Genomic DNA, 56,125 nt, shown 5'->3' with positions numbered 1-56,125 from the left:
TCCGTCCGGGGCGGCCGCCGGGGTGCCCTGGGGACCGGGCGCGGCATAGCGAGCGGCCCGCTGGACGGGAGGGGGCCCCGCCGGACCCGGCACGGATGAGACGTGCCCCGCTGGACCCGGCACCGGTGAGGGGGGCGGTGCCATGGGGGTCCGACCGCGGTGCGCGAGGAAGGCCGGTCCCGTCTCGCCGGCGCCCGGTGCCACGGGGAGCGCGCCCGGCCGGACCGAGGGCGCCGTCGGGGGAGCGGCCGGCCGGGCCGGAAGCACCGGGGCAGTCAACGGGGTGGCACCGGCGGGGACGACCGGCACCGGTGCGCCGAGCGGGCTGCGGCGGCCGGCCACGGCCCGTTGGACGCTGCTGGTGCTGGTGCTGGTGCTGGTGCTGGTGCTGGTGCTGGTGCTGGTGCTGGTGCTGGTGCTGGTGCTGCCGATGCCGGTGCGGCTGCTGCCGCCGGTGCCGGAGCCGACGGTGTCCGTCGCGGCGGAGGGGGAGTTGTGGCGGGGCCGGACGGGAGGCTTCTCCGAGGCCGGGGAGGACGTGGCCGGTTGAACGGGGGGCCGAGTCGAGGTGGCTGAGGAGCCCGGGGCCGGCCCTGTCGGCTGTGACGCCGGTCGGGTCGATGGCTCTGACGCCGGTTGGGTTGACGGTTGCGGCGCCGGTCGGGTCGATGGCTGTGGCGCCGGTTGGGTTGACGGTTGCGGCGCCGGTCGGGTCGATGGCTGTGGCGCCGGTCGGGTTGAAGGCTGTGACGCCGGTCGGGTTGAAGGCTGTGACGCCGGTTGGGTTGACGGCTGTGACGCCGGTCGAGGCGATGAAGTGTCGGTGCCGGCCCACGGGTTCGGCCGGCCGGCCGCGTCCGGTTCGGCCGCTCCGACCGCCCGGGTCACTTCGGCCGGTTGGTCCGGTCCGCCCCGGGAGCGTCGCTGGACCGCGGGCCGCACCGGCAGGGGCCCGTCGGCGCGGTCGGGCACCTGTCCGTGCGGCGGTGAACCGGGTCGGCCTCCGCCGCGACCACTCCGCTCGCTTCCGCCGCGACCGTTCCGCTGGGCTCCGTCGCGATCATCGCGCTCGTTTCCGCCGCGACCGTTCCGCTGGGCTCCGTCGCGATCATCGCGCTCGTTTCCGCCGCGACCGTTCCGCTGGGCTCCGCCGCGACCATCACGCTCGTTTCCGCCACGACCATTCCGCCCGTCTCCGCCGCGCCCCTCACGCTCGTCTCCGTCGCCCACGGAACGCGTAGCCTGGCCGCCGTCGGAGCGCGGGTGCTCGGCGGGCGCGTGCGGGGAGGAGGACGCGGGCCGCGGCGGCCTCGGAACCGCGGACCCCGGCTGGTGCGGGCGGGAGACGGTTCCTTCGCCCTCGGCCGCATTGCCGACGGCGCGCTGGACAGGAGTCGCGACGGCGGGGGTTTCCGGCGAAGTCAACCTGTCCGAAAGGGAGTTGACCTCCGGAGAATGCGGGGTCGGGGCCGACAAGGTGGAACTCGGGGCCGATGACGTGGAACTCGGGGTCGGCGAGGTGGGATTTGGGGCCGGCGAGGCGGCGTTCGGGGTCGAGAAGGTGGCCCCCCGGGCCGACGAAGCGGCGTCCAGGGCCGACGGGCCGTTGTCCGACGGCGAGATCGGGCGGGACGGAAGCGGGGCGCCGAGACCCGGGCGTGGCGTCCGGGGACCGGAGCCGCGCAGTACGTGGCCCGTACCCCGTCGTACGGGAGCCGAGTCGGCGGAGGCACCCGTGGCCGACCGGCGGTCCGGGGCGGCCGTAGGCCGGGACGTGTCCGATCCTCGCTGCGGTCGCCCGAGCCCGGGGCCCGAAGAGGTTCCCGGCAGCGGGAGTTCGCGATCCGGCGTGGGAGAAGGGCTGCCGGGGGTGCCCGCCGGGCGGAGGCCGGACCGTGCCGCCGAGGCGGTCGCCGCCGTCGTACGGTCGCTCGCAGCCGAGGCCGGCGCCGCCGTCCTACGGTCGCTTGCAGCCGAGGCTGGCGCCGCCGTCGTACGGTCGCTTGCAGCCGAGGCCGGCGCCGCCGTCGTACGGTCGCTTGCAGCCGAGGCCGGCGCCGCCGTCGTACGGTCGCTTGCCGCCGACGTGGGCGCGAGGAGTCCACCCGTCTCGGCGGGACGTCGCTGCACAGCCGCCGGGTCCTCCGCCGGGGACCGGCCCGTGTCGGCGGCCTGCCCAAAGGCGGTCCGAGTGCCGGGGGTCGGCGTCTCGTCCACATGGCGTGGCTCCCCGCCCGGGGCCGCGGGCTCTCCCTCGGTCGCCCCCGCGTGGCGCTGGACGGGCATGGTCGCGGCCGTGGGTGAGGGTGCGCGCGTGGATGAGGGTGCAGGCGTGGGTGAGGGTGTGCGGGTGGGTGAGGGTGCAGGCGTGGGTGACGGTGCTCGTGTGGGGGACGGGGTGGGCATGGCAGTGGGTGCCGGCGTGGGCGAGGGGATGTGCGGGGGCGCGGGTGCGGCCGAGGGCGCGGCGGTCGGGGGCGGAGCGGCGGTGCCCGACGCGCCGCGAGGCACGGCATCGCCGTCCCCGTGCGCCGTCTCCCGCCCCGTCGCCGCGCCGGTGGTCTGCGCGGAGCCCGAGCCGGCCGCGCCGGCGTCCGTCGGCGTGGGGAGGCGTCGTGCCAACGGCAGGACGCGGCGCTGCACCGGGGGCGTCGCGGTCCTGGCGCTGGTGAAGGAGTGCGACGACGGCACCGGGGCCGTAGCGGTGGTCCGCACTCGGAGGCCGGACGCGGGCGGCACCGGTGTGACCGCAGGCGACGCGCCCGGACGGGGCCGTACGACGGCCGAGGCCGTGCCGGCGTCGGGCCCATCCGGCGCGCCCGGGAGACCCGGCGCAACGGGTGTTGCCAATCCGTCGGACACGGACGCCGACCGCTGCACGCTGGTCGACCGGCCGGTCGCGGCGGTGCGGGAGCCGGGGACGGGGACGGGGACGCCGGGGACCGTCGGCGGCAGCGGCCGCAGCGGCACGGCCGGGGCCCGCTGGACCGTCGGGGCCGGCTCCGCGAGGGGGAGCTGCCCGGCCGGGAGTTCCAGACCCGCCACCGGACGTGCCGGGGCGGGGCGGGGTGCGCCGCTGGTCAGTCCGGCGCTGGAAGGGCCGTCCAGCACCGCGGGCGAAGCCGTGGCCGTGAACGACGGGTTCTGCCAGGTGGGCAGCCGTCCGCCGAAGGCCGCGTCCGACACGCCGGACCCGCCCGCGGCCAGGCTGCGCCGGATCGGCCCCAGCCCCGGCCACCCCGGCGCCGACGCGGACGCCGCAGCGGTACCCGGCCTTCCGACACCCAGTCCCTCGGCACCCGGCATACGGACTCCGGGCCCTCCGGCGTTCCCACCCCCGGACGCCCCGAATACCCCGGGCGACCCGGAGGCCCCAGACACCCGGGAGGCCCCAGACACCCGGGAGGCCCCGGAGGCGCGGGAGACCCCAGACACCCGGGAGGTCCCAGAAACCCGGGAGGCCCCGGGCGCACGGGATGCCCCGGATACCCCAGTGGCCCCGAATCCCCGGGAGGCCCCCGACACTTTCGAGGCCCCGGACACCCCAGAGGCCCTGGCGGCCCCACTGGCTCCAGTAGCCCCACTGGTTCCAGTGGTGGTTCCGGTGGCCCCACTGGGCCCAATCGCCCCGGATGCCCCAATGGCCCTAGCGGCCCCAGCCCCAGTGGCCCCGGACACCCTGGACGCCCCGAACGCCCCGGACGCCCCGGACCCCGGCCCGGCCGTGTCAGCGGTCGCGCGTGCCGGTGCCGGTGGCGCCGTCGGCTCCGTCGGCCCGTCGTTCGCCGTGCCTCTGCGCAGCCGGTTCAGGAACCCCACCCGTCAGCCCTCCGACGCCGCGCGCGTCACCAGGGACGCGATCTCGCCCGTCCACCGGCGGCGGTCGTGGTGTTCCAGGTCCAGGATGTCCCCCATGCTCCAGTGGAAGTGGTAGGCGATGTACGCGATCTCCTCGTGCAGCCGGTCGGTCGCGTACGTCACGATTCCCCCAGGCGGCTCCCGCCGAGTTCCACCTCGAAGGACTCCGAGCAGTGCGGGCAGTCGACCGCCGCGCGCGTGTGGCCCTCCGCGTTGATCTGGCGGTAGAAGTCCTGGAGGAACGCCAGGTCGGAGGCGAACATGTTCTCCACGACCCCGTCGTGCACCATCGCGAGCGTGCCGAGCCGGGTGATGACCCGGCCCAGCAGGACGACCGAGAGGAACGCCGGGTTCTCCTGGACCCGCACGTCCCGCAGCGGTACGAGTTCGTCGCGCGCCGTCGACAGCCGCATGACACCGTCCCGGTGGACCGTGCCCGCCTCGTCGACGTAGCCGCGCGGCAGCTGGAACGGGAACTCGGTGCGCAACTCGTCCTGCCGGTACGGCGCCTGCTGCGCTGCCGGCGGCGCGGTGGCGGCGGCCGGGCCCGGAGCCGTGGCGTCCGCCCCGGTGCCGCCCTGGTCCGCGGCGTGCCCGTCCGAGTGGGCGGCCACGCCGGCCGCCCTTGAGGCCGTACGGCGCATCACTCGATGACCAGTTCTTCGAACGCGATGGTCACGGTCTCGGTGAGGGCGGAGGCCTCACCGGCCTTGACCGTGCTCGCGTCGATCTTGCTGCACCAGGCGTTGCGCAGGTGGTAGCGCTTCACCGGGTTGTTCTGGAAGTCCATCATGATGATGGAGGCGTTCTTCCGGGCCGTGGACATCTGGCCGGTGATGGACTCGTTGATCCACTGGGTGAACGACGCCGACTGGGTCATGCCCCGCACCACCGTGCAGGTGCCGTTCTTCTTCACACCCGGCAGGTTCTTGACCACGTTCTGGCCGTTGGGGGTGTTCTGCTGGTAGGTGATGACGTCCTGCTCGATGCTGAGACCGCTGACCTCGGCCAGATACTCGACCATCACGCCGTCGATCTGGAGGCCGAAGTTGTGTGAAGTGAGGGCGTCACCCGGCTGGAGACTCATGTGTTCGCTGTCCTTAGGGATCAGAAGTGCAGGGGGCGGGGGAGGAGGCGGGGCACGGGACGGCGGTGCGCCTACTCCTCCAGCTCTCCGCTCCCGCTGGAGAACTGGGCCAGCCGGAAGATGACGAACTCGGCCGGCTTGACCGGGGCGATGCCGATCTCGCACACCACCCGGCCGACGTCGACCGACTCCGGCGGGTTGGTCTCCTCGTCGCACTTGACGTAGTACGCCTCCTCGGGCCGCTGCCCGAACAGGGCGCCGGCGCGCCACTCGTTGACCAGGAACGCCGAGATGTTGCGCCGGATGCGGGCCCACAGGGCATGGTCGTTCGGCTCGAACACCACCCACTGGGTGCCGATCAGGATCGACTCCTCCAGGTAGTTGAAGTACCGGCGGATGTTCAGGTAGCGCCAGGCCGGGTCGGAGGAGAGGGTGCGGGCGCCCCACACGCGGATGCCGCGGCCCGGGAAGGCGCGGATGCAGTTCACGCCGATCGGGTTGAGCAGGTCCTGCTCGCCCCGGGTGATCTGGATCTCCAGGTCCACCGCACCGCGCACCACTTCGTTGGCGGGCGCCTTGTGCACGCCGCGCTCGGAGTCGTTGCGGGCCCAGACGCCGGCCACGTGCCCGCTCGGCGGCACCAGCCGGGACTGGCCGCTGGTCGGGTCGAACGTCTTGATCCACGGGTAGTACAGGGCCGCGTACTTGGAGTCGTAGCCGGCCGTCTCCTGCCGCCACACACGGATCTGACGGGCGTTCATGCCGGGCGGCGGGTCGATGACGGCGACCCGGTCGCCCATCAGCTCGCAGTGCGCGATCAGACCGAGCTGGACCGCCTTGACGGCCTCCAGATCGATCGCCCCGCGCTGGTAGGCGGCCATAAGGTCGGGCACCGCGACCATGGAGATCTCGTCGATGGCCTCCAGACCGCCGAAGCCGGTGCGGTCGGCGGAGTCGCCGAGGTAGTGGGCCGGCCCCGGGTGCGTGTCCTGCGGTGTGCCCGACGGCGCCCGCGGGGCCGGCGCCGGTGCGGCCGGCGGGGCGGGAAGGGCGAGCGTCTGGTTGTCCGGCCTGGCCAGCTGAGCGGCCGGCGCGGCCTCCGTCACCGTGATGAGCCTGGAGCGTTCCTTGACCTGGGTGACGACGTAGTTGCGGCCGCCCTTCTTCGCCGTGACGTCGAAGGTCTCCACCGCCTTGTCGCCGTCCTTGACGATCAGTCGGAAGCGCTCCGCCGGGCCCTCGCCCTCCGGGTCGGCGACCTCGACGCTCAGCGGGCCCTCGGCACCGGAGGCGACGGCCGTCACCGCGAACGTGCCGAGCTGCCGCGGTTCCGCCGCCGGCAGTGCGGCCGTGGCGGCGGACTCGGCCGGCGCGGCGGCGGACCGGCCGGCCGAGCCGTTCGGGGAGCCGGCGCCCTCGGCCGAGCCGCCCACCCGGACGACGTAGGCCGCGGTGCCGCCGTTCTGGAAGAAGCCGTAGACGGAGTGCGCGAGGTAGTACCCGTCGGTGAACTCACCGAAGCTCGCGACGTACTGGCTCCAGTTCGTGACCAGCGTCGGCTCGTTCAGCGGGCCGGCCGGCGCGAGCCCCACGAAAGCCGCGACCGACGTGCCCACCCCCTCGATGGGGCGCGAGCCGCTGGCCACCTCCTCGACGTAGACGCCGGGCGACAGGTAGGACGGCATGCTCTGCTCTCCTCAGGGGTACGAGACAGGACTGCCTTCAGCCTCACGCGCGTGCCCCGGGCGGCGGAACGTCCTCCGGGACCGGACCGGGGGCAACCGCGCTGCCCCGAAGGGCAACCGGCCGCCCTGCCCCCGGGACTGCCCTTCCGTACCTTCCGCGGCCGCCCGGCCCGCTGGTAGGACCGGGACGGTGCCGCCGAACGCCCACCCTCCTGGAGGGGTACCGCAGTCCGGCGGCGGGACGTCACAGGACGCGGGTGAAGCCGCCGTCGAGGGGAGCGCGGGGTGCGCGCACAGCACAAGGGAAGCCGGCAGGCCGCCACGGGCAGGGAGGAGGCGGCCCGCACGGCCCGGCCACCGCTGCCGCCGGGACGCGCGGCCGGGATTCTCGCGCTCCAGCGCGCCGCCGGCAACGCCGCCGTCACGGCGGCCGTCGAGGCCGGGCGGCACGAGCACGACGCGAACTGCGGGCACGGTCCCGCCGTGCAGCGCTCCCTCGTGCACCAGGTGCTGCGCAGCTCCGGCACGCCGATGGAGACGGGGCTGCGCTCCGAGATGGAGGGCAGGTTCGGCGGCGCCGACTTCGGCGGCGTCCGCCTGCACACGGACGTCGTGGCCCAGCGGTCCGCGGCGGAGATCGGGGCGTCGGCGTACACCTCGGGCAGCCACGTCGTCTGGAACGGCCGGGACAAGCACACGCTGGCGCACGAACTCACCCACGTCCTCCAGCAGCGCCGGGGACCGGTCGCCGGCACCGACACCGGCGGCGGGCTCAGCCTCAGCGACCCGGGCGACCGGTTCGAGCGGGCCGCGGAGGCCAACGCCGCCCGCGTGATGTCCGGCCCCGCGCCCGTGCAGCGCGCGGTGGAGGCGGAACCGGGCGCCCCCGCGCAGAACACCGCGCAGACGGCCTCCGCTGCGCCCGTGGCGGGCGACGGCGCGGCGGTGCAACGCCGGGTGGAAACGGGTGCGCGGGTCGGCTTCGAGTTCCAGCAGCTGTCCAGCGACGCCTACGTGCGTTCGTCCGACGAGTCGGCCTCGGACTCGGAGGCGGAGGTGCAGCCGATCCGGGCGTCGCTCTACGGGAGGACCTGGAAGCTGGAGCAGGACGGCAGCAACCTGGAGTTCGTCACCGAGCCGTTCGCGGACCTCGCGCAACTCACCGCGACCGTCCGGGAGATCAGCAGGGTCGCCGCCGACATCCTCCGTTACAGGGAGGAGCGGGAGTTCGAGATCGGCGACATGTACGTGACCATGGAGAGGAAGGACGACAGCGCCCAGCCGCAGGTCAACCCCGACATCCCGCTGGACGCGCTGCCGGGCGTCTTCCAGCAGGCCGACTCCGACGAGCAGCACGCCGAGGACTACTACAGCGTCGGAAGGCCGTGGTGGGACGCGCAGCGGACCAGGGACGAGGTCGCCGCGGTCGCGTCCATCGGCCGGGCCATCGAAGCCCTCCCCGCGGACGTGCTGACCGAGCGCCTGCACATGCCCGAGCCGACCGGCACGGCGCTCGCCAGCGCCAAGGGCATGCTCCAGGCGATCGCCTCGGCCGTACTGCACGCCGCCGACTTCCACACGAAGCTGGACAAGGACCAGCCCGTCCTCGTCAAGACGGACCTGGGCGCACTGTGGAAGAGCCTCGTCGCCGACGGGGTCGTCGGTGCCCGCACGACGGTGAGGGACGTGGCCGTTCTGTTCACCGGACTGGACGAGACCCTGACCGACGCCCTCGACGAACTGCGGGACATCGTGGCCGCGGTCCTCGCGGGCAGGGACCCGGTGTGGCCGTCCGGCATGCAGCCCCGCGACATCCCCGCCACCGCCCGGGAAGACGGCGGCGCGGACGCGCCCGCGCACCGCAAGCAGATCCTCGTCGAGCTGCGCCGCGTCCCGATCCTGCACCACAGCCAGTGGACCGGCTTCGCCGAGCAGGCGTTCCGGCACTTCGTCGCGGACGAGGAGAACCGCTTCCACCGCGACCTGTGAGCCGTCCCGTCCCGCCGGTTTCCATCGCGACCTGTGAGCCGTCCCGTCCCGCCGGTTTCCATCGCGACCCGTGAACCGCCCCGCCGGCTTCCACCGCGACCTGTGCCCCCCCGCCCGCCTCGGCAACTCTGCCCCTTCGGACACCCACACTGCCCCGCGGTCCGCTGACCCGCCCCCGTGCCCCGGCTTAGCGTCGACGGGTGAGCCTGTGGACTTCTCTCGAACCCGCCTCAGCGACCGTGGACGCGGGGAGCAGCACGACGGTGCGCCTACGGGTGCGCAACACCGGTGACGTGGTGGACGAGTACCGCTTCGAACCGGTGGGGCCGCTCGCCCCGTGGACGACGGTCGAGCCCGCGACCCTGCGCCTGTATCCCGGCACGACCGGAGCGGTGGAACTGCGCTTCGCGCCACCGCGCTCGCCGGACGCGACGGCGGGACCCAACCCGTACGCGGTGCGGATCACGCCGACGGAGCACCCGGAGGCGGTGACGGTACCGGAGGGCAACCTCACCATCACCCCGTTCACGGAAGTGCGGGCGGAGCTGGTGCCGCCCACGGTGAAGGGGCGCTTCCGGGGGCGCCCCCAACTGGCCGTGGACAACATCGGGAACACCCCCCTGACCGCGTCGATCGGCGGCAGCGACAACGGCGACCAGCTGTCGTACGACATCCACCCGGGAAGCGTGCAGATCGAACCGGGCCGCGCGGCGTTCGTGAAGGCCACGCTGAAACCGCGCCGGATCGTCTGGTTCGGCGCGAAGGAGCAGCGCCCCTTCACCCTGTCGGTGCTGCGCTCGGGCGTCGACCCGCTCCCGGTCGAGGGGACCTACGTCCAGCGGGGGTTCCTGCCGCGCTGGCTGGCGACCTTCTTCGGCGTGCTGACCGCGCTGGCGGTCACGTTCGTGATGCTGTGGATCGCCTACAAGCCGGGCGTGAGCACCGGCGCGACGGAGAAGGTCGCCGCCGGCGCGACCCTCACGCCCAGCGCGTCCCCGTCGCTGTCCCCGCCGCCGCCCACGGCCGCCGCCACCACGCCCGCGGCGGAGCCGGACAGCGGCGACGACGGTGAGGACGGCGGCGGGGGAGGGGACGGCGGCGGGCCGGCCGCCACCGTCACCGAGAAGGCGCCGGAGGACACCGCCGCGACGGCCGTACGGCGCCTCGCCGAGGGCGACCCGGGCGGGCGGCACGTGTGCTACCGCGCCTTCGTCACCGGGCAGGGCTGGCAGAAGCCGGTGTGCGACGGCACCATGGCGGGCACCGTCGGCAGTGACGCCCCGATCAAGGCACTGAACATCGCGGTCGCCGGGACCGGCGGCTCCGCGGCCAACGCCTTCCTCCACAAGGACGATTCGACCGACGGCAAGGGGCAGTGGTCGCCGAGCTGGACGGCCGTCGTCGCCGACGGCGAGGACAACTACGTCGGCAGCGAGGAGGCGGACGACCCGTACATGCTGGGCTTCGCCGTCAACGTCGGCACCGGCCAGGTCTGCCAGACCTCCCGCGTGCACTCCTTCGACTGGGGCGAGCAGGGCTGTGCGCAGCAGCGGCCCGAGTTCATCTTCGGCGGCGCGCTGGAGAACGACCGGTACCTGGAAGCCGTGAAGCTCACGGTCTGACCGGACGGGCCGGCCGCTACCAGGAGCCCTCTCCCGGCAGCAGCCGGCCCGCCTTGCGGTACTCGCGCCGGGCCCCCTCCAGCAGGTCGGCCGCCGTGACCACGCCGCCGCGGCCCGCCGCCAGATAGGCCGCGGTCACCACGGCACTGCGGATGGACCCGCCGGCCAGCTCGAACCCCTCGGCCACCGGCCCGTGGTCGATGCCGTCCGCGCAGGGCACGTGGGACAGGCTGTGCCGCCACAGGGCCCGGCGCTGCTCCGCGTCCGGGAACGGGAAGTCGACCACCAGGTCCAGGCGGCGGGTGAACGCCTCGTCGATGTTGGCGCGCAGATTCGTGGTCAGCAGGGCGATGCCGTCGAAGGACTCCAGCCGCTGGAGCAGATAGGCGCTCTCCAGGTTGGCGTACCGGTCGTGCGCGTCCTTCACCTCGGAACGCTTGCCGAAGACGGCGTCCGCCTCGTCGAAGAGGAGGACGGCGTCGGTGCGGTCGGCCTCGGTGAAGATGCGTTCCAGGTTCTTCTCGGTCTCGCCGACGTACTTGTCCACCACGGACGAGAGCTGCACCACGTAGAGGTCCAGGCCCAGTTCGGCGGCGACCACCTCGGCCGAGAGGGTCTTGCCGGTGCCCGACTCGCCGGCGAAGAGCCCGAGCACGCCCCGGCCCCGTCCGCCGCCCGCACTGAGCCGCCAGTCGCCGAGCACCCGGCCGCGATGCCGCGCGCGCAGGGCGAGTTCACGCAACTGCGCCAGCGGCCGGTCGGGCAGTACGAGGTCTTGCCAGCCGACGGCGGGCCGGATCCGGCGGGCGTGCCGTTCCAGGCCGGAGGCGGACTGCTGCCGGGCCGCCAGGCGCAGGTGGGCGGGGGAGAGCCCGACGCCCTCGAACCCGGCCAGCGCCTCGGCCGACCGCACCGCGCGGACGACCCGGTCACCGGGCAGGTGGTACGGGGCCACGGTGACGGCGAGATCGAAGCCCGGGTCCCCGTCCAGCGCGGCGGACCAGTCGCCCACGGCACCCGCACGTCGCCCGGGCACGTCGAGGACGAGCGGATCGTCGACGCACCAGTGCGGGTCGTACGGCACCCGGGCCGTGATCAGCACGGGCACGTCGGCGGCCGCCGTCAGTTCCCGCACCAGCGGCCCGGGTTCGTCCGGCAGGCCCGTGACGACGACGGTACGGCCGGTCAGCCTGGCCTCCCGCAGCAGGGCGGGCAGCAGGCCGGGGGGACCGGAGAAGGACAGCGCCGGCCGGCCGGCCGCGCGCAGGGCCGCGGCGACCGCGGCGGAGCCGTCGCCCTCGCGGGTCTCGCGCAGGTACACGGTGGGCGGCGGACCGGCCGCGAGCCGCTTCGCCAGCCGCTCGGTGAACCCCGCGAACCCGGTCTCGTCACCGTCCGGCCGCGGCGGGTCGGGAAGGTCGCGGAGGTGCCCCGTCAGCGCCGGGTCGGGCGTGTCGTCACCGAGCAGATGAGCCACCAGCCGGTCCGGCACCCGCAGGACTCGGCTGAGGAAGGGCCGTTCGGGTTCCTCCACCTCCAGCAGCCCCAGCGCGCGCAGCGGCGCCCCGGGGTGCAGCCGGGCCCGGGCCGGCGCCGAACCGGCCGGCACCGCGCACAGGTCCAGGGCCAGACCCGTGGTCGCCCGGCGCCGGCTGACGTCGTCGTTGAGGTAGCCGTACAACGGCTCGAACGTGCGGTCCAGATCGGGCGCCAGCGCGATCAGCAGCAGCATGACGTCGAGGTCGGTGAGCCCGAGGCGCACCGCCAGCGCGGAGATCCGGTCCGCGGGCGCCTGGGGCAGCCCGGGCAGCGCGGCCGGCGACGGCGCGGGCGTGCGCAGCAGATGCCGCACCGCCTCCTGCGACAGGTACAGCCCGCGCAGGGGGTCGCCGGCCGTGGGATCGCCCTCGCCGCGGAGCCCGACCAGTGCCGCGACCCGCTCCCGCAGTGCGGCGAGCCGGGCCAGGAGCGCTTCGGCGGCAGGAGGCGGGGCCTCCTCGGCCGCCCGGTCCGCCGGAGTGGTGCGGGCGGCCGCCCCCTCCCGTGGTGCGGTGGGCCCGGTCACGACGGGCCGCCCGTGCTCCGGCGGCGCAGGGCTTCCCTGCGGGCGTCCCGGGCAGCGGCCACCTGCCGGGGCCGGTGCGCGCGCTCCCCGGCCGGCCGGCCGGAGCCGTCCAGGTCCCGCACCCGGACCACCGCCCCCTCGGTGACCGGGGGACCGGCGTCGTACTCCGGGTAGGCCGGGAACGGGGCGGTGACCACGAGGTCGAGGGACGGCTTGAGTTCACCGCCGAGCGCCGACCAGATCTCCGCCAGCGACCGCGACTCCGTCTGGATCCCGGCCACCGACACCGGCACCGCCATCCCCAGCTCGCCCAGTGAGCCCGGGAGTTCCGAGGGCCGCAACAGCTCGCGCGGGATCAGTGTCGCCAGCACCGCGGACAGCAGACGGTGTTCGTCCAGCGGCTGCTTGGTCCAGGCGGTCAGCAGGTACGACAGCCGGAACCAGCGGGGCGGCTGACGGCGCTTGACCACCACGTCCCGCTCGTCGACCACGGGCAGCTGACCGCGCTGGCGGCGGTTCACATCCTCCCGGATGTCGTACAGGTACGCGTTCACGACGGGCCCGTTGCGCCGGGCCGCCCAGTCGCGGGTGGGGGCCTCGAAGGCGACGTCGATGCCGGAACCGGCCAGGGCGCCGCCGCTGAGAAGGGTCTTGAGGACCTCGTCCACCTCGTGGATCACCGTCGTGCTCCCGCCCCGCCGTGCCTGCTGCCGATCCCGACCGATCCTGCCGCGCCCCGGCCCGCACCCGCGAGCGCGCCGGGGGACGGCGGGCGGGCAGGAACACCTGCCCCGGAGGGCGGCCGGGTCTGCCCGTCCGGTCAGATGTAGCCTTCATGGAAGGCATACGCCACGGCGTGGGCCCGGTTGCGCAGATGCAGCCGGGTCGTCATCCCGTGCATCACGTTCTTGACGGTGCGTTCGGAATATGACAGCTTCCTCGCGATCTCCCCGGTGTCGAACCCCTCGGCGACCAGCCGCAGTACGTCGACCTCACGGGCCGTCAGGCCCGAAGGCCCGGCTCCGGCCCGGCCCGACGCGCTGCGGTGCAGCGTGCCCACCTGGTCGATGAGCCGGCCCAGCAGATCGGCGGGCAGGTCGCCGTCGCCGCGGGCCGCCGCCAGGACGGCCTGCGTCAGCCGGTGCGCGGTGGCCTCGTGGCGCCAGACGATGGCCCCCACCCCGCACTCGATCACGTCCAGCAGCTCCGCCTCCCGCAGGGAGCGCACCACGAGCACCGCCCGTGCGCCCTCGCCGCGCACCAGGCGGCGCAGCCGGGTCAGCGTCTCCTTCTCCAGCACGTCGTCGACGATCAGCGCCACCGTGCCGGGACCGCTCTCCTCGCGCAGCTCGATCTCGGGGAACCGGCGCAGTTGCCCGTGCACGCCCTCGCGCAGGATCGGGTCGGAGGCGTGCACGGCCACCGGTGTCCGCGCCACGGGCTCGGTGCCGGTCCGGGTGGTCCTCGATGAGCTGGGCAAGTTGGTCCCCCACGTCCGCGTGCCTGCCGCCTCGGCCGGCGGGCCGGTGCTCCCACCCTCCGGCCGAGGCCCGGACCTGCGCAATCGTGGACCACCACGGGCACCACCACGAGAACACCGCCACGTGACCACGAGCCGCAGGCTCCCGGCGGTTGCACGGGAACCGGAACAAACCGACGTGGGATGAGTCACGACACCTCCGCCCCGTTCCGCTCGTCCTCGACGGTGCGGGAACCACGTCCGAACCGAGGAGGCACGACATGATCGGATCACTGGACGACAGGCCGAGGGCGCACCGCGAGGCGGCCGCGACGCTGGCCGCCGGCCTCGCCAGAGCCCGCTCGGGCGCCGGTGGCCTGGTGCTGTTACGCGGCGCCACCGGCACCGGGCGCACCACCGTGCTGGAGTCGGCGATCGCGGACGCGACGGAGCACGGCGTGCGCGTCCTCCGCGCGCGCTGCGCACCCGGTGACGGCGGCGCCCCCTTCGCGACCGCGCTGCAACTGCTGGGTCCCGTCGCGGACATCGAGAAGACCGGCACGGAGCGCGAACAGACCGAGCTGCTGCGGCGGACGCTGCTGCGGCAGGCCGAGCGGACCCCGCTGCTGATCGCCGTGGACGACGTCCACCTCGCCGACGCACCCTCGCACCGCTGGCTGGTGGAGTCGGCCCGGCACGTGGACCGGCTCCCCGTGCTGCTGGCCGTCACCGAGCGCAGCCAGTACGACGTCGATCCGCCCGCCCCTGGAGTCGCGCACACCCTGTCCCCCGCGCTGGTCCGCACACACACCCTGACACCGCTCACCCCCGCCGACGCCGGCGCGCTGGTGCGCGAACGCTTCCCCCGCGCCCCCGGGGCCTGGATCGACGACTGTGCCCGGGCCGGCGCGGGCAGCCCGCTGCTGCTGCGCGCCCTCCTGGACGACCTCGGCGGACCCGGCCCGCACGGCTCCCTCCCGCACACCGTCGCGGCGCTCTACGCCGGTACCTACGCGGCCGCCACGGCCTGGTGGCTGGACAGCGCCGGCCCCGGCACGGCCGAGGTCGCACGGGTGCTCGCCGCCCTGGACGCCGGACAGCGCGGCGCGGGCCCGGCCGGACCGCCCGGCGGCACCCTCGCCGACCTCGCGGCCCTGCTCGCCGAGCTGACCGGGACCGACCGGGCCCGGGTGGCCGGCTGGCTCACCGCGATGACCGGCCTCGGCCTGCTCCGGGCCGGACCGGACGGCCGCCGCCGCTACGCCCATCCGCTGCTGCGCGACGCGGTGCTCGCCGGTGTGCCCGAGGACCGGCGCCGCGCCGTCCACCGGGGCGCCGCCGAACTCATGCTGCGCCGCGGCGCGTCCACGGAGGCGATGGCCGGTCAGCTGCTGAACTCCGGTCCGGTGGGCGCGGACTGGGCGTCGAACGTGCTGCACGACGCCGCCACCCACGCCGTCCGCGAGGGCAGGGTCGCCGAGGCCGTAACGCTGCTGCGCAGGGCGCTCGACGAGCCGCTGCCCGACCACCGCAGACAGCGGCTGCTGACCGAACTGGGGTCCCTGGAGGCCGCCGCCGGCCGGGGCGCCGCGGCCGCCGTCCCCAGGCTCACCGAGGCCCTGGGCCTGCCGGCCGCCCCGCGGGAACGGGTGCGGGCCGCCGTCGCCCTCGGCACCGTACTGGCCGCCCGCGGGAAGATCGGGCGGGCCGTGGAGGTGCTGACCGGCGTCGACGAACAGCTAGCCGGGGACCGCCCGGACCTGTCCGGGGTGCTGCGCAGCGCCTCCGCCCTGCTGGCCGAACGGGACCAGACGGTCCGCCGGGACGTCTACCGGAGGCTGTCGGACACCGCGGAGCGCTCGCCCGAGCTGATCGGCCCGGCCACCCGCGCGGTCCTGGTCCGGTACGCGGCGACCGCCGGACTCACCTCGGCCCGGGAGGCCATGCGGCGGCTGCGCCTGCTGCTGGCCGAACCCTCCGACCCGCTCACGGAGCCGTTCCTGCTGGGGACGGCCGCCGCGGTCGCCCAGTGGGCCGACGAACTGGACGAGGCGGAGCGGCTGGTGGACCGGGGTCTGGCCGGCCAGCGCTCCGAGCTGCTGCACCCGATGCACGACGCGCTGCTCCACACCCGCGCCGACATCGCCGCCGCCCGGGGGATCCACGGCTGGCTGCCCGCCGAACCCCCACTTTCCCCGGACTCGGGAGCCGGCAACATCCAGGCCCACGTGCTGCTCGGACTGGTCGCCCAGGACCGGACCGCCGACGCGCGGCGGCTGGCCGGCGCCTTCGACCTGCACGCGGCCGCCGACTCCTGGGAACTCAACCGGTTCCTCTACGCGCGGGGAGTGCAGCGGGCCGCCGACGGAGACACCGCCGGTGCCCTGCACGACTTCCTGGAGTGCGGGCGCCGCCAGCTGGCCCGCGAGGTCCGCAGTCCGGTCGTCACCCCGTGGCGGTCGGCCGCCGCGGAGTGCTGGCTCGCCCTGGGCGCGCCCCGCGAGGCGATCACCCTGGCCGAGGAGGAACTGCGGCTCGCCCGCGTCTGGGACACCCCCCGCACGGTCGGCCGGGCCATGCGGGTCCTCGGCACCGTCACCGGTGGCCGCCGTGGCCTCGAATGGGCCGAGCGCGCCGTGCGGCTGTTGCGGGACGGGCGCGAGGGCACCGGTCTGGAACTGGCGCACGCGCTGCTGGCGCAGGGCCGGGCACTGATCGCGGCGGGGGAGCGCGCCCAGGCCCGGGACCGGCTCAGGGAGGCCGCCGAACTGGCCGAACGCCTGGGCGGGCTGCGGCTGCGCGGGCTCGCCGAGGAGGCCCTGCGGTCCGGCGGTGCCCGGCGGACGGCCGCCGCCCGGACCGGCTCGGGGTCCCTGACCGGCAGCGAACTGCGTATCGCCCAGCTGGCCGCCGACGGGCGAACCAACACGGAGATCGCGAAGCTGCTGCACCTCGCCCGGCGCACCGTGGAGACCCACCTCACCAGCACCTACAAGAAGCTGGGCATCCGGCGGCGCGGTGAACTGCGGCGCGCGCTGGCCCCGGACGACGGCGCGCCGCTCGGCCTGCTCGCACACGCTGACCTGCTGGCACGGTGACCGGCCCCACGGTCACCGGCTCACCCACGCTGACCGGCTCGCACGGACCGGCTCGCCCACGCTGACCGGCTCGCTCACGGTGATCCGCTTGGGCAGTGGCCGGCCCGCTCACGGTGATCCGCTCGGACGGGTGTCCCGCCCGCGCACCGTGACCGGCTCGCGAGCACGGTGCTCGTCCCGCACGGTGCTCGTCCCGCACGGTGACCGGCGCGCACGTCGATCGGCTCGTGCCCGGTGCTCGTCCCGCACGGTGACCCGTTCGCGCACCGTGACAGGACGCGATGCTGATCCGGCTCATGGGGTGCCTCAGGAGTGACTCAGGAGGTGCCGCAGGAGGTGCCTCAGGAGTGACTCAAGGGCGAGGAGTGGGCCTGTGCCGTGCCGGTTGCTCGTGCTCGCCGTCCTGGCCGGGCAGCATCGGCTGCCGGTCGCCCGTGGCGATCCTGGCCGCCATCCTGGCGAGCTGACTGCACGCGCGTGTGATCTCCCGCTCGGTCCGCTGCCGCTCGCTGATGACGGTCCCGAGCAGCAGCGCGGTCAGCGCGGCGGACCCGTTGAACACCTGGAGGGTGATCATGTCGGTGAGCAGGTCGTGACCCGCGAACGGGCCCGCCCCCCGGGTGGCGGTGACGATGGCGAAGGTCGACACGGCCAGCGCGCAGGGCGCCGCCCCGGCCAGCTGGAAGCGGAACGCGGCCCAGATCAGCAGCGGGAAGCCGAGGAACAGCAGCGGCGTGCCGCTGGTCTCGATGAAACCGACGCAGACGGTGGCCGCCACGAGCAACAGCGCCTCCGCCCACCGGGACGGCGGCGGGTGCCTCGGCAGCCGGGCCCAGCGGAGGACGAGCAGGAACGGCGTGACCACCAGCACGCCCATCGCGTCGCCGGTCCACCAGACCCACCACGTCGGCCAGAAACCGTCCGCGCTCAGCACGCCCGCCAGCAGGAGGCTCCCGCTGCCCGTCGTCGCGCTGACCAGCATCCCGGTGAACGCGCCGAGGAAGACCAGGGCGAGCGCGTCCCGCAGCCGGTCCAGTTCGTCGTGGAACCCGGTACATCGCAGCAGCACGTAGGAGCAGACGGGAGCCAGGGTGTTTCCCGCGGTGATCGCGAACACGGCCGGGAGCGACGGCCCCAGCCCGATGTTGACCAGGAAGGCGCCGAGCGCGACGCCGGGCCAGACCCGCGGTCCGCACAGCAGCAGGCTCGCCACCGCGATCCCGCTCGGCGGCCACAGGGGGGTGACCTGTCCGCGCACCAGCTGCTGGAGCAGTCCGACCCTGCCGGCACCGTAGTACAGCCCCGCGACGAGGCAGATCTGCAGGGCGGCCAGGCCAGTGCGCCGCAGCCCTTGGTGCCGGGCGTCAGCCATCGGGCGACCTCCGTCTCGACATCGCCCCGAAGCCCATCATCCGCCGGATCCGGTGGAACCTCCACGGCACACCCGGCCCGCGGCGGCGGGTCCCGCACGGGCCGGGCGGACCGGCCGGCACCGGCACGGCTGCGGGGGTTAAGGCGGGTGGGGTGCGCAGGGCGGGGACGGCCATGTCGTCGTGGCCGTCGCTCGGGTGCGGGCCGGCCGGGGCCGGGATGACTTCCGGCACGGCTGCGGGGGTTCAGGCGGGTGGGGTGCGCGGGGCGGGGACGGCCATGTCGTCGTGGCCGTCGCTCGGGTGCGGGCCGGCCGGGGCCGGGATGACTTCCGGCACGGCTGCGGGGGTTCAGGCGGGTGGGGTGCGCAGGGCGAGGATGGCCATGTCGTCGTGGCCGTCGCTCGGGTGCAGGTCGGCCAGGGCCCGGACGAACTCCGGCAGGGGCAGCGAGGCATGCGCCGCGGCCAGCTCCGCGAGCTGGTTCAGGCTCTCGTCGATGGAGTGGCCGGGATGCTCGATCAGCCCGTCGGTGAAGAAGACCACGGTGGCGTCCGGGGGCAGCGGACGGGAGTGGTCGGGGCGTGGCTGAGCGGTGTCGACGCCGAGCGGCAGCCCGGGCTCGGCGAGCAGATAGACGGCGCGGTGATCATGGCTGACCACCAGGGGCGGGACGTGCCCCGCCGTGCTCCAGCACAACCGCCAGCCCGCCCCCTCCGGCTCGATACGCGCCAGCGTGGTGGTCGTGACGGGATTGTCGGTGACGGCCTCCAGGGCCCGGTCGAGCTGTGCGAGGACCGCCCCGGGCGCGCGGCTCTGGTCGAGCAGCAGCGCGCGCAGCATGTTGCGGGTGGCGGCCATGGCGGCCGCGGCCTGAAGATCATGGCCGACCACGTCACCGATGACGACCGCGACCACGTCGTCGGGCAGCGGAACCGCGTCGTACCAGTCCCCGCCGAGCCGGCTGGGCTCGGCGGCGGGCCGGTAGATGGCCGACGCCTCGAAGGGCCACAGGTCGGGCAGGGTGGGCAGCAGGAGCCGCTGGAACTGTTCGGCTCCGACCCGCACCCGTTCGAACAGGCGGACGTTCTCGATCGCGATGCCGGCGGCGCTGGCCAGGGCGACGACGACGTTCTCGTCGTGCATGTCGAAGGGCTGCCCGTCGAGCCGCTCGGAGAGGTAGAGGTCGCCGTAGATCTCCCCGCGCACACTGATGGCCACGCCGAGCAGGGTGCGCATCCGCGGATGGCCGGCCGGGAACCCGACGGAGGACGGATGGACCGGGATGTCGTCCACCCGCAGCGGTTCGGGGTTGTGGATCAAGTGGCCCAGGACACCCAGACCGCGTGGCAGGCCCGTGTCGGCCAGATCATCGCGTTCCCGCTCGGACAGGCCGGCCGTGATGAACTGTTCCAGGCGCTGCCCCGACTCGTTGAGCACGCCCAGCGCCCCGTAGCGGGCGCCGACCAGGTCCATGGCGGTGCTCACGATGCGCCGGAGCACGGAGGGCAGCTCCACCTCACGGCTGATGGCCACCACCGCGTCCAGCAGGCCCTGCAACCGGGCCATGGAGGACAGCAGGCCGCGCAACTGGTCGTCGATCCGTCCCAGCTCGGACCGCAGCCGCACGTGCAGGTCGGGGAGGGGCTGCCGTGGTTGCCTCCCCTCCCTCGCCCCCGACATCAGTACGCTCCCGCGGTCCCGTGCGCCCGGCGGCCCGGGAACCGGGCCGGGTCCGCTCGCCGGTCACGACGGATCCGCTCGCAGGGCCTTACGACCGAGCCGTGCATGGCGGCCTCCTGACACGACCCCCCGGGGCTGATGTGCCGTCTTCGATTGTGGCATCGCCGCCCGCCGCGCCCCAGCTCAGAACGCCAGGCCCACGTGGGCGAGGGCCTGCTTCAGCAGCATCCCGTGCCCGCCCGGCATCTCGCTCTGGACGGCCACGGAGGCGGCCTCCTGAGGGCTGAACCAGACGAGGTCGAGCGCGTCCTGGCGGGGCCGGCAGTCGCCGCTCACCGGCACGATGTAGGCCAGGGACACCGCGTGCTGGCGCGGGTCGTGGTACGGCGTGATGCCCGCCGTCGGGAAGTACTCCGCGACCGTGAACGGCTGGAGGGAGGCGGGTACACGGGGCAGCGCGACCGGTCCGAGATCCTTCTCCAGGTGGCGCAGCAGCGCGTCGCGGACACGCTCGTGGTGCAGCACGCGACCGGAGACCAGGGTCCGGCTGACCGTGCCGTCCGGGCCGATGCGCAGCAGCAGCCCGATGCTGGTGACTTCACCGCTGTCGTCCACACGCACGGGCACGGCCTCGACGTACAGGATCGGCATCCGGGCCCTGGCCATCTCCAGTTCGTCCGTGGTCAGCCAGCCGGGCGTGGTTTCGGTCATGTCAGACATTGCTTGATCATACTTTCCGGGTGGGGCGCCCGCTGGAATCGCGGGCCGGTTCGGATACGGGCGGTCCGTACAGTCGGCGGGCGTTGTCGCGGCCCGTCCAGGCCGCGATCCGCAGGGCGTCGGCCAGGCTCAACTCGTCGGCGTCCACGCGGTCCTCCAGGAGATCGGCGAGCCCCTGCCGGAAGCACAGGGCACCCAGGTGGTGGAACTCGGCCACACCGTAGGCGTCGGAGCTGTACAGCAGTTTGCGGAACGGGGTGATCTCCAGGGCCTCCTCCAGCACCGCCCGGCAGCGAGCCGGGCCGGTGTAGTGCAGGGCGAGACCGACGTCCAGGTACACCTGCTCGAACACCGCGGCCAGATAGGCGGCCTGGCGGTGGTACGGCCAGCAGTGCAGCAGCAGCACCGGGATCGTGCCGGCGGTCCGGTGCAGCCAGTCGGTGAGCAGGGCGGGGTCGGCCCGGTGCAGCCGTAGGTCCGCGTCGCCGAAGCCGGTGTGCAGTTGCAGCGGCAGACCCAGGTCGACGGCGGTCCACAGCAGGTGCCGGACCAGCACGGGGTCGGTGAGCCGCCCGCCCCGCGCCAGCCAGGGCCGGGCCGCCCGCGTCACCTCGGCGTCCGTGGGGCGCTCCGGAGCGAGGGCGAAGCCCGTGCGGTAGGCCGCGACCGACTTCACCGCCACCACGTCCGGCCGGCGCACCGCCTCCTCGGCGGCGGCGCGCACCACGGCCGCGTACTCGCCCGCCTCCACGCCCCGGGCCGCCACCGCCTCGGCGAGCTGCTCCAGCCGTACGACCTCGAGGGCGGCGGCGCCGGCGGCCGCCGCCAGCTCGGCGGGGGTGGTGACCGGGTGCGGGGCGAAGCCGGTGTCCACGCAGAACACCTCGGTTCCGCAGGCCGTCAGGAAGCGCCGGTTGACCTCCTGCCAGCCGAGTGCCGAACGCCGGGCCAGGTAGTCGGCGGGCGGGGCGTGCCGGGGGAGGTCCAGCAGGGGCGCGCAGTGCCGGCGCACGGCCACGCCGACGGGGCTGTCGAAGGGGGAGACGCCGGGCCAGGCCGCGCCCTCGGTGATCAGGGACTCGAACTCCCCGCTGTCCAGGTCGGCCGTCACCGCACCGTGGCAGTGGTGGTCCACCAGCGGCAGCGCGGCGAGGGTCTCGTGGACCGGTCCCGGTGCGGCCACGGTCAGTACACCCAGCGGTAGGCCGCCGCCACCTGCACGGGGCCGAGCCCCTCGACGGCCGCCGCCTCGCCGAGCCGCACCGCGGTCACCGCGTCCGCGAGGACCGGGCCCAGCGCGTCCCGCAGCACCCGGTCCGCGCGGAACTCCCCGACGGCCTCCGGCAGCGACCGCGGCAGCCGCCGGACGCCCAGGGCGGCGGCCTCGTCGGGGCCGTACCGGGCCGGGTCGCCGGTGATCTCCTCGGGCAGGGGGCGCGCCGCCGCGAGGCCGTCGAGTCCGGCGGCGATCACACAGCCCAGGGCCAGATACGGGTTGGCGGCCAGGTCGACGGGTTTGACCTCCATGTTGGCGTCCTGGTCGTGGCGGCCCGTCGTGCCGGTGACGATCCGCACGGCGGCCTCGCGGGTCTCCCGGCCCCAGGCGGTGAACACCCCCGCCCACTGGGAGGGCTGGAGCCGTAGGTAGCTGGCGGGGCTCGGCGCGGTCACCGCCGTCAGCCCGGGCAGGTGGGCGAGGACGCCCGCCACGAACGACTCCGCCTCGGCCGTCATGCCGTACCGGCCCTCGCCGCCGGAGTGCAGGTTCACTCCGTCGCGCCAGCAGGACAGGTGCAGATGGCCGCCGTTGCCGACGCCCTCGGGCAGGTAGGCGGGCGCGAAGGAGACCCGCAGCCGGTGGCGCCGGGCCACGGCACGGATCGTCTGCCGCACCAGCACGCTGCGGTCGGCCGCCGCCACCGCGTCCAGCGCCCCCACCGAGACCTCGAACTGCCCGGGCGCGTACTCGGGATGGATCTGGTCCACGTCCACGCCCTGGGCCGCCAGCGCGGCCAGCAGATCGGCGGTGTAGTCGCTCAGTTCGATCTGGCGGACCGCGCCGTACGCCGGCCCGGAGACCGCCGGGACGAACTCCCCGGCGGGCACCGAGTCGAGTCCGACGGCCCACTCGATCTCGACCGCCGCCCTGAAGGCGATGCCGTGACGGTCCTGGGCGTCCGCGACGGTCCGGCGCAGGAAGGTCCGGGCGCAGCCGGGGTGCCGCTCGCCCTCCTGCGTGATCCGGTCCACGGGCGCCCAGGCCCAGCCGGGCTGGCCGGCCAGCGGGACGAGGTGGTCGAGGTCCGGGTAGAGCCGGAGGTCGCCGTCCGGGGAGCCGAGGACGTCGGTGGTGACGACGGAGTCGTCGGCGAGGAACGTGTCGAAGACGGGTGACATGCCGACACCCCAGGCCACGGCCGACTCCAGCCGTGCCGTCGGGACGGTCTTGACCCGGCCGACGCCCGCGGTGTCCACGTAGGCGAGGACGATGCCGTGCACGCCCTGCGCGGCCAGCTCCGCGGTGAGGGCCGCGACCCGCCTCAGGTCGTCGGGGCGTCCGCCGGGCTCGGGGTCGGCAAGGGTGGTCATGCGTCCTCCTCGACGGGCTCGGCCCCGGTCGGGGGGCCGGGGCGGGGGTCAGGGTTTCACGGCCACCGCGCCGTACCGCGGTACCACGGCGGCAGCCGGCTCGGCGTGCCACCGCGAGCAGGCCACCAGGCCGGGCTCGGCCGGCTCCGGACCGTCGAGGAACGCGGCGATCCCGGCGCGGCCGCGGGCGGTGACCGGCGGGGTGGCGTGGGCGTTCCGGAACTCCATGGCGGCTCCGTTGCCCGCGCCGCCCGCCTCGGCGCCGAGCCGGCCGTCGGGGAATCGTCCTCGCTCACGTCGCCGCCCTCCAAGCGTGCGGGTCTCCGCCGTCATTGTGCCGCCCGGTGATCGGGCTGTCCGGGGAAACGCGCGGTGTGACGGCCCGGGCACCCACCGGGGCCCCGCGCCGCATGCGGAACACTGGGACCCCGGGCCCTTCCCGGCCCACCCCGTATGCCGCCCCGGCCGGAAGAAGGACATGCCCGCCACGCCCACGCCCCTCCGCGACCCCCTCGTCCAGCACGCCGGCTCCGCCGACATCCGGCTGATCGTCACCGACATGGACGGCACCCTGCTGGACGACGCCAAGCGGATACCCGACGGCCTGTGGCCGATGCTCGCGCGGCTGCGCCGCCGCGGGGTGCTGTTCAGCCCGGCGAGCGGCCGCCAGTACGCGACCCTGGCCCGGCAGTTCGCCGAGGTCGCCGAGGGCATGGCGTTCATCGCGGAGAACGGCACGTACGTCGTCCGCGACGGCGTGGAACTCAGCTCCGACCCGATGGAACGTTCCGTCGCCGCCGATCTCGCCCGGACGGTACGGCGGCTGGTCGCGGACGGCGTCGACGTGGGCGCCGTGGTGTGCGGCAAGCGCGCGGCGTACGTCGAGCGGACCGACGAGGCGTTCCTGGCCGAGGTGCGCAAGTACTACGTCGAGCACCGGATCGTCGAGGACGTCACCGCCGTCGAGGACGACGTGATCAAGGTGGCGCTGTTCGACTTCGGCCCCGCCGAGCGGACCACCGCTCCCGCTCTGGAGGCGTTCAGGGCCACCCACCAGGTCGTCGTCTCCGGTGAGCACTGGGTCGACGTCATGAACCGCACCGCCGACAAGGGCGCCGCCCTGCGGGGCCTCCAGCGCGAGCTGGGCATCACGCCCGCGCAGACCATGGTCTTCGGCGACTACCTCAACGACCTGGAGATGCTGGACGCGGCCGAGTGGTCCTTCGCCATGTCCAACGCCCACCCCGAGGTGCTCCGCCGGGCCCGCTACGTCGCCCCCTCCAACAACGAACACGGCGTGCTGCGGACCGTCGCCCGGGTCCTGGGCGTCTGACGCGGCCGGGTCGTGGCGGCGGGACCGCGGGCCCGCCGGTCCGGGCCGGCCCCGCGAGGCCGGCCGGTCAGGGCCGGGCCCGTGCGGCTCGCCGGTCAGGGCCGCCCTCGCGAGGCCCGCCGGTCCGGGCCGGCCTCGTGCGGCTCGTCGGTCAGGGCTTGCGCGCGACCGCGCCGTACAGCGAGATCGGGCCGTCGGCGGGCGGCCCGTCGGGACGCCAGTCGGCCACCGGCACGATGCCCGGCTCCAGCAGGTCGAGTCCCTCGAAGAACGTGCCCACCTCGGCGTGCGAGCGGGCCACCAGGGTCACCCCGCCCGCCGCGTAGGCGGCGATGCCCTGCCGCACGTTCTCCGGTTCGAAGTCGGCGGTCATGGTCGACAGCACCAGGGCACTGCCCGGTGCCAGCGCGTCGACCAGCGTGGCCACCAGGTCGCGGGCGCCGTCCTCGTCGGCGACGAAGTGCAGCAGGGCGACCAGGGACAGCGCGACCGGGCGGTCGAGGTCCAGGACGCGGGCGGCCTGTCCCAGGATGGCGTGCGGGTCGCGGGCGTCGGCCTGCACGTACTCCGTCACGCCCTCGGGGGTGCCGCGCAGCAGCGCGCTCGCGTGGGCCAGCACGATGGGGTCGTTGTCGACGTAGACCACGCGGGCGCCGGGGTTCACGGACTGGGCGACCTGGTGCAGGTTGGGCTCGGTCGGTATGCCGGTGCCGATGTCCAGGAACTGGCTGATCCCCGTCTCGGCCGCCAGCGCCCGGGTGGTCCGGCGCATGAACGCCCGGTTGGCGCGGGCGGCCTTCGGGGCGCCCCCGTCGATCGCCGCGATCCGCCGGCCCAGTTCCTCGTCGACCGGGTAGTTGTCCTTGCCGCCGAGGAACCAGTCGTACACCCGGGCCGGATGTGGCCGGGTGGTGTCGATGTCCTGCATGTCCGGCCCGGTCCCCGCCACGTGCTGCTCCTCGGTACGTCAGGCCCCGGTGGTCGTTCCGGGACGTGCGGGGAGCAGTCTGACACGATCATGCGGCGCGGCGCAGACAGTCTTCGGCCACCTGTTTGTCCAGGGCCGCCCGTACCAACGCGGCGGCCAGCACGGCCGGTTGGGTGTTCCCGGCCAGCTCGGCCAGTTTCCCGGGGTCCTTGGGCAGGCCGAGGCGTCCGGCGCCGGAGAGTGCCTTGCCGTCGAGGTAGGGGGCGACGTCCGGCCACACCTGCTGGGCCTCGCGCAGGAAGATGTCGGCGCCGGCGGGCCCGATGCCCGGCTCCTCCTGGAGCAGCCGGGCGAGTTCGCCGATGTCGCCCTCCGCCTCGCGGTGTAGGCGGCGCAGGTCGCCGCCCCAGCGCTCGGTCAGCAGTTCGGCGCCGTCGCCGAGCTGGGTGGCGGTCCGTTCGTCGTAGCGCCGGTAGCCGCCCCGGCCCAGCGCGTCCACCCGCTGCTGCCAGTCGGCCTCGGCCATCCGGCGGGGGCTGTCCAGGTGGTCCTCGTGCAGGGCCCGGGCGGCGGCCACCGCCACCGAGGCCCGGATCCGGGCGCTCAGCAGCAGGGACAGCACCAGGAGCCGGTACAGCGGCTGCGGGGTGTCCTTCAGGCGGATGCCCGCCTCGTCGGCGTACGTCCGCCCGTACTCGGACACCAGCTCGTGCACGACCCGTTCGTCGCGGTTCATGGCCTACGGCTTGAGCGGGTCGTGGCCCAGCGTCATCAGCCGGTGCCGGCGGCGGGTGTCCTCCGGCGTGCTCTCCGGCTCGGGCTCGTTCTCCATGTCGACCAGGTCATCGACCGTGTCGACGACCTTGTACATGACGCGGACGTCGTCGTCGGTGAGGTCGGTACGGCGCTTCTGGAGGATCGCGAGGACGTGCTGTCCGGTGGGCGTGCCCGCCCGCTCCGGCAGCGGTTCCGTCTCCTCGTCGGCGTCCCTGACCTTCAGCCAGGCCGCCAGCTCCGCCGAGGTCATGTTCACCACGCGGTGGAAGTCCTCCCACAGCGCCTCGAGTTCCAGGGCGTCGGCCATGGGTCCTTCCCTTCCGTGCTAGCTGGACGCGGCGTCGTGCGGATGGTTCTCGGCCTGGAACATCCAGCGCTGCTTCTCCAGGTCGGCCGTGATGGTGATCAGCAGGTCCTGGGTGACCGGGTCGGCCTTCTCGGTCGCCTCGATCCGCTCCCGCAGCCGGCCGACGGCCGTCTCCAGGGTCGACACCATCAGCTCCACCACCTCGGTGTCGCGCAGCCAGCCGTCCTTGGTGCCGGGCAGCGCGAAGGTCGAGGCGATGGTCTCCGGCCGGCCGTCCGGCGGCACGCCCAGCGCGGAGGCGCGCTCGGCCACGGTGTCGGAGTGGGCGCGGGCCGTGGCGACCACCTCGTCCAGTTGGAGGTGGATCGACCGGAACCGCGGGCCCACGACGTTCCAGTGCGCCTGCTTGCCGATCAGTGACAGTCCGAGCAGGTCGACCAGGGTCTCCTGGAGTGCGGTCCCGGTGACGCCGAGCGCCTCCTCGGGCAGCGTGCTCTTGACCACGGTCATGATGCGCCGGTCCCCTTTCGTCAGATGTCTGCGGTCATGTCCGAAAGGGCGGGTGCCCCTGGCATCGAGGAGCAAACCGGCTGATCAGCGGGGCAGTACCCGGTCCAGGAAGCTGATCACCTCCGCGTGGACCCGCGCCCTGTCCGTCTCGTGGAACACCTCGTGCCGCGCCCCCGGGAAGATCCGCTCGGTCAGCCGGCCACCGCTCAGCCGCTCCACCCCGGCCCGGCTGCCGGACAGCGGCACCAGCCGGTCGTCGTCGCCGTGCAGCCACAGCAGGGGCAGCGGGCCGACGTCACCGCCTTCGGCGACGGTCTCCAGGGTCCGGACGAACGCCTCCAGCGTCGGGCGTTTCATGGGCCCGTGCCAGACCAGCGGATCGGCGGCGTACGCGGCGCCCACGGCCGGGTCCCGGGAGAGCGCGGAGGGGCTGACCGGGGTGTCCGGGATCTCCTCAGCTTCCAGCAGCCGCCCCGGCAGTTCCCAGGCGCCGATCACCGGGGCGCAAAGGATCAGCGCGCTCGGCTCGTCGCCGTACCGCTGGGCGTAGCGGGCCGCGATCAGCCCGCCCATGGAGTGGCCGAGGACGACCAGCGGCAGGCCGGGGTGCGCGGCCCGGGCCAGGTCCGCCACCGCGTGCAGGTCCGTGACCACGTCCTCGAAGTCCTCGATCACCGCCCGCTGTCCGGCCGACCGGCCGTGGCCGGCGTGGTCGGGCCCGTACACGGCGGCGCCGTGCCCGTGGAGCAGGGCGGCCGGCTCCTCGTACCGGCCGATGTGCTCGCCGTACCCGTGCACCAGCAGCGCCAGCAGGCGGGGCTCCCGGTGCGGCCACTCGCGTACCGCGAGGGCTCCGTGCGTGCCGTCGAGGACGTGCTCGCGGACGTGGCGCATGTCTCCTCCGCTCCCTCGGGAAGGTCCTGGAGGATCTTCCCAGCGGTACGGTCGGAGGTCTATAGTCCAAAACTAGCAGTGCTAATTAACAGGTGCTGCGCAGGTCCGTGCTGATCCACAGCGTCGTAGGTCAGGAGTCCCAGCCGTGCGTCCCGTCCATTTCGCGAGCGCCCGCCGCACCCCCATCGGTAAGCTGCGCGGGGCCCTCTCCTCGGTCCGCCCCGACGATCTCGCCGCGACCGTCATCCGTCACCTGGTGGCCGACGTGCCCGCGCTCGACCCGGCCCGGATCGACGACGTCTACTGGGGTGCCGCCAACCAGGCGGGCGAGGACAACCGCAACGTCGCCCGCATGGCCGCCCTGCTCGCCGGACTGCCCGACACCGTGCCCGGCGCCACCGTCAACCGGCTGTGCGCCTCCGGACTGGAAGCGGTCACCGCCGCCGCCCGGACCATCGCAGCGGGCGAGGCCGACATCGTGATCGCCGGCGGCTCCGAGTCGATGAGCCGCGCCCCCTTCGTCCTGCCCCGCCCCGACGAGGCGCTGCCGCACCGCGTCGAGACCCACGACACCCGGCTCGGCTGGCGGCTGGTCAACCCCGCCATGAAGGAGCTGCACGGCCTGCTGTCCATGGGCGAGACCGCGGAGGAGGTCGCCGCACGCCACGGCATCTCCCGCGCCCGCCAGGACGAGTTCGCCCTGCGCAGCCACCGGCTGGCCGCCGCCGCCCGCAAGAACGGCCACTTCGACGACGAACTCCTGCCCGTGGAACGTCCGGACGGCGTCACGGTCGGGCAGGACGAGTGCGTCCGCGAGGACACCTCCCTGGAGAAGCTCTCCCGGCTCAAGCCGGCCTTCCGCGCGGACGGCACCGTCACGGCCGGGAACGCCTCGCCGATGAACGACGGGGCGGCCGGCCTGCTGCTGGTCAGCGAAGAGGCCCTGAACGAGCTGGGCCTCGAGTCCCTCGGCCGGTACGTCGCGGGTGCCTCCGCCGGCGTCCACCCCGACGTGATGGGCCTCGGCCCGGTCCCCGCCACCCGCAAGGTGCTGGCCCGGGCCGGCTGGGAGATCGGCGACCTCCAGGAGGCCGAGTTCAACGAGGCGTTCGCCGCGCAGGCGCTCGCATGCGTCGACCAGCTGGGCATCGACCCGGACCTGGTGAACGCCACCGGCGGCGCCATCGCCCTCGGCCACCCCCTCGGCTGCTCGGGCGCCCGCATCCTCACCACCCTGCTGCACCGGATGCGGCGCACGGGCGCCGACCGCGGACTCGCGACCATGTGCGTGGGCGTGGGACAGGGGACGGCGGTGCTGGTCGAGCGTTGTTGAGGCGTCTGTGACGGGGGCTTTACGCACGGGGACCGAGTAACAAGAGCCGCAGCAAGGAAACGGAGCAACACTCCATGGCAACCCTGTCCGTCGCCGCCATCCTCGCCGAGAACGCCCGGCGCCGTCCCGGCAAGACCGCTCTGGTCGAAGGCGACCTGCGGCTCACCTTCGCCGAGGTGTGGCAGCGGGCGCTGGCCCGGGCCGGAGCGCTCACGGTGCTCGGCGTGCGGCCAGGTGACCGGGTCGCCCTCATGGCCCCCAACACCGCCGAGTTCCCGCTCGCCTACTACGCGATCGCCGCGGCGGGCGGTGTCGTCGTCCCCGTGCACCTGCTGTTGTCGGCCGGCGAGGTCGAGCACGTGCTCAAGGACAGCGGGGCGGGCCTGCTGCTGGTCCACCCGGCCCAGGCCGCGACCGGAGGGGCCGCCGCCGACGCCCTGGGCATCCGGGCCGTCACCCTGGGCACGGAGTTCGACGCCCTCGCCGCGGACGCCGAACCCCTGCCCTCGTACGTCCCCCGGGCCGCCGACGACCCGGCGGTGATCTTCTACACCAGCGGCACGACCGGTGTCCCCAAGGGCGCCGTCCTCAGCCACTTCAACCTGGTGATGAACGCGACCGTCAACGCCTTCGACGCCAACGACGTCCGCGTCGACGACGTCGCCCTCGGCGCGCTGCCGCTGTTCCACGCCTTCGGCCAGACGGTGTCCCTCAACTCCACCTGGCGGGCCGGGGCCACACTCGTGCTGCTGCCGCGCTTCGACGCCGCCCGTGCCATCGAGCTGATGGTGCGGGAGGGCGTGAACACCTTCCACGGCGTGCCGACCATGTTCGTCGCCCTCGCCGCGGCGGCCGCCGACGCGGCCCGGCTCCCCGGGCTGCGCGTGTGCATCTCCGGCGGGGCCTCGCTCCCCGTCGCCGTACTGGAGCGGTTCGAGGCCGCGTTCGACGCGACGGTCTACGAGGGCTACGGACTGTCGGAGACCTCGCCGACCGCGACCGTCAACCAGCCGGTGTTCGGCACGAAGGCCGGCACCATCGGCCACCCGCTGTGGGGCGTCGACGTGGAGATCGCCCGCGCCGAGGTGGAGGGCCGCGTCGAACTGCTGCCGCCCGGTGAGCTGGGCGAGGTCGTCGTCCGTGGCCACAACGTCTTCTCCGGCTACCTCGGCCGCCCCGAGGCCACCGCGGAGGCCGTGGTGGACGGCTGGTTCCGTACCGGGGACCTCGGCACCAAGGACGACGAGGGATTCCTGCGGATCGTCGACCGCAAGAAGGACGTCATCATCCGCGGCGGCTACAACGTCTACCCGAGGGAGGTCGAGGAGGTCCTGATGCGCCATCCCGGCGTCGCCCAGGTCGCCGTCATCGGCCTGCCCGACGAACTGCACGGCGAGGAGGTGTGCGCCGTCGTGGTCCCCGCGCAGGGCAGCGCCCCCGACGCCACCGTCATCACCGAGTGGTCCAAGGAACACCTCGGCCGGCACAAGTACCCGCGCCGCGTGGAGTTCACGGACGCGATGCCGCTGGGCCCCAGCATGAAGGTGCTGAAGCGGGAACTCCGGGCGCGGTTCGCGGACCGGGCGTAACGGCACCTGGTGTGGCGGCACCGGGTGTGGCGGACGACCGGGCGTGAGGACGACCGGGCGTGACGGACGACCGGGCGTGGCGGACGACCGGGCGTGGCGGCCGTCAGGGATCACCAGGCGAGACGCTTCTTACGCCGGAGGCTTGTCCGGACATAGCATCGGTTCCCGCATGAACACGATGACACTCTGGCACCTGTCCGGCTGGGAGTTCGCCGCGCTCGCCTTCGCGGCCCTGCTCGTCGGCTTCTCCAAGACCGCGGTCAGCGGAGCCAACACGGTCAGCCTCGCGATCTTCGCGGCGGTCCTGCCCGCCCGCGCCTCCACCGGCGTACTGCTGCCCGTCCTGATCGCCGGCGACGTGCTCGCCGTCCTCACCTACCGGCGGCACGCGCACTGGCCCACGCTGTGGCGGCTGTTCCCGGCGGTGGCGGTGGGCGTCGTGGCCGGCACCCTGTTCCTGATGTGGGCCGACGACGGCATCGTCCGGACCTCGATCGGGGCGATCCTGCTGCTGATGGCCGGGGTGACGGTGTGGCGCCGGCGGACGGCCGAGACACCGCGGGCACCGGAGGCGGTGACGACCCGGGCGGGCCGGCTGAAGGCCCGCTCGTACGGCGTGCTCGGCGGCTTCACGACGATGGTCGCCAACGCGGGCGGGCCGGTGATGTCGCTGTACCTGCTGTCCGCGGGCTTCCGGAAGCTCGGCTTCCTTGGCACCTCCGCGTTCTTCTTCCTCATCGTGAACGTCTCGAAGGTGCCGTTCAGCGTGGGCCTCGGCCTGATCGACGGGCACTCGCTGCTCCTCGACGCCGCGCTCGCGGTGTTCGTCGTGCCCGGCGCGCTGTTCGGCAAGTGGGCTGTCCACCGCATCAACCAGCGGCTCTTCGAACAACTCGTGATCGCGGCCACGATCGTGGGCGGCGCACAGCTCCTGCTGCGCTAGTAGTGCTTCGTTAGCCCTCCCGATCTTGCCTGGTCACCGGCATGGTGGTGGGTATGGAGCTCGGAAGAATGGAACGGCTCCGGGGTGAGTTATCGGAGTTCGTCGCTGATGTGTCTAGGTCGCTGCCGCGGCGGGATCAGCGGCGGTGGGGTGATTGTTATCTGGATGCCGGACGGTCGGCGCAAGTCGATCCAGCCGATGGCCGAGCGGCTGCCGGACGGGAACATGCAGGCCCTCCAGCAGCTCGTGAACCAGTTGCCACGGGATCCGCTGCCGGTGCGGCAGCGGATTGCGCAAAAGCTGTGCGAAGCGATCCAGCCACCGGTGTGTGGTCGATGATGTGTCGTTTCCCAAGTGCGGAACGGCTTCCGTCTGGGTGGCCCGTCAGTACTGCGGAGCCTTGGGCAAGCGGGCGAACTGCCAGGTCGCGGTCAGCGTGCACGCGGCGACCGACACCGCGTCCTGCCCAGAACCCAACGAAGCTAGACGCGGTCCTGGAAGACGGTGTACCAGGGGTACGTGCCCACCACGGCGCCGTCGGCCGTCACGGCCTCCAGCGTGTAGAAGTACGTGTTCTCCTTCGTCGCCGTGGTGTCCGCCCACGTCCGGGTGTCCGCCGGGAGTAGTCCGTCGTGCTGGGGCTCGTACGCCTTGGTCACCGGGTTCCACCGGCTCACGCGGTAGCCGGTGACCGTGGCGCAGCGGGCCGTGTCGGTGCACTGCCAGTCGACGGACGGACGGGTGGCCGTCGCGTTGTGGCTCAAGCTGCCGAGGTTCCAGTCCCGGGTGACGGTCACGGACGGCCGGACGTCGAGCTCGGTGGCCTCGACCACGGCGACCCTCGGGTCGCTCGGGTGCAGCGTGTTGCCCCAGCGGTCCTTGGCCATCACCGCGTACACGTGCGTCTCGCCGTCCGGCAGGTCGCCGCAGAGGATCGCGAGCGGGTTGTTCGTGCCCTCCGCGCAGGTGTCGGGGCCGAGCCACTTGACCGTGCCGTCGGCCTGCCGGACGCCCGTCCACACCACGTACTCGTCGATGTCGTCCTCGGGCGAGGCGGCCCAGCTCACCAGCATGCCGTCGGCGCGCGGGGTGACCTTCACGCCGGCGACCGGGCCAGGCGCCACAGTGTCGCCGGTGCGGACGACGACCGGCGCGGAGTACGCCGACTCGTTGCCGTACGGGTCCACCGCCGTGACGGCGTACGTCACGTACGTGTTCGCGGGCATGTCCACGTCGTAGCAGTTGCCGCCGTTGCTCGCCTCGTGGCTCTCCTCCGCGACGCAGGTCACCTGGGTGCGCGCGGTCGGGGCGAACGTCTTGCCGGGCGAGCGGTACACGCGGTAGAGCCCGCCGTTGTCCCAGTCCTCGTAGAAACCGTCGGGCTGGCTCCAGTGCACGTCGGTGTAGCCGGGACGGGCGCTGGCGGTGACGCCGGTCGGGGACTTCGGTGGCATCCCGTCGACGCCGTCGCTGGTGACCGTCGCGTACGCCCCCGGGTTGCCGGCAGCGTCGAGGGCCCGGACCCGGTAGTACGTGTTCGTGTTCACGGCGCCGCCGGTCAGGTACGACGTGGTGGTCGTCGTACCGCGCAGCTCGAACGGTCCGGCAGCCGCGGACGAGGCGTACACCTCGTACTTCGTCGTGTCGGCGACTCCCTGCCAGTTCAGGGTGTCCAACCACCCGTCGCCGGTGGCGACCGTGAGTTCGGTGGGGGCGGCCGGCCCGGTGCGGTCGACGGTCGTCGCCGTCACGTCCGGGCTGCCGGTGGACTCGCGGCCGGCCTTGTCGACGGCGCGGACCTCGTACAGGAAGGTCTGGCCGGTGGCGGGCGGGGCGTCGACGAAGGACCGGGTGGTCAGCAGGGACGTCCCGCTGATCTTGGCCCAACTGGTGGCGCTCAGCCGGCGGTACACGCGGTACCCGGCGAGGTCCATCTCCTTGTTGGCGGTCCAGCGCAGGGTGGTCTTGGCCGTCGTCCAGTCGTACGCGGCGGTGAGGCCGGTCGGGGCGAGCGGCTTGACCGTGTCGACGGCGGCCTCGGTGCGCGGGGTGTACGTGAAGGCGGCGTTGGCGACGCCGGTCCAGGCAACGTAGTCCACGCGGACTGTGTGCTTGCCGGCCGGGATGGTCAGGTCGACGGTCTTGCGGGCGGTGGTGGAGACGTTCTTCCACAGGTCGATCTTCCGCACGCCGTCGACGTAGACGCGCATGCCGTCCTGCGTGGCGGCGGAGAGCCGGAAGGGGCCGCCGGAGCCGAAGTCACGGGTGAGGGACCAGCGGACGGAGAAGTTGTCCTTGGGCAGCGTGACGCCGGCCGGGTCGTCGTACCCGTAGTTCTCGCTGATGGCGGAGTCGCAGGCGGTCAGCTTCGGCGTGCTGCTGAAGGTGGAGTTGCCGAAGTACTGCGCCCTCCAGACGGGAGAGGTGCAGGTGACCGCCGCGGAGGCGGGGGCGGCGGTGATCAGGCCGCCGGTGGTGGCGAGCGCCGCCGTCGCGGCCAGCGCGGACAGCCGGGTACGAGTCATCAGGAGAGTGGGCCCCTTCTGGACCAAGGGAAAGCATGTGAAACCGGTGACGCCTGTGTGACTCATGGGGCGGGGGCAGGGTTGCTCCGCCCGCTCACCATTTTCACGGACGTTCGCCACGCGCGCCGAGGGCGGGAATCGGCGGAGGGAATCGTCAGACGGGTCCCAGCCCCAGCAGCCCCGGGACGTCCGCGAAGGAGTCCACGACGTGGTCCGGGGTGCCACTGGCGTCCTCGTGCGTCTCCGGCCGGTACTTGCCCGTCTTCACCAGCACCCCCGTGAGCCCGGCCCGCTGTGCCGCGAGCACGTCCGACTCGATGTCGTCGCCCACCATCAGCGCCGCTTCCGCGTCCACGTCCAGGCGGGCCAGCGCGGCCTCGAAGAACGCCCGGGACGGTTTGCCGGTGACCTCGGCCTCCACCCGCGCCGCCCGCTCCAGCCCCACCAGGAAGGCACCGGAGTCCAGTTGCAGCCCGTCCTCGGTGCGCCAGTACAGATTGCGGTGCATGGCGACCAGCCGCGCGCCGCGCTGAAGCTCGCCGAAGGCCCGGTTGAGCGCCGCGTAGTCGAACCCCGGCCCGGCCCCGCCGACCACGACCACATCGGCGCCCTCCTCGACCAGGGTGATGCCACCGAGGTCCGCGGCGATGTCCCCGTCGTTGAGCAGCGTGCAGCGGGCACCCGGGAAGCGCTCGGCGAGACGGGCGGCGGTGACGGCGGGCGCGGTCAGCACGTCCTCGGCGCCCACCTCGAAACCGGCCGCCGACAGTGTCTCGGCGATCGACGCCCGGGTCCGGGAGGTCGTGTTGGTCACCAGGGCCACGCCGAGCCCGGCCGTGCGCAGGGCGCGCAGCGCCTCCACCGCACCGGGCAGCGGTTTCCAGGACACGGTGAGGACCCCGTCGATGTCGATCAGGACGGCACGCACGGACGCCATGGACTCCATGGCCCGACCGTAGCGACCCGGACGCCGGACCGGCCCGCACGACCTCGTACCCTCACCCCTATGCCCGCGCACGTCCTGATCCTCGGCGGCACCGCCGAGGCCCGCAGCCTCGCCGCCGACCTCGCCGCCCGGCCCGGCATCCGGGTCACCACCTCCCTGGCGGGCCGGGTCGCCCGGCCGGGAGCGGTGGCGGGCGAGGTACGGATCGGCGGCTTCGGCGGCGCGCAGGGCCTGGCCGACTGGCTGCGCACGCACCACGTGGACGCCCTGGTCGACGCCACCCACCCCTTCGCCGAGACCATCACGGCCAATGCGGCCCGGGCGGCGGCGGCCACCGGAGTGCCGGCGGTGGTGCTGCGCCGCCCCGGCTGGCGGCCGGTCCCCGGCGACCGCTGGTACGACGTCCCCTCCCTGGCCGGGGCCGCCGAGGTGCTGCCCGGCCTCGGCCGCCGGGTGTTCCTCAGCACCGGACGCCTGGGCCTCGCCGCCTTCGCGCACCTGGCGGACCTGCACTTCGTCGTACGGTCGGTCGACCCGCCCGACCCGCCCCTGCCGCCGGACACCGAACCGGTCCTCGCGCGCGGCCCGTTCACCGTCGCCGACGAGACGCGGCTGCTGCGCGCCCATCGCATCGACGTGCTGGTGACCAAGGACAGCGGGGGCGAGGCCACGGCCGCGAAACTGACCGCGGCGCGGGAACTCGGCCTGCCCGTCGTCGTCGTACGCCGCCCTCCGCTCCCGCGGGACGTGCCGGCGGTACCCGACACGGCGGGCGTACTGCGCCGGCTGGGACTCGGCCCGGCTTGACCCCGAAACGGCCCGGAGCAGGCGCACACGGCCCGGTCGTGGACGGCGTGAGGTGCCCGGGGGGCGCCCGTGCCGCCGGCACGAGAACCCTGGGGGCAACGCGCGCCGGCGTGACCGCGTAACCGGCCGGACAAGGCGCACACGGCCCGGTCGTGGCCGGCGTGAGGTGGCCGGGGGCGCCCGTGCCGTGCAGCCGTCAGGCGTCGCCCGGGTTCCTGCGCAGCAGGTACGTGTCCATGATCCAGCCCTTGCGCTCCCGTGCCTCGGCCCGCAGCCGCTCGATGCGCGGACCGGCCTCGGCGATCGGCCCGGAGACGAGGATCTCGTCCGGCGTGCCTATGTAGGCGCCCCAGTAGATGTCCATGTCCTCCTCGGCGTACCCCCGGAAGGCCTGGTGGGCGTCCAGCATCACGACCACGTCGTCCACCCCCTCGGGGAAGCCCTCGGCCAGCCGCCGGCCGGTGGTGATCTGCACCGGCCGGGCGACCCGGTTCAGACCCGTGCGGTGCCGGGCGACCAGCGCGGAGACACTGCTGACGCCCGGCACCACGTCGTACGTGAACTCCACCGCGCCCTGCTCCAGCACCTCCTGGAGGATCGCCAGCGTGCTGTCGTACAGCGCCGGGTCGCCCCACACCAGGAAGGCGCCGGTGCCGTCCTCGTCCAGCTCCTCGGCGATCAGCCGCGCGTAGATCCCGGCACGGGCGCTGCGCCAGTCGCCGACGGCCGGCGAGTAGGCCGCCCCGCCCGCCTTGCGGTCCCGCTCCGGGTCCCGGGCCTCCACCGTCCGGTACGACCCCGCCGGCAGGTGCGCGTCCAGCATGTCCCGGCGGAGCTGGGTGAGATCGTTCTTCACCTCGCCCTTGTCGAGCAGGAAGAACACGTCCGTGCCCCGCATGGCCTTGACCGCCTGAAGGGTCAGCTGGTCGGGGTCGCCCGCGCCGATACCGATGACATGAATCTTTCGCACGCTCCGAGTCTGCCGCATGCCACTGACAGCGCGTCCACCGCCTCCACACACCCAGCGACGGCGCGCGCGCCCGTACGTCCGCGCGCGCCGCGACGACGGCCGGCCCGGGCCCTCGGCGACGGATCGCCCCCCGTCAGGGGCCCAGCCGGGGTGCCTCGCCGCGGGGGTCCACCGGTGCCGAGTCCCGCTCCACGCGTCCCGCCAGTTCCCGTGCCCACCGGACGAGCCCGGGCAGATCCAGTCCGTACGGCCGGTCCTCGCCCTGCCCGGTCTCCCACTCCTCGACGGCGCCCGCGCCGCGCCGCAGCAGCCGGGCCCCGCCGACGGTGTTCCCACGGGCCGCGTGGGTGAGCCCCACCGCCAGCTGCGCCAGCCCCCGCCACAGCGCGCGCTCCTCCTCCGGTCCCGACTTCCAGGCGTCCTCGAACACCTCGTGCGCGTGGAACGGCCGCCCCGCCACCAGCAGCGCCTGCGCCTCGGCCACCGTCTCCTCCGGTGCCCGCAGGACCCCCTCCGGCTGCCGGGGGACGCCCTCCCCGCCATAGGGCAGCGGGCGCCCCAGCCCGTCCCGGGGCCGCGCGTTCCGGGCCCGCCCGGCCTCGTCCCGGTCCCTGGCCTCCGATGCGCCCGCGTTCGTCATACGGCCGATTGTCCCTCTCCCCGCCCGGGCCTTCTTCGGCGCGCCCCCGAGCGTGGGGTAAAGTGCTGTTCGCACGATCACGCGGGACACCGCGCGTGAGCGCAACGGGACGTGGCGCAGCTTGGTAGCGCACTTGACTGGGGGTCAAGGGGTCGCAGGTTCAAATCCTGTCGTCCCGACTTGCGAAGTTGCAGGTCGGAGGCCGTGTCGGAGCAATTCGGCACGGCCTTCGACCATTTCCGGGAACCTTTCGTGGGCCTTTCGGGGGCCGGAGCGCCTGCCGGTTCAGCCGATGGTTTCCGGCCGTCATGCGGGAGCGGGGGCCGGAGGGGGAAGGCGCATCGGGGCGCCCGGTGTGGCGCTTCGGTCCCGGGCGCCCGGCGTGGGGTCAGCCCCGTTCCGCGGTGACCGTCGCGCGGCTGCCCCGGGCGGCCAGGACCCAGGCCCGGCCGGCGGACCGGCGCAGGACGCGTGCGCCGCCGCCCGCCGTGATCCGCCAGGCGCCCGGCGGCAGGGACAGCACGGTCACCCGGGAGCCGTGCGCGGCCGCGCGGTAGGCGAGCCGGTACACGCCGGATCCGGAGTCGAACGACGCGGAGCCGACCGTGCCCGCCACCGACTCCGCGTACGGCTCGGCGGTCAGCTCCTTGTTGGTGCGGAAGGCGCCGGTGCCGTCGACCGCGCAGTACCCCCCGCCGTAACACCACACATAGCCCGCCCAGCCCGAGGCATAGCGGCCCAGGGAGGCCATCGCGTCCCGGTAGAAACGGTTCATGTGCGGCAGGTCGTTGTTCAGCGGACCCCACTCGCCGACCACGACCGGGACCCCGTAACGCTTCGGATAGGCGGTGACGGCCCGCTCGTACGCCTCGATCCAGCCGGCCCCGGGATCGTAGTCGGCGCCCGCCTCCATGGCGGTGTTGTAGAAATGCGGCGCGTACACGACCCGGGGATCGTCGACACGGCCGAGACCGGTCGGCACGCCCTCGCCCACGAGGGGGGTCGGCTCGACGAACACCCAGGCGTCCCGGTCGGCCGGCCGTACCGCGTCGGCCAGGCGGTTGTACATCGGGGTGAGCTGGTCGCATTCGATCCTGCGGGCGGCCGTCGCCAGGTCTTCCCCGGGGTACGCCTCGCCCATCGGCTCGTTGACGAGGTCGTAGCCCAGCACGGCCGGGTGGTGGGCGAAGCGGGTGGCGAGCGTACGCCACATCCGCGCCTGGGCGCTGCGGAGGTCCTCGTCCTCGTACAGGTGCGTGAAGGCGCGCTGCACGGCCGGCTCGAAGTACTCGGCGAACCAGTCGTCCGGATGCGCGGTGAAGGGCAGCCCGTCGGTCCTGGTCGCCCACTCGGGTATCCCGCGGTGGCCGAAGGCGGGCCCGAAGACGTCCTGGTGGGCGTCGATGACCACCTTCACGTCGTAGCGTTCCGCCCAGTCGAGGATGCGCTCGATCCGCCGCAGGTAACTCCGGCTGTAGCGGCCCGGCTCCGGCTCCAGGTCGTCCCAGAAGACCAGCAGCCGGGCGAAGTCGAAGCCCTTGGCCCGCATGTCGCGCAGATGGCGTTCGGTGATGCCGGTGAGGGCGTTCGCACCGCGGTGCGTCTTGTCCTCGATGTTCCAGCCGTGCAGGGTGAGGACCCGCCCCTGCCGGTCGGTGAGCCGGGGCACGTTCTGCCCTGTCTCCTCGGCGTGGGCGGTGGCGGGGGCAAGCAGCGCGGCGACGACCGCGCTCGCCGTCAGAATCGCTCGCAGCACAGGGAACCTCCGGGCCGGCGGCGTCGTGTGGTGCCGCGCATCCCATCAGCAGCCGCGCCACTCTTCAAGTCCCCTGACTGCGTGTGTACTTCAACCTGAAGGCTTCCGTGGTATCGGCGCTGCACGGCGGGGACCGGCATGAAGTACCGCACGATCGGCACCGCCCCGGCCACCCGCCGCGACGAGCCCCTCGCCGCCGTCGGCCGGGAACTCGCCGGGGAGCAGCGGGCCCCGCTGGACGCGGCCCGCTGACCACGGCCTCAGCCCTTGCTCGAGCCGAGCGTCAGGCCGCTGACGAACTGGCGCTGAAGCGCGAAGTAGACGACCAGGGTGGGGATCGCGGTCAGCAGGGAGCCGGCGGCGACCAGGTTGGGGTCGGTGAAGTACTGCCCGGACAGGTTGTTCAGCGCCGAGGTGATCGGCATGTTCTCGCCCGTCGAGATCAGCACGAGGGCCCAGAAGAAGTCGTTGTAGATCCAGATGGACAGCAGGGTCGCGAGGGCCGCCATCGCCGGCTTGCACAGCGGCAGCGTGATCTGCCAGTACAGCCGCCACACCGAGGCGCCGTCGACCAGGGCGGCCTCGGTCAGCTCGTGCGGGAGCGAGCGCATGTAGTTGCTCAGCACGAACGCGCAGAACCCGGACTGGAACGCCACGTGGATCAGGACGAGGCCCAGCGCGGAGTCGTACAGCTTGCCGCTCGCGGTGATGCCCGGCAGGTCCGTGAGCAGGTACAGCCGGTACAGCGGGGTGATGAGGACCTGCTGGGGGAGCAGGTTGCCCGCCGTGAACACCAGCAGCAGCGCGAGGTTGAGGCGGAAGTCGAACCGGCTGACGTAGAAGGCGACACAGGAGGACAGGAACAGCGTCAGCAGCACGGCCGGGATGGCGATCACCAGCGTGTTGCCGAAGTAGTGGAGCATGACCGACTGCTGGAAGGCGTTCGTGAAGTTGTCGAAACTCAGCGTGTCCGGCCAGGAGACGTAGCCCTTGTCGCTGGTCTCGCTGTACGGGCGCAGGGCCGAGAAGACCGCCCACAGCAGCGGGGCCAGCCACGCCAGCGCCGTACCGGCGAGGAACACGTGCAGCAGGACCCGGGCCGGGCGGACCGGGGCGCGCCGCTTCAGCGGGACGGTGGTGCCGCTCATGCGCGCCGCTCCTTCCGGAAGGTGGCGATCAGATACGGGATGATCACCGCGAGGGAGATCACCAGCAGGACGACGGCGATGGCGGAGCCGTAGCCGATCCGGCTGGACTCGCCGATGATGTTGTCGGTGACCAGGATCGACAGCAACTCGGTGCCCTGGGCGCCCTTGTTGAAGACGAAGACCAGGTCGAAGGCGCGCAGTGCCTCGATGATGGTGACGACGAGGACGACCGTGTTGGTCGGGCGCAGGGTCGGGAAGATGACGTGCCGGAACGTCTGCCACTCGTTCGCGCCGTCCAGCGCGGAGGCCTCCCGCAGCGACGGGTCGACGCTCTTCAGGCCGGCCAGGTAGAGGATCATCATGTAGCCGGCGTGCCGCCAGGACGCGGCGATCAGGACGGCCCACAGGTTGAGGTCGGGGTCGCCGATCCAGTCGATGTAGTGGCCGGGCTCGTTGGCGCCGATGATGCTGTTGATCAGGCCCGTGTCCGGGTTGTAGACCAGCTGCCAGACGAAGCCGATGCACGCCATCGAGATGACGACGGGCAGGAAGAACGCGGTCTGGTAGACCCGCGTGAACCGGATCCGCTTGTCCAGCTGGACGGCGAGGAACAGGCCGAACGGCGTCGGGACCAGGATCAGCGCGGCGAACCAGATGAGGTTGTGCTGGACGGCCGGCCAGAACTGCGGGTTCTCGGTGAACAGTTGGCGGAAATTGTCCAGGCCGACCCACTTGATCGAGTCGAACGCGATGCCGTCCCAGGTGGTGAAGGCGAGGAGGATCGAGGCGATGGCGGTGACCCAGACCAGGATCACGTGCAGGACGGTGGGCACGCCCGCCATCACGGCGAGCGTGAACCGGTCACGGCGGGTCAGCAGGCGCCGGTGGCCGTGCGTGACCCGCTTCTTCCCGGGCGCGGCCCCCGGCGGTGGCACGGCTGCCGGCGCCGGGGTCTTCGTCGTCGTGTCGGTGGTCATCGGGCCGCTCATGAGGACGCGAAGATCGTCTTCTTCTGGCGCTCGACGGACGACAGCAGGCTGTCCACGCCCTTGGGGTTCTGGAGGAACTTCTGCAGGCCGGGCTGCATCACCGTGGAGGTGAAGTCGGGGCGGCTGTCGCGGTCCATGAACTGGGTGAGGCTCTTGGCGCCGCCGATCATCTCGAACGCCTTCTTCTGAAGGGCCGAGTACGCGGAGGTGTCGGCCTTGTCGGAGGCGGCCACCACGCTCGGGTCGGTCTTGAGGTACAGCGCCTCGGCCGCCGGGCTGCCCAGGTACTCCAGCAGTTCGACCACACCGGCGTGGTTCTTCGGGGACTTGCTGACCATGAAGCCGTCGGTCGGTGCCTCGACCGTGTCCTGGCCGTACGTGGAATTGATCTCCGGGAAGGCGAAGAAGTCCAGGTCGTCCAGGTCGGCCTTGTTCGTGAACTGCTGGGCCACGAAGGAGCCCAGGAGGTACATGCCGGCCTTCTTCGACACCAGGGTCTGCGCGGCGTCCTGCCAGGTACGGCCCATGAAGCCGTCCTGGTGGTAGGGCAGGATCTCGGCCCAGTGGTCGAAGACGTCCTTCACCTTGGCGTCGGTCCAGGACGCCTTGCCCGACATCAGTTCGACGTGGAAGTCGTAGCCGTTGAGACGGAAGTTGATCTGGTCGAAGGTGCCCATCGCCGGCCAGGCGTCCTTGTCGCCGAAGGCGAGCGGGACCAGGCCGTCCTTCTTCATCTGCTTCAGCAGGGCGACGAAGTCGTCCCACGTGGCGGGGATCTGGTAACCGTGCTGCCGGAAGACGCTTCTGCGGTAGAAGATCGCCCACGGATACGTGGTGAGCGGCACGAAGTAGTACTTGCCGTCCTCGCCCTTGCTGAGCTTCTTCATCGCCTCGGGGAAGTTGTCCCCGATCTTCGCCCACACGTCGTCGATCGGCGTGGCCAGCTTCTTCGCCGCGAAGAACTGCATGCGGTATCCGGCGAACCAGTTGAACACATCGTCCGGAGTGCCCTGTAGGTAGGAGTTGATCTGCTCCTGAAAGGTGTTGTGGTCCTTCGTGTTCACGTCGACGGTCAGGCCGGACTGCTTCTTGAAGGCCGCGTACACGCTCTCGAATGCTGCCTTCGGCACCGCGTCCGAGGCGTTGGAGCCGACCGTGACGGTCTTCGGATCAGAGCCGGAACCGCTGCCTCCACAGGCGGACAGCAAAGGTATGCCGGCCCCGGCGAGCAGGGTGGCACCACCCGCTCCGCGCAGCAGGGAACGCCGGCTGGGGCCGGAGAGGGAGAGACCGGAGGGGGAGAGGCGCATGGCGGCTCCTGAGGAATCCGGGGTTCGGCCAAGGGGATGAGTTGATCACCGGAAGCTCTTCGAAACCGATCAGAAATCAACTCGACCGAACATCGTGGCGGTAATGACATCCCCATGTCCGCGCATGAGTCAATAGCTCCGGTCGCACTCGGGTGTCTCTTGCCCGAAACGTAATCGTCATTGCCACCTGCGTCGTTGGGGCGGATGCACGAAGAAGCCCCCGCGGCCCGGACGGCCGAGGGGGCTGTGCGAAACAGGTGGTTCCGTTTCAGGTTCTGACCAGCAGCCGGAAGTCGAGCGCACACCGGGTCGCCCCCCGGTGGGGCCCGCGGGGGCCGGCGGCCTCCTCCAACTGCCGGGCGAGCCGGTGGTGCACCGGCGCCGGGCTCGCGCGGGCCGGCGTGAAGGCCGGCGGATCGAGTGCGCGATCACCCGGTGCCGTTCGCTGCGGGGTGCGGTGTACTGGGCTCATGCCTCTCAGGTTCAGGGCCGGAAAGGTGAGGGTGCCCATGGTTTGTACTTACATTCGGACCTGTTCGTGAAATGATGTCTTAACAAAGTATTGACAGCGCGCCCGGCAGAGGCTTGTATCCCGTCCCAACGCATCCGCGTCCCTTGCCCCGTCGCACGCACAGTGAGGTGCAGGAAAGATGGACTGCTCTTCTCGCCCCCGCTCCCGCAGACCGGCCCCCTTGGTGGCCGTGGCCGCCGCGGCGGCTCTCACCCTGGCCGGCTGCTCCAGCAGTCACGGCGGCAAGAAGGCCGAGGAGGAAGCGGCGAACGCCGCCGCGGGCAAGGCCGACACCCCCCGCATGACCGTCGCGCTGGTGACCCACCAGGCTCCCGGTGACACCTTCTGGGACACCGTCCGCAAGGGAGCGGAGGCCGCGGCGGCCAAGGACAACGTCAAGCTCGTCTACTCCGCCGACCCGAACGCGGGCAACCAGGCCAGCCTGGTGCAGAACGCGATCGACCAGAAGGTCGACGGCATCGCGCTCACCCTGGCCAAGCCCGACGCGATGAAGGGGGTGATCGCGAAGGCGGAGCAGGCCGGCATCCCGGTGGTCGGCCTCAACTCGGGAGTGAGCGACTGGAAGAAGCTCGGCCTGCTGGAGTTCTTCGGGCAGGACGAGAGCGTGGCGGGCGAGGCGTTCGGTGACAAGCTCAACACCACCGGCGCGAAGAAGATCGTCTGTGTGATCCAGGAGCAGGGCAACGTCGGCCTCACCCAGCGCTGCGACGGTGTGAAGAAGACGTTCAAGGGCACCACTGAGAACCTGTACGTGAACGGCACCGACATGCCGTCCGTGAAGTCGACCATCACGGCGAAGCTGAAGCAGGACGACTCCGTCGACACCGTCGTCACCCTCGGCGCCCCCTACGCCCTGACCGCGGTCCAGTCGGTGGGCGACGCCGGCAGCAAGGCTGAGGTGGCCACGTTCGACCTCAACAAGGAACTGGTCAAGGCGGTGCAGAACGGCACCATCGAGTTCGCCGTCGACCAGCAGCCCTACCTTCAGGGCTACCTGGCGGTCGACGCACTGTGGCTCTACAAGAACAACGGCAACTACAGCGGCGGCGGTGAGCAGCCGGTGCTCACCGGACCGGCCTTCGTCGACAAGTCCAACGTCGACAAGGTCGCCGAGTACGCCGCGAAGGGCACCCGGTGATGAGCATGTCCCAGCAGGCTCAGCCGGCGGTGGACAGGCCGCCGGCGTCCGGCCGGAAGCAGGCCGACGGCCGCACCACCCGCCGCTCGCTGCCCCTGAGGCTGCTGGCGCGGCCCGAGGTGGGCGTCTTCCTCGGCGCCGTCGCCGTCCTGGTGTTCTTCCTGATCACGGCGCCGCCGGTGCGTGACGGCAGCTCGATGGCGAACATCCTGTACCAGTCGTCGACGATCGGGATCATGGCACTGCCGGTGGCCCTGCTGATGATCGGCGGCGAGTTCGACCTGTCCGCGGGCGTCGCGGTGATCTCCTCGGCACTCACCGCGAGCATGCTCAGCTACCAGCTGACCCTGAACGTGTGGACCGGGGTGATCGTCGCCCTGGTCGTGTCCCTCGCGATCGGCGGGATCAACGGCTGGATGGTGGTCAGGACCGGGCTGCCCAGCTTCCTGGTCACCCTGGGCACGTTCCTGATCCTCCAGGGCGCCAACCTCGCGGTCACCAAGCTGGTCACGGGCAACGTCGCCACCGACGACATCAGTGACATGGACGGCTTCGACCAGGCCAAGAAGGTCTTCGCCTCCTCGTTCGACGTGGGCGGGGTCGAGGTGAAGATCACCGTGATCTGGTGGCTGGTCTTCGCCGCACTGGCCACCTGGGTGCTGCTGCGCACCAGGTACGGCAACTGGATCTTCGCGGTCGGCGGCAACAAGGAAAGCGCCCGCGCGGTCGGCGTCCCGGTCCACTTCACCAAGATCTCGCTGTTCATGCTGGTCGGGTTCGGCGCCTGGTTCATCGGCATGCACAACCTGTTCTCCTTCAACACCGTGCAGTCCGGCGAGGGCGTCGGCCAGGAGCTGATCTACATCGCCGCGGCCGTCATCGGAGGCTGTCTGCTCACCGGCGGATACGGCTCGGCCATCGGCCCCGTCTTCGGCGCGTTCATGTTCGGCATGGTGCAGCAGGGCATCGTCTACGCGGGCTGGAACCCCGACTGGTTCAAGGCATTCCTCGGCGTGATGCTCCTCGGCGCCGTCCTGATCAATCTGTGGGTCGGCCGCGCGGCGACCCGGAGGTGACCCATGACTGACAACACAGCCGGAACCCATGGCGCGGTCCTGAAGGACGACGCGCCCGCCCCGGACGGGCCCCTGGTCGAACTGCGCGGCGCCGGCAAGTCCTACGGCAACGTCCGCGCCCTGCACGGCGTCGACCTGGACGTCCGCGCCGGCCGGGTCACCTGCGTGCTCGGTGACAACGGCGCCGGCAAGTCCACCCTCATCAAGATCATCTCCGGGCTGCACCAGCACACCGAGGGCGAGTTCCTCGTCGACGGGCAGCCGGTGCGTTTCGCCACCCCCCGCGAGGCCCTCGACCGCGGAATCGCCACCGTCTACCAGGACCTGGCGACCGTCCCGCTGATGCCGGTGTGGCGCAACTTCTTCCTCGGCTCGGAGATGACCCGGGGCCCCTGGCCCGTCCGCCGCCTCGACATCGCCCGGATGAAGGCCACCGCCGACCAGGAACTGCGCAACATGGGCATCGTCCTGGACGACCTGGAACAGCCCATCGGCACCCTCTCCGGCGGCCAGCGCCAGTGCGTGGCCATCGCCCGCGCCGTCTACTTCGGCGCCCGCGTCCTCATCCTGGACGAGCCGACCGCCGCCCTCGGCGTCAAGCAGTCCGGCGTGGTGCTGAAGTACATCGCCGCCGCCCGCGACCGCGGCCTCGGCGTCATCTTCATCACCCACAACCCGCACCACGCCTACATGGTCGGCGACCACTTCAGCGTCCTGCGCCTGGGCACCCTCGAACTGTCCGCCGACCGCAGCGAGATCGGCCTGGAGGAGCTGACCAACCACATGGCCGGCGGCGCCGAACTCGCCGCGCTCAAGCACGAACTGGCCCAGGTCCGCGGCGTCGACGTCGAGGAACTGCCCGAGGAGGGCGACCTCACCGCACCCGTGGCGACCTCCCCGGAAGGAACCCCCTGAGATGCCGCACCCCACCCCGCTCGACCGCATCCGGGTCGGCTCCGCCCCCGACTCCTGGGGTGTCTGGTTCCCCGACGACCCGCGTCAGGTGCCGTGGGACCGCTTCCTCGACGAGGTCGCCGAGGCCGGCTACGAGTGGATCGAACTGGGCCCGTACGGCTACCTGCCCACCGACCCGGGGCGGCTCACCGAGGAGGTGGCCCGGCGGAACCTGAAGGTCTCCGCGGGCACGGTCTTCACCGGCATGCACCGCGGGCCCGCCGTCTGGGAGGAGACCTGGGCGCACGTCAGCCAGGTCGCCGCGCTCACCCGGGCCGTGGGCGCCCGGCACCTGGTGGTGATCCCGTCCTTCTGGCGCGACGACAAGACCGCCGAGATCCTGGAGCCGCCCGAGCTGACCGCCGAACAGTGGGCCCACCTGACGAAGGGCATGGAGCGGCTCGGCCACGAGGTCCGGGAGACCTACGGCCTGGACATCGTCGTGCACCCGCACGCCGACACCCACATCGACACCGAGGAACACGTCGAACGGTTCCTGGACTCGACCGACGCCGGGCTGGTCGGCCTCTGCCTGGACACCGGGCACTACGCCTACTGCGGCGGCGACAGCGTCAAGCTGATCGAGACCTACGGCGAGCGCATCGGGTACCTGCACCTGAAGCAGGTCGACCCGGAGATCCTCGCCGGGGTGGTCGCGGGCGGGGTGCCGTTCGGGCCGGCCGTGCAGCGCGGGGTGATGTGCGAACCGCCCTCCGGGATCCCCGAGCTGGGGCCGGTGCTCCAGGCGGCGCAGAGGCTGGGAGTGGAGTTGTTCGCCATCGTCGAGCAGGACATGTACCCGTGCGAGCCGGACACACCGCTGCCCATCGCGGTGCGCACCCGGCGCTTCCTGCGCTCCTGCGGAGCCTGAGGCTCCGCCCCGACGGGGCCCCCGCCCGCCCCGGTTCCTGCGGTACCCCGACGGATTCGGCCAGGGGGTGGCCGGGAACCAAGCAGGGGCACGCGGGCGTTCTCACCGACAACGGGGAACGCCCGCGCGGACGGGAGGACGAGATGGCACACCACACGGAACTCCACGAGACACCCCGGGAAACCGCCGACGCGGCCGCCGCCCGGCGTCACGAGCGCTTCGGGCACCTGCCGGAACGGATACGCCCGCAGGACACGGTGGAATCGAGGCCGGCCACCCGGCCCGACCCGGCGCGGGACACGTACAACGCGGACGAGTGGCTGATCCGCTACTGCGGTTGACCCGACACGGGTGACGGCGCCCGGGCACCTGCCCGGGCGCCGTCACCCGTGTGCTCACTCCCCCCGCACCTCCGCGAGCGTCACCGGCCGGTGCTCGTGCAGCGACAGGGTGCAGGCCTCGGCGATCCAGCCGGCCTCCAAGGCGTCCTCGACGGTGCACGGAGAGGGCCGGGTGCCGGCCACGACCTCGGTGAACGCGGTGAGTTCGGCGCGGTAGGCGGCGGTGAAGCGGTCCATGAAGAAGTCGTGCGGAGTGCCGGACGGGAAGGTCACCCCGGGCTCGACCGAGCGCAGCGGGAGCTGGTCGTCCAGGCCGACGGCGATCGAGTCGGCGAAGCCGTGCAGTTCCATGCGCACGTCGTAACCCCGCGCGTTGTGCCGGGAATTGGACACCACCGCGATCGTGCCGTCGTCCAGGGTCAGGATCGCGCCGGTCGTGTCCGCGTCGCCGGCCGCCGCGATGTAGTCGGCGCCCCGGTTGCCGCCCACCGCGTACACCTCGGTGACCTCACGGCCCGTCACCCAGCGGATGATGTCGAAGTCGTGCACGGAGCAGTCGCGGAAGATCCCGCCCGACGCGGCGACGTACGCGGCCGGCGGGGGCGCCGGGTCCAGGGTCGTGGACCGGACCGTGTGCAGCTTGCCCAGCTCACCGGCCCGTACGGCGGCCCGCGCGGCGGCGAAGCCCGTGTCGAAGCGCCGGTTGTAGCCGATCTGGATCGGCACGCCGCTGCCCCGGACGGCCTCGAGGACCCCGACGCCCTCCGCCATGGTGCGGGCCACCGGCTTCTCGCAGAAGACCGGCACACCGGCCGCCACCCCCGCCCTGATCAGCGCCGGGTGGGCGTCCGTGGCCGCCGCGACGACGATGCCGTCCACGCCGGCCGCCAGCAGGGCCTCCGGCGAGTCCGCGACCTCGGCGCCGAACCGCTCGGCGGCGGCCTTGGCCGCGTCCGCGAACGGGTCGGTGACGACGAGCGACTCGACGGCGTCGAGGCCGGAGAGGGTCTCGGCGTGGAAGGCGCCGATGCGGCCGAGACCGAGGATTCCGATGCGCATGTGCTCAGCTGCTCCTTGTACGTGGTTGCTGTCCCTTGGCCGGGGGCTCGGCCCCGGGCCCCGGTCGCCCTTCGGGCTCGTCCTCCTCGCCGGACCGGCCGGACCGCTCAGTCCAGCCCGCCCAGCACGTTCTGGTCCCAGTCGATCACCGACCCCGTGACCACCCCGGACCGGTCGGACAGCAGGAGGACCACGAAGTCCGCGATCTCCTCCGGCCGGCCCAGCCTGCCCATCGGCAGCCGGGCCCCGGCCTGCTCCCGCCAGTCGTCGCCGGCGCCGTGGAAGGCACGCTGGATGGCGTCCTCGCCCTCCGTCGCCGTCCAGCCGATGTTCAGGCCGTTGGCCGCAGTCGTCGAGAAGTCCCATGCGCCCCTCATCTCTCCCGGCGGCCGCAGGCCGCCCTCCGCCGTGCTCCTCCACGATCCGCGGCACGATCCGCGCGAGGCCTGTCACCTGGTGATGCGCTTCCCCGGCGCGCCGCGCCGCTGCCTTCGGCGATCCAGATGGTCACCTCCGTACGGCATGCCCGCCGGCCGGGCCGCCTACAGACCGACCCACCGGCCGCTCTCCGCGGACTCCGCCATCGCGTCGAGCACGGTCGCGCTGTACACCGCGTCCGCGAGGGTGGTGCCGTACGGCGTGCCCTCGGCGATGGAGCGTACGAAGCGGCAGGCCTCGATCACCTTGAGGTCGTCGTAGCCCATCGCGTTGGCCGCGCCCGGCTGGAACGCGGCGAACTCGCCGGCGCCCGGGCCGACGTACACCGTGCTCACCGGCTGGTCCTGGTACGTCGTCCCGCGGCTCACCGCCAGCTCGTTCATCCGGCGGAAGTCCCAGAACACCGCGCCCCGTGTGCCGTGCACCTCGAAGCCGTAGGTGTTCTGCTCGCCGACCGAGACGCGGCACGCCTCCAGGACCCCGCGGGCGCCGGAGGCGAAGCGGAGCAGGCAGCCGACGTAGTCCTCGTTCTCGACCGGGCCCGGCTCACCGCCCGAGGCCCGGGCATGGCCGGCCGTGGCCCCGGCCGGACGGGCCCGTTCCGGCAGGAAGACCGCGGTGTCGGCGGTGAGGGAGGCGATGTCCCCGAGCAGGAAGCGGGCCAGGTCCGCACCGTGCGAGGCCAGGTCGCCGAGCACCCCGCTGCCGCCGCGCTCCCGCTCGTAGCGCCAGGTCAGGGCGGAGTCCGGGTGGGCCGCGTAGTCACTGAAGAGACGGATGCGGACGTGGGTGACCCTGCCGATCTCGCCGGACGCGATCAGCTCGCGGGCGGCCTCCACGGCGGGCGCGTTGCGGTAGTTGAAACCGACCGTGCCCTGCACGCCGGCCCCCGCGACCGCGTCGGCGACCGCGCGGGCGTCCCCGGCGGTCAGGCCCACCGGCTTCTCGATCCAGACGTGCTTGCCGGCCTCGGCCATCGCCACGCCGATCTCCCGGTGCAGGAAGTTCGGCGCGGTGATGCTGACGGCCCGCACGCGCGGGTCGGCGGCCACCTCGCGCCAGTCGCGGGTCGCGGAGGCGAACCCGAAGCGTTCGGCGGCCTCCTCGGCCCGCCCCGGCACCTCCTCGGCGACCGTGACCAGCCGCGGCCGCAGCGGGAGCCGCGGATAGTGGTGCGGGAGCCGGGCGTACGCCTGGGTGTGCACGCGACCCATCCAGCCGAATCCGACGACGGCGACACCCAGCGCTTCCACCATGACAGCCCTTCCTGGTGCACTTGGACCGGTCCACGCACGATGTGGCTCACCTTTGTTCGGACATGGCCAGCGTGTCAACCCTTTGACAGCACGGCACGCCGCATGGAACGGTCCATGTCATGAGACCGCCGACCATCCGCGACGTGGCCGAACGGGCCGGCGTGTCGAAGTCACTGGTCTCGCTCGTGCTGCGCGGCTCCGGCCCGGTGCGCCCCGAGAAGCGGGAGGCGGTGCTGCGGGCCGTGCGGGAGCTGGGCTACCGCCCGAACGCCGCGGCCCGCAGCCTCAGTGAACAGCGCAGCCGCACCGTCGGCGTCGTCCTGGACGACCTGCGCAACCCCTGGTTCGTGGAACTGCTCGACGGCCTCAACTCCCTGCTGCACGCGGCCGGCCTGCACATGCTTCTCGCCGACGCCCGCCTCAACCGGCGCATGGGCCACGCCCTCGCCGAACCCTTCACGGACCTGGGTGTCGACGGCCTGGTGGTGGTCGGCACCGTCCCGGACGCGGGTGCGCTCGGCACGCTGGCCCGGCGGATACCGGTGGTCGTGGCGGGTGCCCGCGAGGCGCAACCGCCGGGCGTGGACGTCGTCGCCGGGGACGACGAGCGGGGTGCCCGGCTCGTCACCGAGCACCTGCTCGGGCTCGGCCACCGCCGGATCGCGCACCTGGCGGGTCACGGCGCCGTCGGCGCACTGCGCCGGCGCGGCTTCGAGACGGCGATGCGGGCGCACGGCGCCGAGCCGCTCGTCGAACCGGGCGACCTGACCGAGGAGAGCGGCTACCGCGGAACCGTACGGCTGCTGAGCCGAGCGGAGCGGCCCACGGCGCTCTTCGCCGTCAACGACATGGCCGCGGTGGGCGCGCTGTCCGCGGCCGTGGAGCTGGGGCTGGGAGTGCCCCGGGACCTGTCGGTGGCGGGGTACGACAACACCGGCATCTCCCGGTTGCGGCACGTCTGGCTGACCACCGTGGACACCGCCCCGTACGAGGCCGGCCGGCGCGCCGCCGGCTGCCTGCTGGACCGCCTGGCCGGTCACGGCGGCGACGGCGGCGTCCAGCTGGCACCGCCGACGCTCCAGGTGCGCGGAACGACGGGACCGCCGGACCGTCCGCAGCCGGCCGGCGCGGCGTCGTAACCGGGCGGTGGGCGGCCCGGCCGTCAGAGGTTGATCGCGTACGCCTTGCGCAGCGTCTCGTGCACGGTCCACGTCGTGCGGTCGCCGGCGCGCAGCACCGCCATGTCGCCGGGCCCCACCCGCAGTGTCGGCCCGTCCGCCACCTCGATCGTCGCCGAGCCGCTGATCACGACGAACAGCTCGTCCGCCTCCGTGTCCGTGACCACGCCCGGGGTGATCTGCCAGACGCCCCGGATCTGCCGCCCGTCCGGCGACTCCCAGACCACCTTTCCGGTGACCTCGGGGTTTCCGGAGACGATCTGTTCCGGGTCCAGTGGCTCGGGTTCGAGGTCGGCGTCGGGGATATGGAGCGCGAAGCTGTGCGTCATACGGCCGACCCTAGTCGGCGCGCGTGCCCAGCCGCCGTGGACAGTGTGTGGGGCGTCGGGCCTGGTCGGGGGACACTTCGTCGGGGTGCGGGCCAGCGGCGCGGACTGGCGGGGGTGCCGGGGCCGGGTGATCGTGGGGACATGGCTGACTCCACGGTCTCCACGGCGCCGGGCCCGGCATCGTCCGGGCACGGCACGCGTGAGGCCGTCCTGTTCGGTGGGGTGTACGGCGCCGTGCTCGCCAGCTCGATGGTCGCGGCGCTCACCCGGTACGGGCACACGTCCGCGGAGGTCCGGGGCTACGACGCGGCGTGGGTGCTGGTGACCGCGTGCGCCTCCGCACTCGCCCACGGGTACGCCCACTACATCGCCGAGCGAACTCCCCACCGCCGGTGGGACGTCCTGCTCGCCATGCGCAACGAGTGGCCGCTCGTCACGGCCGTGCTGCCCACGGCCCTCCTGCTGGCGGGCGCGCGGTTGGGCTGGTGGGCCGCTCAGGGCGTCGAGTACACGGCCTTCGCCCTCAACATCCTGATCCTGTTCGTGCTCGGCCTCCTCACGGCCCGCTGGTCGGGGCGGCGCTGGCCGGTCGCCGTCCTCATGGGGACGGGGGACGCGATGCTCGGGCTGATCGTGGTGGTGGCGAACGCGATCATCAAGTAGCCGGGAGCGGCGGTGTGAGCGGACGGCGCGGACTCCGTGCCGGGGTGATGGGCAGGGCGCGGCGGGGCGGTGTCAGCGGACGGCGCGGACTCCGTCCATGGCGATGGCCAGGACCCGGTCCCGCTGGGCGTCGTCGTCGAAGACCGTCGCCGTGATCCCGGCGACCATCCGCAGCAGGTCCCCGAAGTCCATGTCCGCCCGCGCGGCGCCGGCCCGCTGTGCCCGCTCCAGCAGCGGACCGCCGGCCGCGTACATGGACTCGCGGCACGCCTGGAAGATGTCGGACTCGCCGTCCAGGGCCTCGCGCACCGCACGCTTGGTGACCATGTACCCGGCGAACCGGTCCAGCCAGGCCGTCAGCGCCGCCCAGGGCTCCCGGTCCGCGAGTTCGACGGCCGCCCGGCACAGGGTGTTGACCTCGTCCGCGTAGACGGTCTCGAACAGATCGCGGCGGGTCGGGAAGTTCCGGTACAGGGTGCCGATGCCGACGCCCGCGCGCCGGGCGATGTCCTCCAGGGAGGCGTCGGCCCCGTGCTCGGCGAACGCCGCGCGGGCGGCTTCGAGCAGGGCGTCGTAGTTGCGGGCGGCGTCCTTACGGTGCGGGCGGCGGGTCGCCACGATCTCGCTGACGGGGAACGGCGTGGCCGTCACTGCTGCCTCCCGGGAAGAGCGTCGATTGAACCGGAGGGGTACCTCCGCTACAGTGGAGGGGTACCTCCACTTTACCAGTGCGGGGTGGCTCCGCCGTGGCCGGACGCGGCCCGGGAGCCGACTACGCACCCCCTCACCCTCGCGCGGCCCGTCCGACCGTGCCCCTCGGCATTCGGCCTTCCGCGCCCCCGTCCTCGGAGAGGCTGCTTCATGTCCCGCCCGTCGACCCGCCTCACCTTCGCGGTCCTCGCGACCGGTGCCGGCGTGTTCTCCATGCTTCAGTCGCTGATCGCGCCGGCCCTGCCGACCGTCCAGCACGCCCTGCACACCTCCCAGTCCACCGCGACCTGGGTGATGACGGCCTATCTGCTGTCCGCCTCGGTCTTCACCCCGATCCTCGGCCGGGTCGGCGACCTCGCCGGCAAGAAACGGACCCTCGTCGCCGTCCTGTTCGCCGTCCTCGCGGGCTGTCTCGTCGCCGCGCTGGCCCCGAACATCGGCGTGCTCATCGTCGCCCGGGCCGTCCAGGGCATCGGGGGCGCCCTGTTCCCGCTCTCCTTCGGCATCATCCGGGACGAGTTCGCCCCGGCCGAGGTCAGCGGCAGCATCAGCAACCTCTCCGCCGTGATCGCGGCCGGCGGCGGAGTCGGCATGGTGGCCGCCGGCCCGATCGTGTCCGCGCTCGACTACCGCTGGCTGTTCTGGATCCCGGTGGGGATCGTCGCCGTGACCGTCCTGATCGCCCTGCGCCATGTCCCCGAGTCGCCCAAGCGGGCGGAGGGGAAGGTCAGCTGGACTGGCGCCGTGCTGCTCTCCGGCTGGCTGGTGGCCCTGCTGCTGCCCCTCAGCCAGGCCGGGCAGTGGGGCTGGGGCTCGGCGAAGGTGCTCGGCCTGTTCGCCGTCGCCGCTCTGCTGTTCGCGGTGTGGCTGACGGCCGAGGCCCGTTCGCGCAGCCCGCTCATCGATCTGCGGGTGCTCCGGCTGCCCGCGGTGTGGACGACCAACATCGCCGCCCTGCTGTTCGGCGCCGGCATGTACTCCATATGGTCGTTCCTGCCCGGGTTCGTCCAGACGCCGGCCGCGGCCGGCTACGGCTTCGGTGCCAGCGTGACCGCCTCGGGGTTGCTGATGCTGCCCATGCTCGTCGCGATGTTCCTCGCCGGCATCCTGTCGGGCCGCCTGGAGCCCCGCGTCGGCACCAAGGCACTGCTCACCGCGGGGGCCGCCTTCGGCGCGCTGGCCTGCGGCTTCCTCACCCTCTGGCATGACGCCCAGTGGCAGATCGCTGTCGTCGCGGGGCTGTTCGGCCTCGGCATCGGACTGGCCTTCGCCTCGATGGCCAACCTCATCGTGGGCAGCGTGCCGGTGGAACAGACCGGTGCCGCGACCGGCATGAACGCCAACATCCGCACCATCGGCGGCTCCATCGGCGCCGCGCTCACCAGCGTCCTGGTCACCGGCCGGCTCCAGCCGTCGGGCCTGCCGTACGCCTCCGGTTACACCCACGGCTGGGCCCTGCTGGCCCTGCTCTGCCTGGCCGCGGCCGGCGCGGCCCTCCTCGTCCCGGTCCGCCGCCCCGGCCGACCCGCCGAGCCGCGTCCCGTGCCGGGGTCGACACGGGCACCCGCGCGGGTGCGGTAGTGTTGACCTGCGTGATCACACGGAACGCTCCGTGTGGGAGCGCAACGGGACGTGGCGCAGCTTGGTAGCGCACTTGACTGGGGGTCAAGGGGTCGCAGGTTCAAATCCTGTCGTCCCGACGGTGGCAGAGCCCGCCGACCTGCAACAACGGGTCGGCGGGCTGCTGGCGTTCCTCGGTGAGGTGGTGGCGGGTGCTGGGGAATCGCCAGATATCGGCCGGTGTCCGGGTCGGCCACGTCGCTCCTTGCTGCGTGCGGTGCTACACGGGCAGGTCCCAGGAAGGGCCATCTGGGGCGCTCATCCATACCCGCTGTGTGCCGTCCGGTTCTACGGTCAGACCGAAGCCGGTCTGTGCGGGTGATCCTGCACTCTGCCAGGTGGTGAGGGCGTCTTCCACCTGGTCCCAGAGGTTGAGCGGTCCGTGCTGGTGCACGGTCCAGCCGTCTCCGGCCGGTTCGGTCCATGCCTGTGAGCCGGTGGCGGTGTCCACCAGGACCACGCCGGTGCCGGTGGTCACGAGTTCGGCGGACGGTGCGGCGAGCTGGGCGAGGAACTGCCCGGTCCAGTCCTCCAGGAGCGCGGGGTTCACGCGGGTGGGACGCGTGGTGCCGGGGTGCTGGTGGAAGGTGGGCCGGGGCGGCCGTTCGTGGGGACGGGCCAGCATGTAGCTGATCTGGTCGGTGTGGAAGCGGCCGGTGGCGGTGCCGTCGTCGTGGACGGTGAGGCGGACGAGGCCGGAGGCCAGCATCCATCCGCTGATGGTGGTGGTGATGGTTCCGCCGTCGCGTACCTGGTAGAGCCAGGCCGGGGGGATGTGGCGGACGGCGCAGGTGGCCACGATGTGGTCGTATTCGGCGCCGTCCTTGTGCCCGGCGAGGCCGTCACCGGTGATGAGGGTGGGCTGGTAACCGGCTGCGTGGATGTGGTCGGCCGCCGCGGCGGCCAAGCCCGGGTCGTACTCGATGGAGTACACGTTCTTGTCGCCGAGGCGGCTGGAGAGGATTGCGGTGGAGTAGCCGGTACCGGTGCCGATCTCCAACACCTTGTCGCCCTCGCGGATCTGCGCGA

At 73.0% G+C, this 56,125-nt stretch carries 49 protein-coding genes, 2 tRNA genes and 2 pseudogenes (1 of these 53 only partly in view); 20 read left to right on the top strand and 33 right to left on the bottom strand.

The window, feature by feature from the left end:
- Positions 1-283 precede the first annotated feature (283 nt).
- Positions 284-550 (top strand): hypothetical protein, encoded by a 267-nt coding sequence (locus JK361_RS00835; protein WP_201813634.1) that lies wholly within the window; start codon positions 284-286, stop codon positions 548-550.
- A 3,272-nt stretch (positions 551-3,822) separates the two neighbouring features.
- On the opposite strand, the gene JK361_RS00830 is transcribed toward JK361_RS00835, so the two are convergent.
- From JK361_RS00830 to JK361_RS00815, 4 genes are all read right to left on the bottom strand, one after another.
- Positions 3,823-3,981 (bottom strand): DUF6760 family protein, encoded by a 159-nt coding sequence (locus JK361_RS00830; RefSeq protein ID WP_201813633.1) that lies wholly within the window; start codon positions 3,979-3,981, stop codon positions 3,823-3,825.
- On the bottom strand, positions 3,978-4,502 hold the full coding sequence (locus JK361_RS00825; protein WP_201813632.1) for a hypothetical protein: 525 nt from the start codon (positions 4,500-4,502) through the stop codon (positions 3,978-3,980). The genes JK361_RS00830 and JK361_RS00825 overlap by 4 nt, the downstream gene beginning before the upstream one ends.
- Positions 4,502-4,945, bottom strand: coding sequence for a phage tail protein (locus tag JK361_RS00820; protein WP_201813631.1), 444 nt, complete (start codon positions 4,943-4,945; stop codon positions 4,502-4,504). The genes JK361_RS00825 and JK361_RS00820 overlap by 1 nt, the downstream gene beginning before the upstream one ends.
- 71 nt (positions 4,946-5,016) lie before the next feature.
- Complete coding sequence (locus tag JK361_RS00815; protein ID WP_201813630.1) at positions 5,017-6,630, bottom strand: phage tail sheath family protein; 1,614 nt, start codon at positions 6,628-6,630, stop codon at positions 5,017-5,019.
- Between the two features lie 285 nt (positions 6,631-6,915).
- Here JK361_RS00815 and JK361_RS40885 point away from each other — a divergent pair, with 285 nt between their 5' ends.
- Both JK361_RS40885 and JK361_RS00805 read left to right on the top strand, forming a co-directional pair.
- On the top strand, positions 6,916-8,619 hold the full coding sequence (locus tag JK361_RS40885; protein ID WP_222995382.1) for an eCIS core domain-containing protein: 1,704 nt from the start codon (positions 6,916-6,918) through the stop codon (positions 8,617-8,619).
- A gap of 200 nt (positions 8,620-8,819) precedes the next feature.
- Positions 8,820-10,241: a hydrolase gene (locus tag JK361_RS00805; protein WP_201813629.1), complete on the top strand. Its 1,422-nt coding sequence runs from the start codon at positions 8,820-8,822 to the stop codon at positions 10,239-10,241.
- A gap of 16 nt (positions 10,242-10,257) precedes the next feature.
- Here JK361_RS00805 and JK361_RS00800 read toward each other — a convergent pair whose 3' ends face one another.
- The 3 genes from JK361_RS00800 to JK361_RS00790 form a co-directional block, all read right to left on the bottom strand.
- Entirely contained in the window at positions 10,258-12,306 is a 2,049-nt protein-coding gene (locus JK361_RS00800; protein WP_201813628.1) for an ATP-binding protein, read from the bottom strand.
- Positions 12,303-12,986, bottom strand: coding sequence for a Pvc16 family protein (locus tag JK361_RS00795; protein WP_201813627.1), 684 nt, complete (start codon positions 12,984-12,986; stop codon positions 12,303-12,305). The genes JK361_RS00800 and JK361_RS00795 overlap by 4 nt, the downstream gene beginning before the upstream one ends.
- 140 nt (positions 12,987-13,126) lie before the next feature.
- Positions 13,127-13,786, bottom strand: a complete 660-nt coding sequence (locus JK361_RS00790; protein ID WP_201813626.1) for a helix-turn-helix transcriptional regulator — start codon at positions 13,784-13,786, stop codon at positions 13,127-13,129.
- Positions 13,787-14,046: 260 nt separating this feature from the next.
- Here JK361_RS00790 and JK361_RS00785 point away from each other — a divergent pair, with 260 nt between their 5' ends.
- On the top strand, positions 14,047-16,863 hold the full coding sequence (locus tag JK361_RS00785) for a LuxR C-terminal-related transcriptional regulator (protein ID WP_201813625.1): 2,817 nt from the start codon (positions 14,047-14,049) through the stop codon (positions 16,861-16,863).
- A 352-nt stretch (positions 16,864-17,215) separates the two neighbouring features.
- Here the strand turns inward: JK361_RS00785 and JK361_RS00780 are convergent, their stop codons facing one another.
- From JK361_RS00780 to JK361_RS00755, 6 genes are all read right to left on the bottom strand, one after another.
- Positions 17,216-18,235: an MASE1 domain-containing protein gene (locus tag JK361_RS00780; protein WP_201813624.1), complete on the bottom strand. Its 1,020-nt coding sequence runs from the start codon at positions 18,233-18,235 to the stop codon at positions 17,216-17,218.
- Between the two features lie 349 nt (positions 18,236-18,584).
- The gene (locus JK361_RS00775) at positions 18,585-19,916 is read right to left on the bottom strand and encodes a PP2C family protein-serine/threonine phosphatase (protein WP_201813623.1); all 1,332 of its coding nucleotides are present in this window, start codon (positions 19,914-19,916) and stop codon (positions 18,585-18,587) included.
- Positions 19,917-20,099: 183 nt separating this feature from the next.
- Positions 20,100-20,627: an NUDIX hydrolase family protein gene (locus tag JK361_RS00770; RefSeq protein WP_201814217.1), complete on the bottom strand. Its 528-nt coding sequence runs from the start codon at positions 20,625-20,627 to the stop codon at positions 20,100-20,102.
- Between the two features lie 16 nt (positions 20,628-20,643).
- Positions 20,644-21,819 (bottom strand): amidohydrolase family protein, encoded by a 1,176-nt coding sequence (locus tag JK361_RS00765; RefSeq protein ID WP_201813622.1) that lies wholly within the window; start codon positions 21,817-21,819, stop codon positions 20,644-20,646.
- 2 nt (positions 21,820-21,821) lie between these two features.
- Positions 21,822-23,225, bottom strand: coding sequence for a type I glutamate--ammonia ligase (locus JK361_RS00760; RefSeq protein WP_201813621.1), 1,404 nt, complete (start codon positions 23,223-23,225; stop codon positions 21,822-21,824).
- A 48-nt stretch (positions 23,226-23,273) separates the two neighbouring features.
- On the bottom strand, positions 23,274-23,453 hold the full coding sequence (locus JK361_RS00755) for a class I SAM-dependent methyltransferase (RefSeq protein ID WP_372448671.1): 180 nt from the start codon (positions 23,451-23,453) through the stop codon (positions 23,274-23,276).
- A gap of 250 nt (positions 23,454-23,703) precedes the next feature.
- Here JK361_RS00755 and JK361_RS00750 point away from each other — a divergent pair, with 250 nt between their 5' ends.
- On the top strand, positions 23,704-24,558 hold the full coding sequence (locus JK361_RS00750) for a Cof-type HAD-IIB family hydrolase (protein ID WP_201813620.1): 855 nt from the start codon (positions 23,704-23,706) through the stop codon (positions 24,556-24,558).
- Between the two features lie 151 nt (positions 24,559-24,709).
- Here the strand turns inward: JK361_RS00750 and JK361_RS00745 are convergent, their stop codons facing one another.
- From JK361_RS00745 to JK361_RS00725, 5 genes are all read right to left on the bottom strand, one after another.
- Positions 24,710-25,507 carry an SAM-dependent methyltransferase gene (locus JK361_RS00745; RefSeq protein WP_251095769.1) on the bottom strand — a complete coding sequence of 266 codons (798 nt, stop codon included), beginning with the start codon at positions 25,505-25,507 and terminating at the stop codon, positions 24,710-24,712.
- Between the two features lie 67 nt (positions 25,508-25,574).
- Positions 25,575-26,222, bottom strand: coding sequence for an HhH-GDP family DNA glycosylase (locus JK361_RS00740; RefSeq protein ID WP_201813619.1), 648 nt, complete (start codon positions 26,220-26,222; stop codon positions 25,575-25,577).
- A 3-nt stretch (positions 26,223-26,225) separates the two neighbouring features.
- Entirely contained in the window at positions 26,226-26,570 is a 345-nt protein-coding gene (locus tag JK361_RS00735) for a DUF3140 domain-containing protein (protein ID WP_201813618.1), read from the bottom strand.
- 18 nt (positions 26,571-26,588) lie between these two features.
- Positions 26,589-27,080, bottom strand: coding sequence for a Dps family protein (locus JK361_RS00730; protein ID WP_201813617.1), 492 nt, complete (start codon positions 27,078-27,080; stop codon positions 26,589-26,591).
- Positions 27,081-27,164: 84 nt separating this feature from the next.
- Entirely contained in the window at positions 27,165-27,974 is an 810-nt protein-coding gene (locus tag JK361_RS00725) for an alpha/beta hydrolase (RefSeq protein WP_201813616.1), read from the bottom strand.
- Between the two features lie 145 nt (positions 27,975-28,119).
- Between JK361_RS00725 and JK361_RS00720 the strand changes: the two genes are divergently transcribed.
- From JK361_RS00720 to JK361_RS00705, 4 genes and pseudogenes are all read left to right on the top strand, one after another.
- Complete coding sequence (locus tag JK361_RS00720; protein WP_201813615.1) at positions 28,120-29,307, top strand: thiolase family protein; 1,188 nt, start codon at positions 28,120-28,122, stop codon at positions 29,305-29,307.
- A 74-nt stretch (positions 29,308-29,381) separates the two neighbouring features.
- Positions 29,382-30,896 carry a long-chain-fatty-acid--CoA ligase gene (locus JK361_RS00715; protein WP_201813614.1) on the top strand — a complete coding sequence of 505 codons (1,515 nt, stop codon included), beginning with the start codon at positions 29,382-29,384 and terminating at the stop codon, positions 30,894-30,896.
- 169 nt (positions 30,897-31,065) lie between these two features.
- Positions 31,066-31,839 carry a sulfite exporter TauE/SafE family protein gene (locus JK361_RS00710; protein ID WP_201813613.1) on the top strand — a complete coding sequence of 258 codons (774 nt, stop codon included), beginning with the start codon at positions 31,066-31,068 and terminating at the stop codon, positions 31,837-31,839.
- A gap of 53 nt (positions 31,840-31,892) precedes the next feature.
- Positions 31,893-32,308 (top strand): annotated as a pseudogene (locus JK361_RS00705) (transposase); the annotation flags it as partial.
- A gap of 13 nt (positions 32,309-32,321) precedes the next feature.
- Here JK361_RS00705 and JK361_RS00700 read toward each other — a convergent pair.
- A complete protein-coding gene (locus tag JK361_RS00700) occupies positions 32,322-34,364 on the bottom strand; it encodes a PA14 domain-containing protein (protein WP_201813612.1) in 2,043 nt (680 codons plus the stop codon).
- Between the two features lie 154 nt (positions 34,365-34,518).
- A complete protein-coding gene (locus JK361_RS00695) occupies positions 34,519-35,301 on the bottom strand; it encodes a TIGR01458 family HAD-type hydrolase (protein WP_201814215.1) in 783 nt (260 codons plus the stop codon).
- A gap of 69 nt (positions 35,302-35,370) precedes the next feature.
- Between JK361_RS00695 and JK361_RS00690 the strand changes: the two genes are divergently transcribed.
- Positions 35,371-36,117, top strand: coding sequence for a cobalt-precorrin-6A reductase (locus JK361_RS00690; protein ID WP_201813611.1), 747 nt, complete (start codon positions 35,371-35,373; stop codon positions 36,115-36,117).
- Positions 36,118-36,313: 196 nt separating this feature from the next.
- On the opposite strand, the gene cobF is transcribed toward JK361_RS00690, so the two are convergent.
- A complete protein-coding gene (gene cobF, locus JK361_RS00685) occupies positions 36,314-37,087 on the bottom strand; it encodes a precorrin-6A synthase (deacetylating) (protein WP_201813610.1) in 774 nt (257 codons plus the stop codon).
- Positions 37,088-37,220: 133 nt separating this feature from the next.
- On the bottom strand, positions 37,221-37,727 hold the full coding sequence (locus tag JK361_RS00680) for a DUF309 domain-containing protein (RefSeq protein ID WP_201813609.1): 507 nt from the start codon (positions 37,725-37,727) through the stop codon (positions 37,221-37,223).
- Between the two features lie 105 nt (positions 37,728-37,832).
- On the opposite strand from JK361_RS00680, the gene JK361_RS00675 reads away from it, so the two are divergent.
- Positions 37,833-37,906: transfer RNA gene (locus JK361_RS00675), tRNA-Pro, on the top strand.
- Between the two features lie 209 nt (positions 37,907-38,115).
- Here JK361_RS00675 and JK361_RS00670 read toward each other — a convergent pair.
- The 5 genes from JK361_RS00670 to JK361_RS00650 all read right to left on the bottom strand — a co-directional run bounded on the left by JK361_RS00670 (position 38,116) and on the right by JK361_RS00650 (position 43,402).
- A complete protein-coding gene (locus tag JK361_RS00670) occupies positions 38,116-39,483 on the bottom strand; it encodes a cellulase family glycosylhydrolase (RefSeq protein ID WP_201813608.1) in 1,368 nt (455 codons plus the stop codon).
- Positions 39,484-39,743: 260 nt separating this feature from the next.
- Positions 39,744-40,631 carry a carbohydrate ABC transporter permease gene (locus JK361_RS00665; RefSeq protein WP_201813607.1) on the bottom strand — a complete coding sequence of 296 codons (888 nt, stop codon included), beginning with the start codon at positions 40,629-40,631 and terminating at the stop codon, positions 39,744-39,746.
- Positions 40,628-41,608 (bottom strand): carbohydrate ABC transporter permease, encoded by a 981-nt coding sequence (locus tag JK361_RS00660; RefSeq protein ID WP_201813606.1) that lies wholly within the window; start codon positions 41,606-41,608, stop codon positions 40,628-40,630. The genes JK361_RS00665 and JK361_RS00660 overlap by 4 nt, the downstream gene beginning before the upstream one ends.
- An 8-nt stretch (positions 41,609-41,616) precedes the next feature.
- The gene (locus tag JK361_RS00655) at positions 41,617-42,930 is read right to left on the bottom strand and encodes an ABC transporter substrate-binding protein (protein ID WP_201813605.1); all 1,314 of its coding nucleotides are present in this window, start codon (positions 42,928-42,930) and stop codon (positions 41,617-41,619) included.
- Between the two features lie 268 nt (positions 42,931-43,198).
- The gene (locus JK361_RS00650; protein ID WP_201813604.1) at positions 43,199-43,402 is read right to left on the bottom strand and encodes a hypothetical protein; all 204 of its coding nucleotides are present in this window, start codon (positions 43,400-43,402) and stop codon (positions 43,199-43,201) included.
- Between the two features lie 178 nt (positions 43,403-43,580).
- Here JK361_RS00650 and JK361_RS00645 point away from each other — a divergent pair, with 178 nt between their 5' ends.
- From JK361_RS00645 to JK361_RS00625, 5 genes are all read left to right on the top strand, one after another.
- Positions 43,581-44,600, top strand: coding sequence for a sugar ABC transporter substrate-binding protein (locus tag JK361_RS00645; RefSeq protein WP_201813603.1), 1,020 nt, complete (start codon positions 43,581-43,583; stop codon positions 44,598-44,600).
- Positions 44,600-45,676, top strand: a complete 1,077-nt coding sequence (locus tag JK361_RS00640) for an ABC transporter permease (RefSeq protein ID WP_201813602.1) — start codon at positions 44,600-44,602, stop codon at positions 45,674-45,676. The genes JK361_RS00645 and JK361_RS00640 overlap by 1 nt, the downstream gene beginning before the upstream one ends.
- Positions 45,677-45,679: 3 nt before the next feature.
- Positions 45,680-46,591, top strand: a complete 912-nt coding sequence (locus JK361_RS00635) for an ATP-binding cassette domain-containing protein (protein ID WP_201813601.1) — start codon at positions 45,680-45,682, stop codon at positions 46,589-46,591.
- Between the two features lies 1 nt (position 46,592).
- A complete protein-coding gene (locus JK361_RS00630) occupies positions 46,593-47,501 on the top strand; it encodes a sugar phosphate isomerase/epimerase family protein (protein WP_201813600.1) in 909 nt (302 codons plus the stop codon).
- Between the two features lie 143 nt (positions 47,502-47,644).
- Positions 47,645-47,842, top strand: a complete 198-nt coding sequence (locus JK361_RS00625; RefSeq protein WP_201813599.1) for a hypothetical protein — start codon at positions 47,645-47,647, stop codon at positions 47,840-47,842.
- 54 nt (positions 47,843-47,896) lie between these two features.
- Here JK361_RS00625 and JK361_RS00620 read toward each other — a convergent pair whose 3' ends face one another.
- The 3 genes and pseudogenes from JK361_RS00620 to JK361_RS00610 all read right to left on the bottom strand — a co-directional run bounded on the left by JK361_RS00620 (position 47,897) and on the right by JK361_RS00610 (position 50,595).
- Positions 47,897-48,901: a Gfo/Idh/MocA family protein gene (locus tag JK361_RS00620; protein ID WP_201813598.1), complete on the bottom strand. Its 1,005-nt coding sequence runs from the start codon at positions 48,899-48,901 to the stop codon at positions 47,897-47,899.
- 107 nt (positions 48,902-49,008) lie between these two features.
- Positions 49,009-49,242: pseudogene (locus tag JK361_RS00615) on the bottom strand (SDR family oxidoreductase); the annotation flags it as partial.
- Between the two features lie 201 nt (positions 49,243-49,443).
- On the bottom strand, positions 49,444-50,595 hold the full coding sequence (locus tag JK361_RS00610) for a Gfo/Idh/MocA family protein (protein WP_201813597.1): 1,152 nt from the start codon (positions 50,593-50,595) through the stop codon (positions 49,444-49,446).
- Between the two features lie 119 nt (positions 50,596-50,714).
- Here JK361_RS00610 and JK361_RS00605 point away from each other — a divergent pair, with 119 nt between their 5' ends.
- A complete protein-coding gene (locus JK361_RS00605; protein WP_201813596.1) occupies positions 50,715-51,734 on the top strand; it encodes a LacI family DNA-binding transcriptional regulator in 1,020 nt (339 codons plus the stop codon).
- Positions 51,735-51,757: 23 nt separating this feature from the next.
- Here JK361_RS00605 and JK361_RS00600 read toward each other — a convergent pair whose 3' ends face one another.
- On the bottom strand, positions 51,758-52,102 hold the full coding sequence (locus tag JK361_RS00600; protein WP_201813595.1) for a cupin domain-containing protein: 345 nt from the start codon (positions 52,100-52,102) through the stop codon (positions 51,758-51,760).
- A 141-nt stretch (positions 52,103-52,243) separates the two neighbouring features.
- Here JK361_RS00600 and JK361_RS00595 point away from each other — a divergent pair, with 141 nt between their 5' ends.
- Positions 52,244-52,765 (top strand): hypothetical protein, encoded by a 522-nt coding sequence (locus JK361_RS00595; protein ID WP_201813594.1) that lies wholly within the window; start codon positions 52,244-52,246, stop codon positions 52,763-52,765.
- 72 nt (positions 52,766-52,837) lie between these two features.
- On the opposite strand, the gene JK361_RS00590 is transcribed toward JK361_RS00595, so the two are convergent.
- Complete coding sequence (locus tag JK361_RS00590; protein WP_201813593.1) at positions 52,838-53,416, bottom strand: TetR/AcrR family transcriptional regulator; 579 nt, start codon at positions 53,414-53,416, stop codon at positions 52,838-52,840.
- A 210-nt stretch (positions 53,417-53,626) separates the two neighbouring features.
- Between JK361_RS00590 and JK361_RS00585 the strand changes: the two genes are divergently transcribed.
- Positions 53,627-55,057 carry an MFS transporter gene (locus JK361_RS00585; protein ID WP_201813592.1) on the top strand — a complete coding sequence of 477 codons (1,431 nt, stop codon included), beginning with the start codon at positions 53,627-53,629 and terminating at the stop codon, positions 55,055-55,057.
- 45 nt (positions 55,058-55,102) lie between these two features.
- Positions 55,103-55,176, top strand: a tRNA-Pro gene (locus JK361_RS00580).
- Between the two features lie 140 nt (positions 55,177-55,316).
- On the opposite strand, the gene tgmC is transcribed toward JK361_RS00580, so the two are convergent.
- Positions 55,317-56,125: the 3' portion of an ATP-grasp peptide maturase system methyltransferase gene (gene tgmC / locus JK361_RS00575; RefSeq protein WP_201813591.1), read on the bottom strand. Its footprint extends 316 nt past the window's final position; only the last 809 of its 1,125 coding nucleotides appear in the window; its start codon lies beyond the right edge, outside the window; its stop codon occupies positions 55,317-55,319.

The sequence above is a fragment of the Streptomyces musisoli genome (assembly GCF_016741855.1).
GTDB classification, from domain to species: Bacteria; Actinomycetota; Actinomycetes; order Streptomycetales; family Streptomycetaceae; genus Streptomyces; species Streptomyces musisoli.
Note: the sequence above shows the minus strand (reverse complement) of the source record. Positions and strands in the feature narration are given on the sequence as shown.

What these genes read in the sequence shown, in the direction of transcription:
- JK361_RS00825 (WP_201813632.1), bottom strand. Translation starts at nt 4,502, where the DNA reads ATGCGCCGTACGGCCTCAAGGGCGGCCGGCGTGGCCGCCCACTCGGAC.
- JK361_RS00820 (WP_201813631.1), bottom strand. Translation starts at nt 4,945, where the DNA reads ATGAGTCTCCAGCCGGGTGACGCCCTCACTTCACACAACTTCGGCCTC.
- JK361_RS00815 (WP_201813630.1), bottom strand. Translation starts at nt 6,630, where the DNA reads ATGCCGTCCTACCTGTCGCCCGGCGTCTACGTCGAGGAGGTGGCCAGC.
- JK361_RS00785 (WP_201813625.1), top strand. Translation starts at nt 14,047, where the DNA reads ATGATCGGATCACTGGACGACAGGCCGAGGGCGCACCGCGAGGCGGCC.
- JK361_RS00780 (WP_201813624.1), bottom strand. Translation starts at nt 18,235, where the DNA reads ATGGCTGACGCCCGGCACCAAGGGCTGCGGCGCACTGGCCTGGCCGCC.
- JK361_RS00775 (WP_201813623.1), bottom strand. Translation starts at nt 19,916, where the DNA reads ATGTCGGGGGCGAGGGAGGGGAGGCAACCACGGCAGCCCCTCCCCGAC.
- JK361_RS00770 (WP_201814217.1), bottom strand. Translation starts at nt 20,627, where the DNA reads ATGACCGAAACCACGCCCGGCTGGCTGACCACGGACGAACTGGAGATG.
- JK361_RS00760 (WP_201813621.1), bottom strand. Translation starts at nt 23,225, where the DNA reads ATGACCACCCTTGCCGACCCCGAGCCCGGCGGACGCCCCGACGACCTG.
- JK361_RS00755 (WP_372448671.1), bottom strand. Translation starts at nt 23,453, where the DNA reads ATGGAGTTCCGGAACGCCCACGCCACCCCGCCGGTCACCGCCCGCGGC.
- JK361_RS00750 (WP_201813620.1), top strand. Translation starts at nt 23,704, where the DNA reads ATGCCCGCCACGCCCACGCCCCTCCGCGACCCCCTCGTCCAGCACGCC.
- JK361_RS00740 (WP_201813619.1), bottom strand. Translation starts at nt 26,222, where the DNA reads ATGAACCGCGACGAACGGGTCGTGCACGAGCTGGTGTCCGAGTACGGG.
- JK361_RS00735 (WP_201813618.1), bottom strand. Translation starts at nt 26,570, where the DNA reads ATGGCCGACGCCCTGGAACTCGAGGCGCTGTGGGAGGACTTCCACCGC.
- JK361_RS00730 (WP_201813617.1), bottom strand. Translation starts at nt 27,080, where the DNA reads ATGACCGTGGTCAAGAGCACGCTGCCCGAGGAGGCGCTCGGCGTCACC.
- JK361_RS00725 (WP_201813616.1), bottom strand. Translation starts at nt 27,974, where the DNA reads ATGCGCCACGTCCGCGAGCACGTCCTCGACGGCACGCACGGAGCCCTC.
- JK361_RS00715 (WP_201813614.1), top strand. Translation starts at nt 29,382, where the DNA reads ATGGCAACCCTGTCCGTCGCCGCCATCCTCGCCGAGAACGCCCGGCGC.
- JK361_RS00710 (WP_201813613.1), top strand. Translation starts at nt 31,066, where the DNA reads ATGAACACGATGACACTCTGGCACCTGTCCGGCTGGGAGTTCGCCGCG.
- JK361_RS00700 (WP_201813612.1), bottom strand. Translation starts at nt 34,364, where the DNA reads ATGACTCGTACCCGGCTGTCCGCGCTGGCCGCGACGGCGGCGCTCGCC.
- JK361_RS00695 (WP_201814215.1), bottom strand. Translation starts at nt 35,301, where the DNA reads ATGGCGTCCGTGCGTGCCGTCCTGATCGACATCGACGGGGTCCTCACC.
- JK361_RS00690 (WP_201813611.1), top strand. Translation starts at nt 35,371, where the DNA reads ATGCCCGCGCACGTCCTGATCCTCGGCGGCACCGCCGAGGCCCGCAGC.
- JK361_RS00680 (WP_201813609.1), bottom strand. Translation starts at nt 37,727, where the DNA reads ATGACGAACGCGGGCGCATCGGAGGCCAGGGACCGGGACGAGGCCGGG.
- JK361_RS00665 (WP_201813607.1), bottom strand. Translation starts at nt 40,631, where the DNA reads ATGAGCGGCACCACCGTCCCGCTGAAGCGGCGCGCCCCGGTCCGCCCG.
- JK361_RS00660 (WP_201813606.1), bottom strand. Translation starts at nt 41,608, where the DNA reads ATGACCACCGACACGACGACGAAGACCCCGGCGCCGGCAGCCGTGCCA.
- JK361_RS00655 (WP_201813605.1), bottom strand. Translation starts at nt 42,930, where the DNA reads ATGCGCCTCTCCCCCTCCGGTCTCTCCCTCTCCGGCCCCAGCCGGCGT.
- JK361_RS00650 (WP_201813604.1), bottom strand. Translation starts at nt 43,402, where the DNA reads ATGAGCCCAGTACACCGCACCCCGCAGCGAACGGCACCGGGTGATCGC.
- JK361_RS00645 (WP_201813603.1), top strand. Translation starts at nt 43,581, where the DNA reads ATGGACTGCTCTTCTCGCCCCCGCTCCCGCAGACCGGCCCCCTTGGTG.
- JK361_RS00640 (WP_201813602.1), top strand. Translation starts at nt 44,600, where the DNA reads ATGAGCATGTCCCAGCAGGCTCAGCCGGCGGTGGACAGGCCGCCGGCG.
- JK361_RS00635 (WP_201813601.1), top strand. Translation starts at nt 45,680, where the DNA reads ATGACTGACAACACAGCCGGAACCCATGGCGCGGTCCTGAAGGACGAC.
- JK361_RS00630 (WP_201813600.1), top strand. Translation starts at nt 46,593, where the DNA reads ATGCCGCACCCCACCCCGCTCGACCGCATCCGGGTCGGCTCCGCCCCC.
- JK361_RS00625 (WP_201813599.1), top strand. Translation starts at nt 47,645, where the DNA reads ATGGCACACCACACGGAACTCCACGAGACACCCCGGGAAACCGCCGAC.
- JK361_RS00620 (WP_201813598.1), bottom strand. Translation starts at nt 48,901, where the DNA reads ATGCGCATCGGAATCCTCGGTCTCGGCCGCATCGGCGCCTTCCACGCC.
- JK361_RS00610 (WP_201813597.1), bottom strand. Translation starts at nt 50,595, where the DNA reads ATGGTGGAAGCGCTGGGTGTCGCCGTCGTCGGATTCGGCTGGATGGGT.
- JK361_RS00605 (WP_201813596.1), top strand. Translation starts at nt 50,715, where the DNA reads ATGAGACCGCCGACCATCCGCGACGTGGCCGAACGGGCCGGCGTGTCG.
- JK361_RS00600 (WP_201813595.1), bottom strand. Translation starts at nt 52,102, where the DNA reads ATGACGCACAGCTTCGCGCTCCATATCCCCGACGCCGACCTCGAACCC.
- JK361_RS00595 (WP_201813594.1), top strand. Translation starts at nt 52,244, where the DNA reads ATGGCTGACTCCACGGTCTCCACGGCGCCGGGCCCGGCATCGTCCGGG.
- JK361_RS00585 (WP_201813592.1), top strand. Translation starts at nt 53,627, where the DNA reads ATGTCCCGCCCGTCGACCCGCCTCACCTTCGCGGTCCTCGCGACCGGT.